Source organism: Bacillus chungangensis, assembly GCF_030812995.1.
GTDB lineage: Bacteria > Bacillota > Bacilli > Bacillales > Bacillaceae_C > Bacillus_CF > Bacillus_CF chungangensis.
On sequence record NZ_JAUSTT010000002.1, the window covers coordinates 1 to 57,671 of the forward strand.

Here is a 57,671-nt window from a genome sequence, read left to right on the forward strand (position 1 = left end):
AAAAACCTAAATCTTCGTGAGTGGACTTGTCCAAAATGTAATAGCCATCACGATAGAGACGTAAATGCAAGTAAAAATTTGCTGAAACTCGCCATATAGTTGGTATTTTCTCTAGGGGTAGGGACTACCCTTATAGCTTGGTAAATATAGATAGCTAACAAAAGTATTTAGTTCCCAAGAAGCTCCCACTTCAATCAGACCGCAAGATCGATAAGTGGTGAGTAGTTCACGAATGAGGTTTACTGTATTGATAGGCCTATCTTTTTTAATAGGTGAATAGCTGTCTCTTTTTCATCATCTGAGAGGACTGACATTATTTCATCAATCATTTTCTGATGATCTGGAAAAATCTCTTCCATCAATTTAGCTCCGGCCTCTGTTACTTGTCCGTAAGTAACTCGACGGTCTTTTGCGCAAGCTGCTCGACGGAGAAAACCTTTTTTCTCTAATTTATCTACAACGTATGTGATGCTTCCACTAGCCAATAGAATTTTTTCGCCTATTTGCTGTAAAGGCTGTTCTCCTTTATGATAAAGTAGTTCTAAAACGGCAAACTCAGTTGGATGTAAACCATGTTGTTGAATATGTTGATTCACACACTCATTCACAGCTCGATATGCTTTTGAAAAAACGATGAATAACTTTAATGATTGTTGAATTTTTTCGTCATTCAATGTTATCATTTCCCTTTTACTTAATATCTCGAAATTAAAATTAGTATAGTGAATGAGCATCGGAATGTCAATAACTACTTTCAGATATTAGTAATAGTCTAAAAAAACTTCCTTTGTTATAATAATACATATATTCATTTTCTTTTAATGGACTGTTTTTTACTTTTAGTCAATTAGAAAACGACATTGAACAGGAAGAAAAGTATAAGTTCTGCCAAGGTAAAGGTGGAATATCATTCTTCAGCAATTATTGTAAGATATTATAAAAAAACTCTTAGAACAAGAGGGTTAGCTCGGTCTACTTAGTTGTCAAACGAAAAGCAGCTACAACCCGAGAAACCGCACTTAACAAAGCTTTTCTTTTTGTAAGTGCAGGTCGTTCACACTATCTTGCAATATGGGATGGCTGCCTAACGGAACTCTCCTTTCCCGTAGATGGTTTATATTCCTTTTTGCATGATAAATGATGACATATTGAGGTACTTAGATGATAAAGAATCGAAAAAAATGGCTAACCTACATCATGATTGTACTCATACCTTCTATTGTTTTTACATTGTTTTACGGAATTTTCCGCCATAGTTTTGAAAAAAACAAGGTAGAAAATGAAGTAAGATGGGTAGCATCCATCCACCAAAAACAAATTGATCAATTTATTGGCGAAACGATAACAAGCCTAGAAGTATTGGCACTTACTTTAGAGTCAAACGTCTCTAACCTAGAAGATTTAGAAACAACATTAAAAAATATCAGCAAAAAAGATCCAAGGTATGGCGGTCTCTATTTCCTTGATGCTAAAGGAAATGTACTGTTAGGCTCAAATGATTTACTAAAACAAAATAAGCTCGGTCAAAAGCAATATATCAAAAAAATGCATATAACTGAAAAGACAACAATTTCTGAAGAACAAGAAACGCTTGCAAATAATCAAGAAGTTATCGCAATTGCCACACCAGCTTTTCAAAATGAGGAAATCAATGGGATCTTAGTAGCACATCTAAGAACAGATTACATCATTAACATCATGAAACTATTAACTCCAAACATCAACATCCTATTTGAAAATACAAATGGCATCCCCATATTTCAAACAGATCAGAAACATGCTGTTTCACACGATAAACAACAATGGATCACCATCCCATTAGAAAGAGTTCCTTGGAATATCAGTGTGATAAAAAATGAGGATAAAATATGGAATAAAATAATACTATATACTCTTTCTTTTTTCGTTATTTTTACAGCTATATGCCATGTTGTGTATTTAATCCTTCACAATATCTCTTTAAATAGACAAGCTAAAAAGGAAAGAATCCAAAACGAAGCACATAAATTAGAGCTTGTTGGAATTCTTGCTTCCAGCTTAGCGCATGAAATTCGTAACCCACTAACAGGCATTAAAGGATTAGTGCAATTGTTAAGCGAAAAATACCCTGACCCTCAGGATCAATTTTATTTTTCTGTTATATATAAAGAGATTGCGAGAATCAATCAAATTGTAAGTGAATTTTTAGTTCTCGGCAAGCCTACTCTAGATAAGCTGGAATCTATCGATTTAAAGGAGGTCTTGTTTGATTTAGACCCTATTATTCACTCTGAAGCAAACTTATTTAATGTTCACTACCAATTAAAATTAGAGAATGACGCTTTTATAGTCAATGGTGTAAAAGATCAAATGAAGCAAGTTATTCTTAATATTGCAAAGAACGCATTAGAATCTATAAATGGAGAAGGTGAACTATCCATTTCTTTAAGAAAAAAAGAGCAATATGCAGTGTTAACCATCTCTGATACTGGAATAGGCATCCCAAAAGAGAATCTTAAAAAAATATTTGAACCTTTTTTTACATCTAAAGAATCTGGGACAGGATTGGGTCTTGTCATTTGCAGAAGGATTATTCAATCATTTTATGGTTATATCGAAATTACGAGTAAAGTTGAAGCTGGGACGACAGTCAGCATTAAACTTCCCTTAAAAAATAATAAAGGCTGCTCCTGCTAAAAGAGCTTCCTTTTCATAAAATCAGGAGTTATTTAGATCAGCTAAAAATGGATAGTACTTTACTTTTTTCTTTTTCAATTTCCTCTCTCCTCACTATTTCTTGACATAAAAGTCGATTATATTCATTTAATAGCTGATCTAACTGTTGACTGCATGTTAAAGTTTGCTGATGATTAAGTCCATACTTTGAACCGATGGCAATCATTTTCTTTCTCTTTTGATTAATTTTCAGTTGAAAAACTTTCTTCTGTATAAACTTTCTATACACGGTTCTCTCTCCTTTTCTTTTTAATAGAAAAGTATGATTACTTTCATATAGTCTTTGTAAATTATGACAGTTATTGACTGAAAAGTAAATCGATTCGCAAAACTAGACATATTATCACTAAATAAACAATGAAATCAGCTATATCGCTATCTTATTTGACATTTCAATGACGTTACATCCGCTTTTTTATCAATTTTCGACACTCATCATTAAATCAAATAAAAAATGAAACATGAAAAATAAAGGGCAAAAAGTAAAAAAAGGTATTATTTAGTGAATAAAACTAGGATCTATCGTAAAAGAAGTGTATTCTCTTAAGAAATGTAGGATATTTTGTGTATAAAAACAAAGCTTATTAATCGGCTTTTCAGCATACACAAATAAAAGGGGGAACATTATAGCCGAATACAGTTTATTAAACAACATAAAATAAGCGCTAGCTACTTTTTGATTCAGCTAGCACCATCATCTTTGCTTCAGTTGACAAGGTTCTCTACATAATAATCCGAGTGGAAAGCACAATAAATTATTGTTTGCGTTCGTTATTTTAACACACCTTCCAATTTCAATAATAATTGTTTTTTAGTTATTTCCTTTCCAGCATAACCGACCATTTTTTTATTTTTCCCAATAACCCGATGACAAGGAATGATAATTGGAATTTTATTCGCTTTATTTGCCTGGCCAACAGCACGAACTGCTTTTTTATTTTCAATCGCTTCAGCAATTTCTTGATAAGATTTTGTTAACCCATATTCTATCTTTAATAATTGATCCCAAACTGCTGTTTGAAAGGGAGTACCATTATAAGAAAGCGGAACTGTAAATCTCTCTCTTTCTTTATTGAAAAATTCTTCTAATTCCAACTTTGCTTGCTGCAAAATGGGGTGTTTATCATTGCGTGTTAAAGTGGAATGAGATGTTTGCAATTGATGTGTTCCAAATTGGATGCCAGTTAAGCCTGCAGAATTTGCAGTAAGCACTAGCTCTCCAAGTGGACTATTCATGATAGTATAGCATATGCACATAAAAATGGTCTCCTATTCTTTTGGAATTGGCAAGTAGATATGAAATGTTGTGCCTACACCAAACTCACTCTCTAATTCCACTCGCCCTTGATGCTCCTCAATTATTTTAAAACTAACCATTAAACCGAGTCCAGTTCCTCTTTCCTTCGTCGTATAAAATGGCTCTCCTAACTTTTTAAGCTTATCTTTTGGAATTCCTTCTCCTTCATCTTGAATCGCAATATGCAGCCAACCATCTTGATTTACTGTTATTTTAATACGAATAATCCCTCCTTTAGGCATTACTTCAATAGCATTTTTCGCAATATTAATGAACACTTGCTTTAATTGGTTTGGCTCACAAAAAAGCTGCGGAAGTGCTCCGTCATAACACGTGTCAAATTGAACATTATGCATGATTGCCTGTGCATGAAGCAATTCTAGCGTATCGGACATAATTTTTCGAACATCATGCTTACGGAATTGAATATCTTGAGGTTTAGCAAGGATTAAAAACTCCGTAATAATTGATTCAATACGCTGCAATTCTGTCGTAATCACATTAAAGTACATTGTATGTTCATCATTGACACTGCTCTCTAGTAATTGAATAAAGCCTTTTAACGCAGTCATTGGATTACGAATCTCATGAGCAATTCCTGCCGCTAATTCGCCAACAATATTCAATGTATCTGATTTTCTAATTTGCTCCAACATTTCCATCTTTTCAGAGATATCACGAATGACTGTTAAATGAGAATGTGCAGCAATGTTTCTTTTTGAATATATTTCTAGATACTTTTTATACGAAGGAGTTTTAATAGTTAATATAATTGGTTCTTCTTTCTTTCCATTATTACTTTCTTCTAAATGAGCAACGTATTTTGCCGTCAGCTCAGGATGATGATGGAAAAGTGTCCTAATATCATGGCCTTTTATACTTGTAGAAGAACACTGAAAAAGACTTAACGCCTTCGTATTCATTTCCAGTATTTCATACTGATGATTCCAAATAACCATACCGTCGTTCGTTGTCATAAAAATATTTCGAAAGCATTCTTCCCCTTCATAAAGTCTTTGCTTCACTTCATATTGACTCCTTATTTGATGAAACTGAATCATGTGATAACCGTATAAAGGATGTTTTTTCCAATTATATGCTAAATACTTGATTTTTCCATTTGGAAGCTGAAAAAACACTTTATCTTGAATAATCTTGGAATTTGTTGTTTTTAATGTTAATTCTAACCGTTCTCTATATTGTTCTTGAATAAAATCAAAAATGTTTTTTCCTAAAATATCCCTTAACGAACACTCTAATAATTGCAATGTTGAATGATTAACTCTGATCAGCTTTCCACTTTCACTGCATAAAACGGTTGCTTCCAGTACCTCTTCAAAAAAGCTGTGAAAGACTTCTTCATTTTTTTGCAGTTTCATTTTTAACATTTTCTTTTCAATATAATCTCTCCGAATAACTTTGTTCAGCCTTTGGTAAATAGCTGGGTTATGTTTAAAATCAATTTTATGGTTCTTCTGCTTTTCTGCTGCATTTTTACGTTGAGAGTAATCACTTACATTCATTACATTCACTTTTTTCTTCTCCCCTTCAACCCGAAATTAAATGGTGCTTTTCTCAGTTTTGCTTCTGTTTGCTAAATCAATTTAGCAAGTACGATCACAGAATAAGCAATATATTCTTAAGTGTAAAACTGAAAATGATGCTTATCACATAGAAGTCTTTATTTCTTCTGATTTAATCGGACTCTAACCGGCAGCGCTCGTTAGATATGGGATTATTAATAGAAATGGTGAAAATAAAAAGAGATTATTTTTTTGAACATCTTCGTTGTGTTCAGTCATTTGGTTTACACGGTTCATTTGTCAGTTTCATCTTTATTTCTATGTTGCTAAATCAAAAAGTATTTTGCCTTCTTTAGGTTTTTTACTTCTTTATCTTGGTAGTCACATTCAGAACATAATTGACTACTTGCATATTTTTTAGGAGCGATGATCAAATCACGACCTTCCCACTCTGCTTTGTATCAAGCTCCATATTGTATAGACTAATCATAGAACAATCTTTTGGCTTACGCCAACCGAAAATTCATCTCCCACTTTCATTGGGCTATGCCCTTCACATTTAGAAGTGGGAGAATTCTTTTCGGAAATCCAGTTAAAAATGAAAAATGGGCTCGTAGGGTCCAAACCGCATAGTCAATTAGTAGGAGAAAACATATTTCGGTTTTTTCTGAAGGGTTAAATGATATGTCATGAACTATCATAATCTGGAGTTTTTCACCTTCACACTGAGAAGAACAATCTTTTTTACGAAATGAAAAAAAACCATTTATGTTTATTTATTGCACGGTTTTTTAATAGGACTTTTAAGGAAAGCAGCATAGAATAAGGTTTGTCATAACAAACGATAACCATTTCATTTTTCATTTCTTTCTTGTCAACCGTCCTTAACATTCATTGCCGTTTACCAAATAAGTGGAGAAGGATACTGCAAATTAAATGTCAAAATAATGAATCCTTCATACGAACAACAACTTAGTATATGCATGAATCGTATTTTTTGGTTTAGCCCCTCCTCTATGCAAGTTTTTCCAATCAAGGTGGTACAGAATTCCCATCTGATGTTCTTTATTGTGTATAACTAAAAAGCCCCCATTCTTTTTCAATAATATAAAATATTCTAATATTGTTGTCAAATTCCTGCCTTTCTTTTAAAATTCGTCTATTTTAACTAGAAAAAAGAGGAGAGGGCATCTTTGATCACCCTCTCTTGTAACATGTATAGTATCATTGTCTTACTGCTTCAAGATACAGGAATGAAAAATTTCCTATCTTTATCCAATAATGACTCGTTCCTTTGGATAATGATAATGAACATTTTTTTCTTTTCCACCCATTGTGAAAAGAAATGAAAGAATACCTACTCGTCCGATAAACATTAATAAGATTAATAATATTTTCCCGAAAATAGACAACTCTTTTGTAATTCCCATTGATATCCCAGTCGTTCCAAACGCCGAACAAACTTCAAAGATGATCGCCATTAAGCTTTGCTCTTCTGTTACTGACAGCATAATAACTGAGGTTGAACACATAATGACAGCAAGCATTAACACAACTACTGACTTTTGCACATCTTCTGGGCATATTTCACGGTTAAATACTTGAATATCACGTTTTCCCCTTGCAAAATGCATCAGAAAAAGGAGATTGACAGCAAATGTTGTTGTCCTGATCCCCCCGCCGACAGAACTCGGAGATGCCCCAATAAACATAAGCAATGACATGATCAAAAGTGTTGACGTTGAAAATTGATTAATATCGACTGTCGCGAGACCTGCACTCCTTGTTGTCGTTGATTGAAAGAGTGCATAAAAAAATGACTCATGCCAGCTCTTATCACTAAAAAATAAGCTGTTCTCTAAGAATAATATCATGGCCGTTCCAAAGATAAATAAATATAAATAAGTAACCGTCGTTAGTTTTGCAAATAAAGAAAATCGAAATCTTTGCTGTTGATTTTTATGTAGCAAAAAATTTTTTGTTTCGATTAATACAGGAAAACCAATCGATCCTAAAATAATCAGCAGCATCACGATAAACTGAACAAAGTAGTCATGAGCAAACGGGATAAAAGAAGCACCAGTAATATCGAAGCCGGCATTTGTCGTAGCACTGACAGAAGCAAATAATCCGTTTAAAAATGCTTCTTCCCAAGTTCCATAATACTTAAGAAAATAGACCCCTAAAATAAGAGCGCCGGCAAATTCAATTAAAATAATTAAATAAAAGATCTGTTTTAGCAACTTTACAATACCGGCAAGTGTCGTTTGGTTTTGATCAGTCATCATTAACTGCCTTTGTTTAAGTCCGATCTTTTTTCCAATTAATAGATAAAAAAATGTGCTAAGCGTCATGACACCGATCCCGCCTATTTGCAGAACAAACATTAAAATAAAGATACCCGCTGTACTAAACGTATCAGGAATGCTGATCGTCGTTAAGCCTGTCACGCTGATCGCACTTGCAGCAGTAAATATAGCATCAATAAATTGCCACTCTACTCCATTACGATGAGCAAAGGGCAAGCTTAGTAAAATTGTTGAGATGGTGAGTGCTAATAAGTAATAAGAAGCAATCACCTGAAAAGGTGTTAATTTTTTTAATCTGTGCTTTGTTTTCATGTACATCTTTTCAAATCCCTTTCACCAATCACGATTTTTATGCCATTAATTTTCATTTCCTATTATCTTAAAGAAAAATAGCATAGAAAGAAAGTGAATGGAGAAAAATTTTGTAAACATGACAAATGTCCTTGAAAATTCAATATACATTTGTCATGTTCTTTGCTTTTTTCAAAGAAACAATATAGCTCGATAATGCAATTCCTATTAATACTATCCAAAACGTCAGCTTCCAGCCAGTAGAGGCAGGAAAAGTTTCATCTAATATATTCACCTTTGGATGAGCTAACGTAAGTACTGCCAACTTCACACCTACCCAGCCTACAATTAAATATGCTGCTGTTTCTAGTGTTGGATATTTCTCAAGTACTTTAATAAACCAAGTAGCTGCAAAACGAATTAAGATGAGGCCAAACATACCGCCCAAAAATACCACAATAAATTGTCCGCCATCCATTCCACCAATATGGAATAAACCTGCTGGGGTTAATGTCATTGCCAAAGCTACAGCAGCTAACATAGAATCAACAGCAAAAGCAATATCCGCTATTTCGACCTTTAATACTGTCATCCAAAAAGAACTGCTTTTCACCTGCTTCGGCTGTTCTGCATTTTTTTTGGTTCGTTTCATCGTTTTTATTAAATGGTGAACAGAAAGATACAATAAATACGCCGCACCCATCGCCTGAACTTGCCAAGCTTGTACTAAAATGGTAATAATAAAAAGCGACGCAAACCGAAATACAAACGCACCCAGCAATCCATAAAATAATGCCTTTTTTTGCTGCTCTTTCGGGAGATGCTTTACCATGACTGCCATCACAACTGCATTGTCAGCAGATAGTATCCCCTCTAAACAGATTAAAATAAGTAAAACCCAACCATATTCTAATAATAATGACAGCTCCATCTTCTTGTACCTCCAATGATTGTGACTTGTGCATAAACTAATGTTGTTTCCGGTACTAATGACATGTGATAAAGTGAAACTTCCATCAGTGGGGGTTTTCTCTCATCCCCCACTGATAAGAAGTAAACCAAAAGCTAGGATCGCAGGCGTCCTCGAAAAGGAAACCGATTCAAGAAGCTTTCCTTATCCTGTCGGCCCGAACCAATCGGACATTTGACTTTCAGTTATCCCCACCTAGCGCTTCTGATTCCTCTTACTCTTGAGGTGGGGGTCTTACTGCCAGTTAGATATGGGATAAACCTAGTTAACACCGTTTCAAGGAGAGATTCATCAGCTATTCTATACATTTTCTTCCAAGACAACAAAAAAGACCTCTGCCTATATATAGGCAAAGGTCTTGCTAAGCACCATATGTGCCAGCAAAGCCGATGGAATCTCTCCATGTATTGACGACTTTGCTTTAGATAAATAATCTAACGCTACTCCCCTTTGACGAATGTCAAAAGCTATTTTCTTTGTTTTCATTATAGATTATAGCAATCTTTTTTACAAGTCTATAATCTAGTATTTTACCCCATATTTCATTTTTGGGAGTGCAAGCTAGATACAGATGTAAACTGCTATCTCGTTTTCACTAAAATTTATATTTATAGATCAATAAGTTGAGGCTTTCTCCGTTTCTTTTTCTTCTTTCTTCTCGTCTCAGGATCAAAAAAACTATAGACGACTGGAATAACATATATAGTCAAAAACGTACTGCTTATAAGCCCTCCTATAACAGTTACCCCCATTGGCTGATTAATTTCTGTACCTTGGCCAAGACCTATTGCCAACGGCACAAGTCCTAAGATCGTTGTTAAAGCTGTCATTAAGATCGGACGCGCCCGATCCTTAACAGATTCTACAATTGCCTCTAGACTATCAAGACCATCCCGCTTTCTTTGATTAATGTAATCAACAATGACAATTGCATTGTTCACTACAATACCTGCTAAGATAATGATTCCAATAATTGCTGAAATGCTTAATGGAATCCGAGTCAATGTTAATGCAATAGCAACTCCTATCACCATAAGTGGAACAGTGAACATAATCACAAATGGGTACTTGAACGATTCAAATTGAGCCGCCATGACGATATAGATTAATACAATTGCTAGTATAAATGCCATCGTCATATCCTTTAGCCCGTCTTCTAGCAATTCACGATCACCGCCAAAGGTTATTTCTGTTTCATTAGCAATATCAGACTCTGCGATTTTTTCATCGACAATCTTTGATATTTCACCTAAGTTAACATCAGACGAATATTTTAACGTAAATTGAATTGCATCTTGTTGATTAATTCTCTGGATTTGTACAGGTCCTTTTCCAATCTCAATTTGTGCAATTTCGTCTAATGTAGCATATCCGTCATCAGGTTTTTTTATCAAGATTTTTTTCAATTTCTCTAAATCACGTGTGATGGCAGTGTCATAAGCAACAAAAATACTTTGCACCTCAGCTTCTTCGGAAATTACTTGAGAAGCTTGTACACCTCTTGTTATATCGTTAACGGTCATTGCAATTTGTGCTGGAACCAAACCAGCAGCCAATGCTTTATCACGATCAATCGTAATTTGTACTTCTTCTACTTCATCCATCTGGTTTGTAGATAATTCATTTACTTCTTCCAAATCCTTTAATGCAGAGAAAATTTTATCTGCACTTGCTTCTAAACGCTGCTTGTTCGTATCACGAACATGAAAGGTTAAAGTCTGCGGACTTAAACCAGATGTTGCTTGAACATTAAAAACAAGTTTAGCAGCTTCATTAACGTCATTTACTTCTTTTTCAAGTTTAGATTGGATATCATCCACAAACTGAAAAATAGAACGATCACGCTCTTCTAATGCTTTCATTTTAATATAAATTTCCGCAGTGTTTGCTTTTCCAGAACCTCGAAAAGTATCTTCCTGTGTTGAACCAACAAGGCTGACAAAAAAGTCAACATCTTCTTCTTTGTGCAGTACCTTTTCCATTTTTTTGATAACTTTATCTGTTTCGGACAAGGCAGTTCCATTCTCCAATGTCACACCGATGCTAAAAAACCCTTCATCTGTCGCAGGCAGGAATTGTGTTCCTACTGTCGTTAGACCTAAAATACCTCCAATAAACAGCAAAAGTGTGAAAAACAAGACAGTTAGTCGATGACGCAAAGACCACCTCACTGATTTTTCCAGCATTTTCATTGATTTCGAACGTCGTCTTTTTGCATCCATATTCCCTTTTGGTTTCTTTAATAGCCGACTAGCCATCATTGGAATAACGGTTAGAGCGACAAATAGAGATGCAAATAGACTAAAAGAAATCGTTAATGCAAACTCTGTAAATAATTCTCCTAGCAAACCTGTAATAAACACAACTGGTAAAAATACCGCTACAGTTGTCAATGTTGAAGCAGTAATCGCTCCTCCAACTTCTTTCGCACCATCGCGAGCGGCCTGCACCCGACTTTTTCCCATTGACAAATGTCGATATATATTTTCAATGACCACAATTGAATTATCGACAAGCATCCCTATTCCTAATGCAAGTGCGCCAAGTGTCATAATATTTAAAGCAAATTTAGCAAAATACATGAGCACAAAGGTAACAATCACCGAATATGGAATTGCTACACCGACAATGAGCGGCGTTCTTATATTTTGCAAAAAGAAAAACAACACTAGCATTGCCAAAGCCCCGCCAATGATTAATGACGTTGCGATATTTCCGATTGCGATTTGAATATAATCTCCTTGATCAAAAAGAATATTTGCATTAATTTCTTTATATTCTTCTCGATCAAGCAGCTTCGTTAATTCTTTTTTAAAGGCTTTTGAAACAGTTGCTGTGTTTGCATCTGTCTCTTGTAAGACACTTAATAAAACAGCTGGTTTTTCGTTCGTTCTTGTCATGCTATCTTCTTCTTTTTTTAATAATGATACATCAGCAACGTCTTGAATTTTCAGTTTTGTCCCATCTAAAGGGTTAACGGCAATGGCCAACTGTTGAATGTCTTCTGGCGAATGAAGCTGGCTGAGGATACGAGTTGTCAATTGTTTCCCATCTGACTCAACTGTCTCTCCAGGCAATGAAATGTTATTCGCTTGAATGACTTGTACAATGTCGGCTTGGCTTAATTGATATTGCTTCAACTTTTCCTGATCTAGCTGAACAGAAATCTGTTCAACAATATTTCCAGTTACATTAACACTTGCGACTCCTTCTACTTTCGTCAATTCAGTAGTAAGGCTCTCAGCTAATTTCCTTAAACTGCTTTTATCTCCCTCTGTCTTTAAAGAAAGCTGAATAATAGGAAATTGTGAAGGATCAAACTTTAAAAATCTTGGTTTTCCAGCATCATCTGGAATCGGCGTTTGATCAATTCGCTGCAATACTTCATTTTGGATATCATCAATTTTCGTGCTCCAAGAAAACTCCAGTAAAGTGAAATTAGAACCTTCTTGAGAAATAGTTTGTACATTTTTTATCCCTGGCAGTGTCGCTAAATTTGCTTCTAATGGCTTTGTTATCTTTTCAACTACTTCAGTTGGACTGGCACCATGATAAGAAGTGACGACAACTGCAACAGGCGGATTGATGTCAGGAATTAGCTTCAACGGTATTTTAAATACAGATACAGCACCCAAGATCAACACAAGAAACATAGTGACAATCGTAAAGACAGGGCGCTTAATTGAAAAGTTGCTAATTTTCAAAATACGAACTCCTTCCTTGTACTAATCATAAGCTGTCATTTTTAGTTTATACAACGCAGCGAAAACCTGTATACTCGTTCCTTATGAAAGTGAATGATTGATGTCACTTTTTAAAAAACAATCGTTCGCCATTCTCCCTTGAAGAACCGTCGTTTTGCTCCCGAAAAAAAGGTGTTCGGATTACTTTTTATGAAACTTCATTCTTCGTTCTATTTCTTCATAAGATCCACAAATAGGGCGCAATCAGGAAATATCCCCATTTGCATCCTTGTAACGCTCCTCCTCTAAATAGTATTGGAATACTTTTGTCAACAACTCAGCAAGCTGATTGCTATCGTCTTCCCCTAAAAATGTGATTAAACCTTGAAAAGAAGAAAACATCATTTCTTCCGCATTTTTAACAATCTCGGTGCCTTTAGGTGTTAAATGAACCCAAACAGCTCGCCTGTCTTTCGTATCTATACACCGCTTGACTAAACCATCATTTTCTAGTTTTTTTACTAACTGTGTGACTGTAGGAGAAGTAACGTGTAGATGATGACTAATTTCTGATACTTTTAGGGCTGAATTTTTGATGCAAAATAACATTCTAATTTCGCTAGGCTTATAGCCGGCAATCGTTCTCGAATGCCAGTCAATCTTTTTGAATTGCATAAAAGCTTGTAAAAGACGCCTGGAAGTTATATTTTCATTACATGACATTGTCATCCCCTCACCATCGCATCATGCCACATATATGTATGCCATTCCAATCTATTTCATCATCATTCAAGAAAACATGTGTTATCAATAAAAATTAATTACTTTGGCAACCTAATTATATTTCGAGACATCTTAAAAGTCAAAAACAAAGTGAAACTTCACTAGTGGAAGTTTCTCACATCGCCGTATACATAACGAATTTTTCATATGTTGCTTCTTTAGTCCTTCTACTTTGACCAAGCCTGCTTTTTGATTATTTTATCGTTGCCTTCGCTCTTTTAAACTGCGCAAAAAGGAGCGAAGGCAATGTTCTACCATCTAAATTTGTTTAACCGAGCATACTGATTAATGAAATATCCGGATGTTTATCTTGGAACCAGCGAAGTGCAAAATCATTTTCAAAAAGAAACAGTGGCCTATCAAACCGATCTTTCACAAGCAAGCTTCTAGCGCTGGATAAGGATTCATCTGCTTTTCCATCCTCAATCCATCTAGCAATTTTTGATCCAATCGACTCCATCATAACATCTGTATGATATTCCTGTTTCATTCGATATTGAAACACTTCGAATTGCAGCTGCCCAACAGCACCGATAATATAATCTTCCATTCGATACGTTTTAAAGAGCTGAATCGCTCCTTCTTGAACAAGTTGATGAATCCCTTTATAAAAATGCTTTTGTTTCATAACATTTTTCGCTGTTACTTTCATAAATAATTCAGGTGTAAACTGTGGCAGCTCTTCATACTCCAACTTGTCTTTCCCACTTGTAATTGTATCTCCTATCTGATAAGTTCCAGTATCGTATAAACCTATAATATCGCCGCTTACTGCTGCCTGTACAGTGCTGCGATCATCGGCTAAAAATTGTGTAGACTGAGCAAGCTTGATTTGTTTATTCATTCTCGTCAATGTCACATTCATTCCACGCTCAAACGTACCAGAACAAATCCGTACAAAAGCAATACGATCGCGATGAGCTGGATTCATATTTGCTTGAATTTTAAAAACAAATCCGGAAAATACATCAGCAGCGGGATCTATTTTTCCTAAATTAGAATTCCGCGGTTGTGGTGATGGTGCAAAAGAGAGAAATGTCTCTAAAAATGTTTTAATGCCAAAATTCGTTAAAGCACTGCCAAAAAATACAGGTGTTAATGTACCATTCGCAATTTTTTCTTCATTATATGCATTGCCCGCTTCTTCTAAAAGCAATGCTTCCTCTAGAGCCTGATCATAAAGTGATGATTGCTTTATAACATGGTCTTCCGCGACTTCCCCATCTTCGTTTAATGGCAGATACTGTTCATCCCCTTCACCACGAAAAAGTTCGATTCGTTTATAATAACGGTCATAAATGCCTAGTAATTCTTTTCCCATTCCAATCGGCCAATTCATTGGGTATGCATCTATTCCTAATACTTCCTCAAGCTCTGCTATGAGTTCTAAAGGAGGTTTTCCAACACGATCAAGCTTATTAATAAAAGTGAAAATCGGAATGCCGCGCATTCGACAAACTTTAAAAAGTTTAATCGTTTGTTCCTCAATACCTTTGGCAGAATCAATCATCATTACAGCACTATCGACGGCCATTAAAGTCCGATAAGTATCCTCACTAAAATCCTGATGTCCAGGTGTATCCAGAATATTGATACGGTGTCCAAGATAATCGAATTGCATCACAGAAGAAGTAACAGAGATCCCCCGCTGCTTTTCTATTTCCATCCAATCGGAGGTAGCAAATTTACCCGATTTTTTCCCTTTTACCGTCCCTGCTTCTCGGATTGCTCCACCAAATAATAATAATCTTTCTGTCATCGTTGTTTTCCCAGCATCTGGGTGAGAAATAATTGCAAACGTTTTTCTTCTGTTTACCTCATCTTGAAGAGAAAGTTGTTTCATTTCACTAATTCCTTTCACTAGCGTCAATTTCTTATTTCCTCTACTATCTTCTTGCTCTCATCACCACACCTTGAAGGCCATAGTTAATAAAGCAGCAGATGTTCTAATGTATTGCTGCTCATATACCTATTCTATCGCAGCAATCTTGTAGTCGTTATTCTTAAAAACATAGGGCGTTTATGTCCGTTAAGAACAAAATAAGCCTGTTGCCCGATATTGGCTTTATCATGTAATGTGGCTATTCACTTTATTTTATTCGTCTTTCTTACAAAAGGAAATCATTTATTCCCCATCTAACTGTTCTAGAGTCAGGAAGCAAATTTGAGCTTTCCACCTCTAACTAATATGTCTAATTAATTTAGGTCAACAGGATAAAGTGAAACTTCCATGAGTGGGGGTTTTCGCTCATCCCCCACTGATAAGAAGTAGAACAAAGGCTAAGATCGCAGGCGTCCTCGAAAAGGAAACCTCTTTTCTTCGTGCGATGTATCGCTACCGAAGCTTTCCTTGTCCTGTTGCAACGCCTTTGTGACCGACATCCTCGAAAAAGGAAAGCACTTTTTCTTCGTGCGATGCTAATTCAAGAAGCTTTCCTTATCCTGTCGGCCCGAACCAATCGGACATTTGACTTTCAGTTATCCCCCACCTAGCGCTTCTGATTCCTCTTACTCCCCGAGGTGGGGGTCTTACTGCCAGTTAGATGTGGGATAAAGAAACCTTTTTAGATCATACGAAAAACGGTTCCTTTTTCAAAGATGACGCGTCTTTAGAGGGGTGCCTCCTGATGAAAGTCACATGATGATTGTGATCTCACCTTTTACATCTCTCTCGTCCATTGGTACACTCGTTGTGCAAGCTCCTCCGCTTCCTCACGTTCTACACAATGAGCTAGTGAGTTAGCTAAGTTTTGAAGAAAAGCTTCTCCAGCATCTTCGTAAGTAAAATCTTTAGACCATTCTATATCTGGGATTGCTGTTACAAAGTAAGCTTCCTTTTTATTTTCATATACATAGACATTCACTTCTCTATCGTGGAGCACTGTTTTTCTAATTTTCATGACAATCATCCCATTTCATCTTTTGATATATGTAAGGAGAAATTCCTAGATTATATAAGCAGTTATTTCATTTTATTTAAAAGCTTTTTAATTTCTTTCTCAAACTGACTCAGTTTTGTCGTTGGTGACAGTTAGATGTGGGATAAAACTTTCCCTTTATAAGCCGCTAACGATGTATGGTCTCCGTTTATTTTTTCAGCTGCTAAATAATAGATCGATATGATCGTCTCACATCCTCTTCATCGATTCGTGTCTGTTATTAGAAATGCGAAGGACTGAACCTATTCTTGAGGCTGCAAAGGCATTTTTTCTCCAACACGGCCTTTTCTTCCATTTGTTGTCTCCGCTTGTGTGCACGAATTCATAATCGCTTCCTCTGTAGCTTCTGCAGCTGCCTGAAAAAGAAGATTCATGAGAGGATGGTCGTCGCGTATAAACCTTTTCCTTTCCATCCATTCATTACTTTGATGGCTTATTGGTTCTGCATTAGAAAATGCTATGACGATATCACCACTTCCATGATGAATATGACTCCCTGTTCTTGATAAACCGATCATACATCTCTTGGCTAAGCGTTTTAACTGTCTTGATGAGAGAGGGGCGTCAGTAGCAAGAATCATCATAATCGAGCCATCTGGACGGATAAATGCAGCATCATCTGTTTCTTTTTTTTGAAGGAAAAGGCACTCCTCTTTTCTTCCAAAATTGCTTAAAACAAGAACACCGACTGTATATGGTGCTTCCAAATCAGCCGTTTTTTCCAAATCCTGCCTACTAATAACCCGCGAAGAACTGCCAATGCCACCTTTATACCCAAAGCACATCGTACCACAGCCTGCACCAACTGCACCTTCTGCTGCTTGCTCATTCGATGCATTCTCAATTGCTGCAATCGCATGCTCAGGTTTCACCGCTAGCTGCCGTGCAGAATTTAAATAACTATCATTACATTCTCCCACGACAATATTAATGGAACTAGTAGAATCGCCAATTTCAGGATTTTCTCTTAACATATAAGCAAGCGTTCCTTGTAAAACAGGGGCAACGCTAAACGTATTAGTTAACATGATAGGAGATTCTATTAGTCCCAACTCATCTACTTGAATGAGGCCAGTCGTTTTGCCAAAACCATTTGCTACGAAACTTGCTGCTGCTACTTTTTCTTTAAAGAGATTGCCATTGTGCGGCATGATAGCTGTTACTCCGGTCCGAATCCGCTCAAGATTGCCAGTATCCTTCTTTAACGTTACATGACCTACCTTTACATCTGGAACATCTGTTATACAATTCTTCTTTCCCACTTTTAGACTTCCAACATTAAAACCAAGCTCTCTAGCTTTCACAACAAACTTTTCCTCCTCAAAAGATGCCTCCTAAACTGCAGATGCACTTAAAAATTTATCACATAGATAAAGTGAAACTTCCATCAGTGGGGGGTTTTCTCTCATCCCCCACTGATAAGAAGTAGAACAAAGGCTAAGATCGCAGGCGTCCTCGAAAAGGAAACCTCTTTTCTTCGTGCGATGTATCGCTACCGAAGCTTTCCTTGTCCTGTTGCAACGCCTTTGTGACCGACATCCTCAAAAAAGAAGAGCACTTTTTCTTCGTGCGATGCTGATTCAAGGAGCTTTCCTTATCCTGTCGGCCTGAACCAATCGGACATTTGACTTTCAGTTATCCCCCACCTAGCGCTTTCGATTCCTCTTACTCCCCGAGGTGGGGGGCTTACTGCCAGTTAGATGTTGGATAAAAAACCTATTTGTCATTATGTTAGACTTACATTTAAATATTCCTATTAATCGGATACTAATATGAAATGATTGGCGATTGAATATATGCTAATAGCAGCTTTTCTGTGTTTAAAATAGATGTTTCATGCGTGCGTTCAAATGCATGTGACGACTCAATTCCTGGCCCAATTAACCCATGAACAATATCATGTCCTGCACGAATAGCCGCAGAAGCATCTGATCCATAGTAAGGATAAATATCTACCTTATAATCAATCTGATTTTCCTTCGCCAATTGTACAAGTTTTTTTCGAAATCCATAATGATAAGGACCGCTGGAATCCTTCGCACAAATAGAAACAGTATATTCATCAGAAGATTGCCCATCGCCAAGCGCTCCCATATCTACTGCTAAATATTCCACCGTTTCGGGAGGTATATTTGAATTTCCTCCGTAGCCAATTTCTTCATTGTTAGAAATTAAGAAATGAGTCGTGTACGGAAGTTTTATATTTTGTTGATTAACATGCTTGATCAGTTGCAGCAAGATGGCGGTACTCGCTTTATCATCTAAATGTCTTGATTTTATATAGCCGCTCTCGGTTATTTGCACACGAGGATCAAACGAAACAAAATCGCCAACTTCAATTCCTAAAGCACGTGTTTCTCCTGCATTGTTGACTCGTTCATCTATGCGGACTTCGATATTGTTTTCATCGCGTTTCGCTTCTCCAGCATCTTTATAAACGTGTACAGATGTTTGGTGCATAAGAATTGTCCCTGTATACATTTTTCCTGAACTTGTTTCGATTTGACAATATTCTCCTTCTACAGAATTCCAGCGAAAACCGCCTATCATAGCTAATTTTAATCTGCCATCAGCTTTAATTTCTTTTACCATCGCACCCAAAGTATCTACATGTGCTGTCAACATCCGGTGCTGAGAGTTATCTTGGCCTGGAATGGTAATGATTAAACCGCCTTTTCGATTACGTTTTCTTTCATACGGAAGATTTTTAATATAATTATCACAAAAATCAATAACTTTTTGTGTATTTCCTGATGGACTTGGAATCGATACAAGCTGTTTAATTAGTTGAAATGTTGCTTTCGTATTTGGATATGCGGACATCATAAAAAACCCCTTTTCCTTGTTAACATCGTTCACAGCGATAAAATTGTGATGATTCTATTATATTGGAAAGAAAAAGAACAGTAAACTTAGCGAATACGCCTTTTTGCCTTTCTCTTCTTGTTATTCGCCTAGCAGCACAAAGATTTGCAAGTAGGGCATACTAATCATATAGTGCTATAATTGCTAAGAAAGGAGAAGATGAAGATGACGGGCTTGTCGTCCATTTGATCATGTAACGACTTAAAAATCATATGTCATCATACAATACATTATTCTTTATATTTCACCTCATTATTGGTGATTATGTTGCAAAAGTTTCTTGACTATCGGAGGTCCTTGCATGAAAAAAACAAATACACGTTTCGTTTTTATCGCTCTATTTGTAGCAACCTTTTTAACTGCGATAGAAGGAACAGTCGTCACTACCGCAATGCCGACTATCATTGGTGAATTACAAGGGATAGAATTAATGAACTGGGTATTTTCCATTTATTTATTAACATCTGCAGTTACTGTTCCGATTTTCGGAAAAATGTCCGATCTTTATGGTCGAAAAATCATTTTCATGATTGGAACATTGATTTTTTTAATTGGGTCTATCTTATGCGGCTTATCACAAAATATGGAGCAGCTCATCATTTATCGTGCTATTCAAGGGATTGGAGCAGGTGCTATTATGCCTGTTACGATGACCATTATTGGGGATATTTATCCATATGAAAAAAGAGCTAAAATGCTCGGTTTTTTAGGAGCAGCCTGGGGAATAGCTGGAGTACTCGGACCTTTAGTCGGCGGCTTCTTTGTTGATCATTTAACATGGCACTGGATCTTCTTTATCAATATCCCCTTTGGACTCATTGCTACTCTTATGGTTGCTGCTTCTTTAAAAGAAGTCATTGAAAAAACAAAAAAGAAAATAGATTATATTGGAGCGATTACATTTACAGCTGGAGTGCTAGCACTTCTGTTTGCACTTCAAAAAGGAGGCGATACGCAAGATTGGTTTTCGCTTTCCGTTTTAGGGCCTTTTATCGCTTCGATCATATTACTCACTCTCTTTATCATCATTGAATCAAAAGTAAGTGATCCCATCATTCCACTTCAGCTTTTTCGCATTCGTGTGATCTCTGCTGCAAATGGAGTCGCATTTCTTGTAAGTGCTGTCCTGATCGGAACAATGGTTTACATCCCGATGTGGGTACAAGGTATTCTTGGCTACGGCGCTACATTATCAGGATTAATGCTTGCCCCCACCTCTCTCACTTGGATGGTCGGGTCTTTCTGGGGCGGGAAGATGTTGCTGCAAAAAGGCGAGCGTTTTTCAATCACTGTTGGTGCTGCAATCCTATTAATTGGGAGTATTTGGCTCTCTACTTTCACGAGTAAAACCCCTTCCCTATTATTTTATCTGCTATCAGCAATATTGGGGTTAGGTTTTGGGATTGTCATCACCATTACAACCGTATGTGTTCAATCTGCAGTAGACTGGAAATCACGCGGTGTTGCTACCGCTTCTAATACCTTTTTTAGGACGCTTGGACAAACAGTCGGCGTTGCTTTACTAGGCACTTATTTTAATGCAAAGATATCAAAAAGTATGATTGCCAATCAAGCGGAAAACATTGATCCAAAAGAATTAAACTTACTAATTAATCCTCATACAGCAGCAGACGTTCCTGCGAATACACAATCGCTTTTGCGAGTTGTGTTGACGGATGGTCTGCATCACGTTTTTATCGCGATTTTAGCAATTGCAGTACTCAGTCTGCTCTTTAGCTTGCTATTGCCTAAAATCAAACTTGAAACGGAACACTAGATCATTACCTGCAATGATGAAGATAATGACATTTCCTATATCTATCTATTGACTTCAAAAATAAGTATATGTACTATAAACATAAGATTAGCACTCTAATAGTTGGAGTGCTAATTTAGTTAAACTTATTATTTTTTATTTTAAATTTGAAAGGAGACTCCTTTATGACGAAAAAACCTTTTAAAGCTGAATCGAAAAAACTACTCGAGATGATGATAAACTCCATATACACGCAGAAGGAAATCTTTCTTCGAGAGCTTATTTCTAATGCAAGTGACGCAATAGACAAACTATATTACAAAACATTGACTGACGATAAATTAGTATTCAACAAGGACGATTTTTACATAAAAGTATCCCCTGATAAAACAAACCGTATTTTAACAATTAGCGATACAGGCATCGGAATGACAAAAGAAGAGCTTGAAAATAACCTTGGGGTTATCGCGCAAAGCGGATCGTTGGCATTCAAGATGGAGAATGAACTACAAGATGGGCACAATATTATCGGCCAATTCGGGGTTGGGTTTTACTCGGCATTTATGGTGGCAGATGAAGTTGCAGTCATAACGAAAGCTTTAGGCAGCGATGAGGCTTTTAAATGGGAATCTAAAGGCGCGGATGGATATACAATTGAACCATATGAAAAAGATGAAGTTGGAACCGATATCATTTTAAAAATAAAAGACAACACCGAAGATGAACAGTATGATGAGTATCTGGATGAGTATCGCCTAAAAGCGATTATTAAAAAATACTCTGATTTTATTAGATACCCTATTAAGATGGAGATAACTGGACAAAGACCTAAAGAAGACAGCGACAATGAATTTGAGGAATATGCAGAAGAACAAACGATCAATAGTATGGTTCCAATCTGGCGAAAAAATAAAAATGAACTTACAGATGAAGATTACGCTAATTTTTATGCTGAAAAACACTATGGCTTCGATAAGCCTATTAAACATATCCATATTAGTGCTGATGGTGCTGTATCTTATCATGCCATCTTGTTTATCCCAGAAAACACGCCGTTTGACTATTACACGAAAGAATATGAAAAAGGATTGGAGTTATATTCCAATGGTGTGTTAATTATGGATAAGTGTGCAGAATTGCTGCCAGACTTCTTTAGCTTTGTCAAAGGGATGGTCGATTCCGATGATTTGTCCCTTAATATCTCACGGGAAATGCTCCAGCATGACAGACAATTGCATTTAATTGCGAAAAATATTAAAAACAAGATCAAAAGTCAATTGCAAAGCTTATTAAAAAATGATAGAGAGCAGTATGAAAAATTCTTTCAATCATTTAGCAGACAATTAAAGTATGGTGTATATAGCGATTATGGAGCGAATAAGGAAGTCCTCCAAGACTTGTTATTATTCTACTCATCTAAAGAAAAGAAATTAGTCACTTTAGATGAATATGTTTCGAGAATGCCAGAGGATCAGAAGTACATTTACTATGCTGCTGGCGAATCGATCGATAGAATCGAAAAACTTCCGCAAACAGAGATTGTATCTGACAAGGGATATGAGATCTTGTACTTTACCGATGACATTGATGAGTTCGCAATTAAGATGATTATGAACTATCAAGAAAAAGAATTCAAATCTGTATCAAGCGGCGACCTCGGGATTGAAGCAGATAATGATGAAACTGCAACGAATGAAGAAGATAGTCATAAAGAGCTATTTGATTATATGAAAGACATCTTGAAAGACAAAGTGAAAAGTGTCAAAGCATCTAAAAGATTGAAGACCCATCCAGTATGCCTTTCTACCGAAGGCGAATTAACGATAGAAATGGAAAAAATCTTAAAAGCAATGCCGAACAGCCAAGATGTGAAGGCGGATAAGGTATTGGAAATCAACATTCATCATGAAGTATTCCAATCGTTGAAAGATGCTTATGAAAAAGATAAAGAGAAATTAAATCTATATACAAATTTATTGTACAATCAAGCACTATTGATCGAAGGATTGCCAATTAACGATCCGGTTGAGTTCACCAATGATATTTGTAAAGTAATGGTTTAATTCGAGCGGTTCGCATTTAGATGATTTCATGAAGAAAGCGGCTAAAAAGGAGATGTTGGAACTCTTTTTAGCCGCACTTTCGTTAGTGCTGTTCTTCATATGCAGTAATTTTATCTACATAATTTAAAGTGACCGCAATCTCATCCCAGCCATTTAGAAGCATTTCTTTTCGATACGCATCAATGGGAAACGCTGCCTCAAATCCAGTGTTGTCTGATACCACTTGCTTTTCGAGATCAACAGAAAGCTGATAGTTCTCTCTTTCTGCCTTATGAATGATATCCTGGACATCTTTTTCAGGAAGTTTAATTGCCAAAAGACCGTTTTTTGAACAATTGTTATAAAAAATATCAGCAAAGCTTGGAGCTATAATCACTTTAAAACCATAATCTTGCAATGCCCACGGTGCATGCTCTCGAGATGAACCACAGCCAAAATTATCGCCAGCTACCAATATCGAAGCTTCCTTATATTGAGGCAGATTCAATATAAAGTCTTTCCGTATAGTTCCTTGATCATCAAAACGCCAATGGTAAAATAAAAATTGACCGAAGCCTTGGCGTTCAATTCTTTTTAGAAACTGTTTAGGAATAATTTGGTCTGTATCGATATTTACACGATTAAGAGGACAAACAATGCCTGTCAGCTTTCGAATCGGTTCCATTTTTATACCTCCAACGCTTCATTTTCTACTAATTTTCTGACATCTGTAAATTTGCCTGTCACTGCTGCGGCAGCAGCCATTTGCGGACTAACAAGATGCGTTCGTGATCCATTGCCTTGCCGTCCTTCAAAATTTCTATTCGATGTCGATGCACATCTTTTTCCTGATGGAACAATATCATCATTCATCGCCAAGCACATACTGCAGCCGGATTCTCTCCATTCAAAGCCAGCTTCTAGAAATACTTGATCAAGTCCCTCTTCTTCAGCAGCTTTTTTTACTGTTTGAGAACCTGGGACGACAATTGCTGTTACACCTTTCTCTACTTTACGTCCTTTGACAACTTCTGCCGCACCCCTTAAATCGCTCAACCGTGAATTTGTACAAGAACCGATGAACACATAATCGATTGGGATATCTTCTATCTTTGTTCCTGCTTCCAAAGCCATGTAATTGAGCGCTCGCTTGACAGCTTCCCGGTCGGATTCCTTCACAAAATCATCCGGTGATGGCACTTTACAACTGACGCCAAGTCCCATAGAAGGGTTCGTTCCCCACGTTACTTGCGGTTCTATTTCTGATGCGTCTATTTCTAACGTTTGATCATAGAAAGCACCTTCATCGGTTGCCAAAGATAGCCAATATGCTTTTGCTTTGTCAAATTCTTCTAGTGTCGGACCATATTTACGGTTTTTCAAATAAGCAACTGTTTTCTCATCAGGACTAATTAAGCCAGCCCTTGCTCCCGCTTCAATAGACATATTGCAAACTGTCATCCGCTCCTCCATAGAAAGGTTGCGAATCGCTTCTCCAGTATATTCAATAACATAGCCTGTTCCAGCACCTATACCGAATTTTGAGATAATTCCTAAAATTAAATCCTTCGCTGTTACACCAAAACCTAGCTTCCCATTCACTTTTATTTGCATCGTTTTTGGTTTTGCTTGCCATAAAGTCTGTGTTGCGAGAACATGCTCTACTTCACTCGTTCCAATTCCAAATGCCAATGCACCAAAAGCTCCGTGAGTAGAAGTATGACTATCACCGCAAACGATTGTTTTTCCTGGCTGTGTTATGCCTAGCTCAGGTCCAATAACATGGACAATCCCCTGATCAGGGTGATGAATATCTGCAACCTTCACCCCAAATTCTCGGCAGTTTTCTTGCAGTGTTTCTATTTGTTGTTTGGCAATATGATCCTTAATGATATGAGGATTCACCGTTGGGACGTTATGATCCATTGTTGCAAATGTTAAGTCTGTTCTTCTTACTTTCCGGTTTGCCATCCGTAAACCTTCAAAAGCCTGCGGCGAAGTGACTTCATGAACTAAATGTAGATCGATATAAAGTAGATCGGGTTTTCCTTCTTCTTGGTGTACAACATGCCGTTCCCATATTTTCTCAATGATTGTTTTTGGTTTCATTAATGACGTCCTCCTTACTGATGTTCCATGTCCTTAAAGATAGCAAGTGAGAATACCTGAGGTTGCATGGTTTTCTTCTAACCGATCGACAACTAGACGCGTCATCATTTTCGTTCCTACCACCGTATTTCCTTGGTCAGATTGTATATCTTGTGTACGGTAGCCGGCATTCAATACTTCATTTACTGCCTGTTCCACTATCCTTGCTTCCGCGTCAAGTCCAAACGAGTATTTTAGCATCATTGCCGCCGATAAAATCATCGCTAGAGGATTGGCTTTATCTTGCCCTGCTATATCTGGAGCCGAGCCATGAATCGGCTCGTATAAACCGAAGCCATCGGCCCGAAGACTAGCTGAAGGCAGCATTCCAAGCGACCCTGTAATCATCGAGGCTTCATCGCTTAAAATATCTCCAAATAAATTTTCAGTTACGATCACATCAAAATCTTTCGGTTGATGAATGATTTTCATTGCAGCTGCATCAACGAGTATGTGCTCTACCTTTACCTCTGGATAAAGAGCTGCTTTCTCCTTGACAATTTCTCTCCACATACGGCTAGATTCTAATACATTTGCTTTATCGACTGAAGTGAGCTTTTTTCGGCGAGCCATTGCAATTTCAAATGCCTTTTCTACGATTCTTTCAATCTCATGGCGCTCATAATATAGCGTGTCAACAACAATCTCCTGATTTTCCCCACGCCTTTCACTTGGTTTTCCAAAATAAAGTCCGCCAGTCAATTCTCTCACGATCATAAAGTCAACGCTGTTTACTAGCTCTTTTTTCAATGGCGAAGCATCGATTAAACTTTCATAAGCAGTTATCGGCCGTAAATTTGCAAACAAACCTAATGCTTTTCTAATTCCAAGCAATCCTTGCTCTGGCCGAACCCCTGAAGGATGATGATCCCACTTTGGGCCGCCAACTGCACCAAGTAAAACAGCATCACTTTGTTTACATAATGCAACAGTTGCTTCGGGAAGCGGCGTTCCTTCTTGATCAATCGCAGCCCCCCCAATTTCCGCTGTCTCCATTTCAAATTCATGTCCAAATCGCTGCCCGATCGCTTGGAGAACATCCATGGCGCCATAGGCAATTTCACGACCGATTCCGTCGCCAGGCAACACTGTAATTTTCTTTTTCATATTCGGTCCCTCCAACGTTCCATTTTTTAATTCGTTGAATACGAGTGCCGGGATTTTTTTATCCGGCACTCTTTAGTTTATAGACGTTGTTCCATATGTTCTGCCTTGTTTTGCGATTGTATTTATCGTGATGTTCTTCTGCTAAAGGTACTCGCGTCCTCGGTAAACCTACCTATCCTCGAACAACGCCATAAGTATGTCTTAACTATCTTCTTTCTTGAACTCTTCAGTACTTTTCGAATACATTATTTACGATGATACCTTCTGCTTTAACGCCTGACTTTCGTAAAACAACAGTCTATTAACTGCATTTAAGTAAGCACGAGCTGAAGCTTCTAGAACATCTTGTGCAGTTCCTCTGCCGCTTGATTCCCTGTCGCGGCAAGTGATTTTTACATAAACATCCGCTAGCGCATCACGTCCGCCCCCAACTGAATGAAGTTTGTAATCTAACAACTTCACTGGTTCAGCGACAATTTTTTCAAGCGTATTATAGATTGCTTCCACACTTCCAGATCCAGTAGCAGCTTCATCAATGTGAACACCGTTTGGAAGAATCACAGAAATCGTCGCCGTCGGAATATTTTCTGTTCCATATTGAACTTGAATGCTCTTTAATTCGTATTTAGGAACATCAGCAGCTTCTGTTTGTTTGTCAGTCAATAGGGCAAACAAGTCTTCATCGGTAACTTCTTTTTTCTTATCTGCCAAATCTTTAAAGACAACAAACACTTCTTTTAGCTTTGCATCATCGAGTTCAAAGCCAAGTTCAAGTGCTTTATTTTTGAAGGCATGTCGGCCGGAATGCTTTCCAATAACAAGATTATTAGAGTTTACACCAATTAACTCTGGCGTAATAATCTCATAAGTTGATTTTTCTTTTAGCACACCATCTTGATGAATGCCTGATTCATGGGCAAAAGCATTGGCACCAATGATTGCTTTATTTCCAGGCACCGGCATCCCTGTCAGCTTACTTACGAGATTGCTAGTACGTTTGAACTCATTCAGCTTCAATTGAGTTTGAGCTTGATAAAAATCTTGTCTAATATGAAGAGCTACCGCTGTCTCTTCAATCGCAGAATTTCCAGCGCGTTCACCAATACCATTAATCGTACCTTCAATTTGATCGGCACCATTTTCAATCGCTGCAAGTGTGTTGGCTGTTGCCATCCCCAAGTCATCATGCGTATGTGCTGAAAGCTTTACGCGATCGACATTTGGTACGTTATCCTTTATATATTTAAAAAGTTCGCCGTACTCATGAGGGCTGCTATAGCCAACCGTATCTGGCAAATTAATAACTGTTGCTCCTGCTTTTATCACTTCTGTCACAATTTTGGCAAGAAAGACACGATCAGAGCGAAAAGCATCTTCTGCTGACCATTGAATATGTGTAAAGCGATCCTTAGCATATTTGACTGCACTTACAGCACGCTCGATTACCTCATCAGGTGTCATTTTTAATTTGTATTGCATGTGAATTTGCGATGTTGCGAGAAAAATATGAATGCGTGGGCTTTCAGAATCTTTTAATGCTTCCCAAGCAGCATCAATATCTTTCTGATTTGCTCGAGCAAGCCCAGTAACAGAACAATTTTTAATGATATTGGCAATTTTCTTAACAGATTCGAGATCTCCTCGAGATGCAGCCGGAAAGCCTGCTTCAATAATATCGACGCCAAGCTTTTCAAGCTGCTTGGCGATTTCGATTTTTTCTATCGTATTCAAGTTTACTCCTGCTGATTGTTCTCCATCTCTTAGCGTTGTGTCAAAAATGTCAATTTTTCGCACCGACTGCCACTTCCTTTTTGGATTGTTTTTTAACAAATGGCATCATATTGCGAAGCTCTCTTCCTACAACTTCAATAGAATGAGCTTTTTCTGCTTCATTGATTGCATTGAATTCTGGACGATTTGCTTGGTTTTCAAGAATCCAGCCTTTTGCAAACTTGCCTGTTTGAATGTCTTTTAATATTTCCTTCATTCGTGCTTTTGTTTCGTCATTAACAACACGTGGTCCAGAAACGAAGTCTCCCCATTGAGCAGTATCAGAAATTGAATATCTCATACCTTCTAAGCCGCCTTCGTACATAAGGTCAACGATTAATTTTAATTCATGCAAACATTCAAAATAGGCAACTTCTGGTTGATAGCCTGCTTCTGTTAATGTTTCAAATCCTGCTTTCACCAACGCGGTTAATCCACCACAAAGAACTGCTTGTTCTCCAAATAAATCTGTTTCAGTTTCCTCTTTAAAGGACGTTTCAAGAACGCCTGCACGTGCAGCGCCAATACCTTTTGCATATGCTAATGCAATATCTTTCGCTTTGCCAGACGCATCTTGGTAAATGCCGAATAATGCAGGTACACCAGCACCTTCTTCATAAGTACGGCGGACTAGATGGCCAGGCCCTTTTGGAGCAACAAGAAATACATCTACGTCTGCAGGTGGTGTCACTTGGCTGAAGTGAATATTAAAACCATGTGCAAAAGCAAGCGACTTGCCAGCTTTTAATTCTGGCTTAATTTCTTGGTTATAAACGTGTGGCTGCAATTCATCCGGAAGTAGAATCATGATTAAATCTGCTTCAGCAGCTGCTTCTTGAACAGATTTTACAGAAAATCCATCTTCTACTGCTTGATCCCATGATTTTCCTTTTCTTAGTCCTACTATCACTTCAAATCCACTATCGCGCAAGTTTTGTGCATGTGCGTGCCCTTGTGAGCCATATCCAATAATCGCAATCTTTTGACTACGTAAAACCTCTTCATTAATATCCCCGTTATAATAAACTTTTGCCATTTCTCATTCATCCTCTCAATTTGTATAAAAATTTTATATATAAAATGTGCGTGAACACATCTTTTCCAATTTGCTAAATTTATTGCAGCAGGTAATATTGCTTCATATCTGCAACTGATTTTTGCGTGCCTCTAGTAAAGGCGGTAATCCCTGTTCGAGCTAATTCCTTAATGCCATAAGGTCGAAGAAGATCAATGATCGCTTCTATTTTTTCAGAATTTCCTGTCACTTGTACAGTCACGCTGTCTTTTGAAATATCAATCAAGGAAGCCCGAAATGGTTCGACAATACCTTTTATTTCACTTCTCGTTTGCGCATTGCTCATCACCTTAATTAAAGCAAGTTCACGAGCTACAATTGCTTGATCAGTAATATCAGTTACCTTGAGTACATCGATTTGCTTATTGAGTTGTTTAATAAGCTGCTCAAGCTTGCGATCATCTTCCACACTAACGACAAAAGTCATCTTAGAAATGCCTTCTGTTTCTGTTTGCCCAACTGTAATACTTTCAATATTGAATTGTCGTTTTGTAAATAAACCAGTAATCCGATTTAAAACGCCACTTGAGTTATGAACTGTTGCCGTTACGATTCTCCGCTTCATGGTTTCACCCCTATCATTTCATGTTGTCCTTTCCCTGGTGCAATCATTGGATAGACATTTTCTCTTGGACTAATACGACAATCGATCAACACTGGCTGCCGATCTTTCATTGTTTCTCTTAGTATCTTTTCAGCCTCTGCTTCAGATTGTACTTGGTAGCCTCGAATTCCAAATGATTCAGCGAGTTTTACAAAGTCAGGCTGCATTGGAATAAGCGATTGAGAATAGCGTTCTTCATAAAATGTTTCTTGCCACTGTCTTACCATTCCAAGTGCGGCATTGTTCATAATGACTATTTTCACTGGCAACTTTAGCTCCACCAGCAGCATTAACTCTTGAAATGTCATTTGAAACCCTGCATCACCAACAATTGAGACAACTGTTTTCTCCGGTGCGGCAATTTGTGCCCCAATTGCTGCCGGAAAACCAAAACCCATTGTTCCTAGACCACCCGACGTTACCCATCTATTTGGTTCATTAAGCTCATAAAATTGAGCTGTCCACATTTGATGCTGTCCGACATCTGTTGTCACGATCGCATCCCCATTTGTCATTTCATAAATCATTTTTACTAGTTTTTGCGGGGAAATTGCTTCGTTGTTTGATTCGTTATACCAAAGTGGATATTCCACTTTGTATGCTGCTAAAGCTTTTAGCCATTCCTCAGACTGAGCTGGTTCTCCCTTTCCAGCCAAAAGGCTGAGAAGAGCTTCTCTCGCATCGGCAACAATTGGTATTTGTGTTGTGATATTCTTTCCGATTTCTGCTGGATCAATATCAATATGTGCAACAGTAGCATTCGGCGCAAAATGATCAATATTCCCTGTTAAACGGTCATCAAAACGGGCGCCAATACAGATAAGCAAGTCACTTTCATACATTGCCATATTAGCGGTATAAGTTCCATGCATACCACCCATTCCAAGAAACAGCGGATCGTTAGCAGGAAACCCGCCTAACCCTAGCAGTGTATTAACAACAGGAATTTTCATATTTTTTGCAAATGTAAACAATTCTTCAGAACATTTTGCGTGAATAATGCCAGATCCCGCTAACAGCACTGGTTTTTTTGCAGTCCGAATTGCTTCGATTAGCTTTCTTATTTGCAGCACATTTGGTGCTAATGTTGGTTGATATCCTGGTAAATTGATCTTTGTTTGAAAAGAAACAACTGCATCTTCTGAAGCAATATCTTTAGGAATATCAACGAGAACAGGACCCGGCCGCCCGGTTGTTGCAATATGAAAGGCTTCCTTTATAATCCTTGGCAGTTCTTTCACATCTCTCACTTGATAATTGTGTTTTGTAATAGGCATCGTAATCCCGACGACGTCTGCCTCCTGAAATGCATCTGTTCCAATTACACCTCGGCCAACCTGTCCAGTGAAAATAACAAGCGGCATCGAATCCATCATCGCATCTGCAATCCCAGTGACAAGATTGGTAGCACCAGGCCCTGATGTTGCAATGACTACCCCAGGTTTTCCAGAAATGCGCGCATATCCTTCCGCAGCATGTATTGCACCTTGTTCGTGGCGGGCTAGCACGTGGTCAATCGGATTTTTATAAAGCGCATCATAAATCGGCAAGACCGCCCCGCCTGGGTATCCAAAAATGACTTCTACCTTTTCATTTTTTAATGCTTGGATAAAAATATCCGCGCCATTCATTGCTTTTTTCGCCATCGGTTCAGCTTCTGGCTCTACTTTCAACCTCATAAAACTCCCTCCAAATGAATAATGATGCTACAGTAATGCTTCAGTGTCTTATTAACTTAAAGTCTATAAATATAGTCAAAAAAAACCATTAAATCAGAATTGTTTATTTTTTAATGATAGGCGAGCTGCGGATTGAATTCTCTCGTATTTTTGAACAATCCCATTAACAATTCAATGCATATAAAAAAGCCTTTTCACCCACTACGCCTAACACTTTGGTTAGCGCAGGGGTGAAAAGACTTTACAAAACCACTTTTCACGGTACCACCCTGTTTTTAAGATATTTTCGCAAATATCTCCTTATGAACAGCTAAGAAACCTGTTCTTTTTTGATAACGAGTACCTGGATATACTCGATCGATCCTACTGGTTTAACGTTCAGACCGACACTCAGAGGCGATGTCGCATTAGGAGGCATTACCGGTTCTCAGCATCACCGGCTCTCTGTAAATACCAATCCCTAACACTTTTACCCCGTCAACGTGTTATTATATTATATTTTCATGACTCCGCCTGTACTTGCAGAGGTAACTAGTTTTGCATATCTTGCTAAATATCCTTTTGTTATTTTGGGTTCTGGCTGAACCCAATTCTCTTGACGCTGCTTTAATTCTTTGTCTGATAAGAGTACATTAATTGTCCGCTCTTGCAAATCAATTGCAATTTTATCTCCGTTTTCGATTAATGCGATAGGGCCGCCTTCAGCAGCTTCAGGTGAAATATGCCCAATTGAGATGCCGCGAGACGCTCCTGAGAAACGTCCATCTGTTATTAAAGCAACCTCAGTTGATAGTCCGCGTCCAGCAATTGCAGCTGTTGGTGCTAACATTTCAGGCATACCCGGTCCACCTTTCGGACCTTCATAACGAATGACGACAACATGACCGCTTTTTACGTCGCCATTGTTAATGCCTTGTTGTGCAGCTTCTTGAGATTCGAAGACAATGGCTTCCCCAGTAAATGTTTTAATTGAAGGATCCACTGCTCCAACTTTAATGACAGCACCATCTGGTGCAATATTGCCATGAAGAATCGATAACCCCCCTACAGGACTGTAAGGATTGTCTTTGCGGCGAATGACTGTATCATTTTTGATATCGTAATCCTTTACTGTTTCGTACATTGACTTCCCAGTTATCGTAATACGGTCTTTATGAATCGCACCCTCAATGGAACAAAGCTCTTTAATAATTGCACTAACACCGCCTGCATTGTGAACATCTTGCATCGTATATTCCGAAGCAGGGCTGATTTTTGCAAGATATGGAACACGCTTCGCAACTTCATTAATTTGTTTTAAATCATAATCTATTTCTGCTTCATGTGCAATAGCAAGTGTATGAAGAACTGTATTTGTTGATCCGCCCATCGCCATATCTAGGGCGAATGCATCGTCGATCGCTTCTTTCGTAATAATATCTCTTGGCTTTATATCCTTTTTAATCATCTCTAGCAAATATTTTACTGCATCTTTTATGAGCTGATGGCGTTCTTTAGAGGTTGCAACAATCGTACCATTCCCAGGAAGTGCCATTCCTAGCATTTCCATTAACGAGTTCATTGAGTTTGCAGTGAACATTCCCGAGCATGAGCCGCATGTAGGACATGCATTTGTTTCAATATCCAATAATTCCTCCGCTGACATTTTCCCTGACTGGTGGGCGCCGACTCCTTCAAAGACCGATGCCAGTGATAATGGCTTGCCAGTACTTGACGTTCCACCTTCCATTGGTCCGCCAGAAACGAATACGGAAGGGACATTTGTCCTTGCAGCTGCCATAAGCATGCCAGGTGTAATTTTATCACAATTCGGGATATAGAAAACACCATCGAACCAATGAGCATTAATCACTGTTTCCGCAGCATCAGCAATCAATTCACGACTTGGCAGCGAGTACCTCATACCGATATGTCCCATTGCAATACCATCATCAACACCAATTGTATTAAATTCGAACGGAACGCCGCCTGCTTCCCAAATTGCTTCTTTTACAACTTCAGCAAATTTTTTCAAATGAACATGGCCCGGGATAATATCAATATAAGAATTGCAAACCCCGATAAATGGCTTATCTAAATCTTTCATTTTAACACCAGTTGCATAAAGCAAACTTCTATGTGGTGCTCGATCTATTCCTTTTTTGATCATGTCACTGCGCATTGTTGTATCTCTCCTTCAAAATCCTGTTAAACAGCTTGAGCGCCATTATTTCCGTAAACTTTTACACCGTCTGCAGTGACAAGCTTTCTAAAATCTTCTAGCAACTGTTTTGTGTATGTTCCTGGCATACCATTTCCAATTGTTCTGCCGTCTACTTTCACTACTGCGATTACTTCCGCAGCAGTTCCTGTCAAGAAAACTTCATCTGCTGTATAAACATCATGTCGTGTAAATACATCTTCTCTAATGTCAAAACCTTTTTTCTTAGCAAGATCGATAATAGCGTTGCGTGTGATTCCTTCTAAAGCTCCCACATACCCAGGCGGTGTTTTAAGCACATTATTCTTTACAATAAAGATATTATCTGCCGATCCCTCTGCTACATATCCTTGATCATTGAGCATTAGCGCTTCATTGACACTTGCTAGATGCGCCTCTATTTTCACTAAAATATTATTCAAGTAATTTAAAGACTTTACTTTAGGAGACAAAACATCTGAGCGGTTCCTGCGGCTAGCGACTGAAACAATCTCAATCCCAGTTTCATAAAGCGCTTTTGGGAAAATAGACAGCTGTTCTGCGATAACAATGACTTGAGGGTTTTTGCAAGTACTTGGATCTAACCCTAAATTGCCGACACCACGAGAAACAACTAAGCGAATATAAGCATCTTGATATTCATTCTTCTTCAGTGTATTTACGACAATTTTTGTCAATTCCTCTTTGCTGTAGGGAATCTCCAACATAATGGATTTTGCTGAATCATAAAGCCGATCAAGATGTTCACTCAAACGAAACACATTCCCGCTGTACATTCGAATCCCCTCGAACACCCCATCGCCATATAAAAACCCGTGATCATAAACAGAAACTACTGCTTCTGCTTTTTTAACGAATCTGTCGTGCATAAAGATCCATTGCTCGCTCACAATGTTCACTCCTTTCTTTATTCAATTTTCAGTTTCTTCTCTTTCACTTTTTCTAATAAAATTTTGTAAATTTGATGGTATGTTAGTTGAAAAAATAATTAATTGAAGACTATCATACGACCCTTTTGGCTAGAGGTCAATATCTTTTTCATAAGTTTTAGATAATTTCGATTTGTTAGATTTATTTGCAACCGCTTACATTGTTCTAAAGATCAACCTTTCACGCACCTTCATTATTTTTGAATTATTTATGAACAAATGGTGAAAGCTGCTATTTTTTTGTTTATTTATGCATCATAAAGGATAAAAATGGTATTCCCTTTATTTCTTGGAGGATACATCGCCATGGAAAAGACAAGGTGGGGGACTTCCCCCACTGATTTTCGAAATGAGAAAAAATCTGTTGTAAAAAAGAGTGAAGCGTTTTTAAACGTGGAATAATTGCTGCAGTTTACCCAAAAAATACAAAACCAAGTGATACAAAGATCACGACTAAATAAATAACAATATAAATGTTGTTAAGGTTGCGAACATTTCTCTTAATAGAACTTGTCTCATATTCAGTTGACCTTGCAAGTTCATCTTCAAGAAGATCCCCTTTAATCTCATAATGTTTAATCTTTTTGTTTACATCCTTTCCAACAATTAACGTTAACAATAGGGCAAGCACACAAACGCCAATTGCCAATACCCCATACAACATGTACATATTTTTCTCCCCTTAGTAAATTAATAAGTCCTATATACACTAATATAACTCACTTAATGATGTATAGTGCCACTTTTAGTTAAACGTTTTGTGACACTTCAGTGAACTACTCCCACTTATGCTTCCCTTAAAAGTCGGAGCTTCCTAAAACAGAACATACTTGACTGCGTATTCCTTTACAATCAGCGATTTCTTTTCTATTCCTTAGGCTACTCCCTTCATTCCTACGATTTTTGTATATTTACATGAAGGCTAGCTGTCTTAGACCTTCAGTCAAGATGTTGATACTAGCGCTATATCTCTGTCATGGTTGGGTTCATAAACAAGATAAGTCCATTCTCGAATGTGAAAAGATTAACTGCCGTCCTTCGTGTCACATTTAGAACAAATTTGGTTGATCAAGACCTTGTTTTGATGCTGCGTACATTTTTTCTATCAGAAAAATCAGATGATACACCTCGCTGACACAGGCAAACCGACAATAAGAAGAAAATCTTTATTTAAAACTAGGTTTATGCTACCATTTACCAGTGAGTCTTATTTCCTGGTCGCAAAGGAGGAAGGAGGAGTAACGTGGACAAAAGTAAGATACAATTATTAGTTGTGGATGATTCAGCTTTTATGAGAAGTTATCTGAAAAGACTTCTAATCGATAGTGATTTTGAGGTCATGGCTGAAGCAAGCAGTGGTGAAGAGGCTATTGCTATTTATGAACGTTGCCAGCCTGATCTTGTTATACTTGACATTACCCTTCCGAAAATGGATGGCATTGAAACGCTTCGAAAAATCATCCAATTAGATCCACAAGCTAAAGTAGTCATGTGCTCTTCATTAGGTCAAAAATATTTGATTGAAAAAGCATTAAAAATTGGAGCAAAAGACTTTATTGTAAAGCCATATTTTGATCAATTCATATCAGTTTTGAACAATGTTATAACAAAGTAATTTTTTAACTGCAATATACATAGTTGAGAAAAAAGGCTGGAAGTCTTAAACAGGATTCATCTTTTTCTCCTTCGATCATTGTTTCAAAAATTAATTGCACTATTCGTATATATTGATTGTGTTTTCAAACCAAAATAACGATAAACAACGTCTTACTAAATGTAAAAAAAGAAAGGAGGATTGAAACATGGCCAATTTTTTATTGTGTCTTCAACTTTGGAGTCACTCTAAGGAGTGACTCCAGTTTATTTAGTCATTTGGTTTAAATGTTTTACAATCTGTCTCCTTTGAAGTCGATGCTTGCTTTCCTACATGGCTTATAACATAAATTTGTTCTGCCCCACATTGATTTCCATGTTCCCAATACGTACAATTATTGACCTCACAAAGTACGTCCTTTGCCATCACTCTTCACCTCCCCTATACTTGAAGAGTGCCCCAAAAATATGTGGATTAACCTAGAAAGAAGTGTCCATTTCTGAAAAAAAAAACACCAATAATTACAGCTACAAACATAAGTAATCTCTAAAATTTTTCTTTTTAGAAAGGTATTTTTTCACTTTTTCATTGAATATTTGATGCAACTTTCCTCTCAACTATTCATTTAGAAGGTGGCATATTGTATAGAGGTGGAGAAATCCACATGAGATCAATTTTTTGTTCAATGATATGTCGATTATCTTGAAATGAAATTCCATTTTCTTATGTGTAAGCGAATCGATACAAAGCTTTTGAATCACAAGAGTTCGACCATCTTTTTAGTTGAAACAAAGAAAATACAATAGCTTTCCTAGAAATTCACAAAATAACATCGTTCATAGAGTCATCGATTTTTATTGCCCTTCCCACGAAATATTTTACTTAGAGCAAAAAAAGTCGATGTTTGACCTCTTTATGTGAATGAAGAATACGGTGTTAGAGGCTTAGGATTTATAAATCCCGATCTACTTGCAATACCATCCTTACAGGTCAAGAAATGAAGTAAGTGAATGCTATAATCCTTCATAAGACTCCTTTACTGAATCCGGATAAAAACGCAGCTTAACTTAGATATGTCTCTGTTTTGGTTGGATATACAATGATTTAGACATGTGAACATCCTAGAATCTAGATATGATTTTCCATCTAAAAATCAGGAAGTTGTAAGAAAAATCAAAATATTAGACATCATTGTTTAGTCAACACTGCCTTATATTTTTCATAGGCTGCAACAAGTAATGTTACTGAACCAATTAGGAAAAGAATAGATCCTCCCAACGAGAAAAGAGAACCAATGAGCGCAGTACGTTCCCCAACAGCGAATTCATTTTCCATGTTTTCACCTCACTTTTTCCCATATGTATCTTATTCTTATCTATTGGGATTTGTGCTATAGCCTAGCAAAGTGAATGTTTTAAAGATAAAGACGAAAAAATAAAAACGCGTTTAGTTTTTAGAATGAGATTGAGATTCATTTTGTTCAGTAAATGGAAGTGGTTAATTGAAAGAGGAGGGCGATCCCTCCTCCTATTGAAAAATATGGGGCTATTTTCAATTTTTTAAGAAGATAAATAATAATAAATCTTAAATAGGATTGCAAACATAGTGTTATGATCAGCCTTAAAAAAAGCGATATATAAAATTAGGATGACTGACAATTCAAGTCCCAAACAATACCAAACTTATCCTGCACTTTTGCATAGGTTGCTCCCCAAAATGTCTTTTGCATTTCCATGAATACCTGACCGTTATTTTTTAATTTATTGTATATTTCCTTCATTTCCTCATCATTCTCTAACTCAATTGCTAAAGAGATTGCATTTCCTTGTTTATAAGGTTGGTCTGGAAACGTATCAGACATATAAATAATGAAATCTCCAGATCTCAGACGTGCGTGCATCACTCGATTTTTCGCTTCTTTCGGTGTCGGATAATCTGCTTCTCCAAACTTTTGAAATGCTAATATTTCCCCATGAAAAGTATCTTTATAAAATTGCAACGCTTCTTCAGCCTGTCCATCAAATAATAAATACGGAACAATCTGTTTCATTTAAACAGTCCCTTCACAGTTTTTATACTTTTTTTACTGTAATCATCAACATAAAAATTGTCAATTTGGTATCAATAAAAAACAATATTTTCCACTATTAATACTTTTTTATTGTAAATTCACTTCATTAATATGTTTAAAAATAAGTGCGTTTTTTAAACGTGGAATTAAGATACAAATAGATCTTTAATTTTAAAAAAGAAAAAACAAAAAAATCATTGACAGATTGAACAATTACATGTATATTATAATATGTTCCAGTAATGCTTACATAATGATTCTGTAGCTCAGCTGGGAGAGCGCCACCTTGACAGGGTGGAGGTCGCTGGTTCGAGCCCAGTCAGAATCATACCATTTAAAACATTGATATATAGCGATTCCTATTGATTTAGGAGTCGCTATATATTTTTTATAAACAATCATCCTGCCGACATTTTGACGGCAGAAAATAATTACTTAATGATTTTTAATATCTTTTGTTGATATTATCGTAAAATCTCTCCACTCTTAAAAATTTTTAATCCACTATTTCAACTGTAAGTATATCTTCAAACTTTATGTACTGAACTTTATCATCCTGATCTTTCAACCTTATTTCTTGTTTAATCTGATCCAAATAATGAATACGGCCACTTATAAAGCCAACTTCAAAAAAGTGGGGGGTCTTCTCTCATTCCCTACTCATAAACAGTAAAACAAAGGTTAAGATCGCAAGCGTCCTCGAAAAAGAAGCACACTTTTTTCTTCGTGCGGTGCTAATTCAAGAAGCTTTCCTTATCCTGTTTGCCTGAACCAATCCGATATTTGACTTTCCGTTATCCTTTGCCTAGCGCTTCTGATTCCTCTTACTCCCCAAGGTAGGGGTCTTGAATAGCTAGTTAGATATGGGATAAATCTAATAGAGGTTTTTAAAAAAAGCCCTTCTCTCGTAAGAAGGACTTTTTTAAATTTAACTCTACAACCTGGACATAATCAATATTAATACTCACAGTCTTTAGCGGTCGTATCTAACTTATCTTCCTTTATAGAATCCCAAAACTCTGAAAAAGAATCATTATAATAATCACTTATTATCTCGTAAGCACCATTATCTGCTTCCTCTTCATCAAATTCAGTCTCATCTATCCATTGGTAATAATGTTGAATTTCATGTGCCAAACTCTTTAACGTCATCAGAATAGCATCTTCTTTTCCATGCTTTTTTTCTAAATCATTAAAATCACCTGTGGCAATTCGCATATAGGGTTTGTTTGTCTTTTTATATGGTGCAAAAAAAGTAGCGCTTACTTCTTCTTTACTGTATCTATTTACGATATAATAATTCGATTTCACATAGACTTTAACTCTTATAGGAAACTCATAATTTCTTCGTAGCCATTTAGAAAAATGATTAAAAGCTTTTATTAATAAAGGATTAACATCCTTTTCAAAACGTATTCTAATTCCAGTTCTCATTTTTTCCCCTTTTTGTGTCCTTTTTTATCAATATGACCATTTCCTTGTAATTTATGATAACATAAGTATAAATACTCACTACTTTTTATTCAATTATTTTTACAAATTAAACTAAAATATTGCATAAAGTAACTTGTATAAAAAAATATATAATATTGCCTTTTTACCCTTATTTGGATAAAAAGGCAGAAGGGGAAAATGACTTTACCACTCTCACCTAATGCAACCACAAAATTCTTACCTACAACTAAATCAATTATCTTTTCAGGTAAATTCACTTTTTCTTTAGAAGAAATGGACCTCTTTTTTGTATCTCCTAGTCCTAGCTGCCCATAACTATTCTCTCCCCAAGAATATACTTCACCTTCAACTAATTTATAGATTGAATTATTGGCCACAAACAACCTGGCTTTTCCATCCGTTTCACGGTCATTAGGACATGTTGCTGGGTTTTGTGGGTTAGGAGTTGGGTTCTCTGGGTTCTCTGGTTCAGGTGATAATAATTCTCCGTCATCATTGATGTCAATTGCATCAAAATAAAATAACCCGTCTCCATTCTCAATAATAAAGAACTTAATGTAAGAAATAACAGATTGTCGGCAAAGATCAATCTTTATTTTAAATAATCGAACTTTGTTTTAAATGACCAATCTTTTTTAGAAAACTACACTATCCCGCTAAAATGTGTACTTGAGCAAGATGATATTGCCAAGATCGTCTTGCGTAAACAAAATAGAGAAACTGAATATATAGTAGATTTCAGAACCCAGCAAGCAAACGGCCATGATTCTGGTGCATTGTGGGTGTCTGGGTGGATTGAATAGCCTAAAGAAAGGCTATTTTTTAGGGTATTCGAATGATCGTGTGAAATGCCCTCGATAGCTAAATAATATTTACTATATCATTTACAGGTATGTAGTATTAAACCTGCAATTTTTATAAATGCAAAATGGAAAGTCAGCTTTACAAAAAAACGAAATGCCTCTATAATTATGGAAAGCAGACTTTCCATTACGAGGAAGGAAATATGAGATGAAAAACAGACTGGAAGAAATACGTAAAAAACATAGAATAAGTCAGGAAGAACTGGCCACAGCTTTAGAGGTAACCAGACAAACAATTGGTTCACTCGAAAATGGAAGATATAACCCATCTATTATTTTGGCATTTAAGATTGCACGATATTTTAAAATGAGTATTGAAGAAATTTTTATCTATGAGGAGGAAACAAATAATGAAAAAAAATAATTTAGAGTGGTCTTTAGTAATTGTGGGTTTCTTACTTTTACTATCAGGGATTTTTTTGGGATTTGTTGGTGCAGAGGTTTTAAAAATTCCATTTATTAGAATGGATTTAGTTCCAATAGCAGTTGGGTTTTGCGGGGGTTTATTATTTGTTATGGGCGGTTCTACGATCATGCACGAAAAATATAAGACAAAAGAACAACATATCAAGGAAAATGACGAACGAAATATCACAATTATACAAAATGCGAAATCTAAAACATTTGACTTGATGACTATTCTATTTTCTTTTGGTCTCTTAGCACTAGCAATGTTTGGTTATATGAATAAGGTATCTTTTTTTAGTCTCATAGGGCTATTTTTTATATGCCAAGTTTACTGTGGCTTTCAATTCTTGATGTATACTAAAAAAATGTAGAGGAGGGTATTTTTTAACCCTCTTTCCACACTTTTTCCGTTTTGATCTCTGAAGATCGCATTTGAGTCATCTTTTTTTGATACGATTTTTTTATTTCTTATATATTAACGGCAGCAGATAGTATGATCTATAATCCTATTGAGTTATAATTCCATAATACACCAGATCTTCATATCGATTTTCTTTCCTTACATGGTCAATTAATATCCCTTCTTTTTTCATTCCTAATTTTTGCAAAACCCTTCCTGAAGCTGGATTTGAATTAAAGCAACGAGCAAATACTTTATGGTATTGCTTTTCATCAAATGCAAATTGTAATATAGCTTGCGCTGCCTCTGTAGCATATCCATTTCCCCAAAATTCTTCACCTATCCAATAGGCCATTTCACCATTATTAAACTTTTGGTTGTTAGATAGCGCTATAGCTCCATATAATTCTCCTCTTTCCTTATCTGTTATAGCAAATTCATATAATTTATTAGCATTAAAATTATCAAGATGATGTTCAATCCACGATAAAGCATCCTCTATAGAGTATGGATAAGGCAAGTACAATGTATTTTTATAAATATTATAATTATTACAAAGTTTAGTAGCAGCTACTGCATCAGATTTTTGAAACAGTCTTAGTACTAGCCTTTTAGTGATAATTGTTTTATTTTGATTATCATATATCATAAGAAATCCTCCCTACATTATATGAGATAGTACTAATATCTTAATTGTATCTCTTGAAAACTCAATTCCGTTGATTCAATTGTAACAGAATGTTCTAGATTATTTGACGATTCTTTAGAATCATCTTTATATTTCTGTTATTTAAGCACCTATGGAATTGGTTCCCCTCTTGGGATACTATTAATAATTTATCTTCCTTTTTTGTCGTTTTTACCCGAATTACGTCAGAATTTTTGTTTTTTTCTTATCTATCATTTATTTTTATTAGTTGTTATTCTATCTTTAGAACATTCTGAAAGGCGGTGTGTAGTATGAAAAAGTTACTAAGTGTTTTTTTAATTTTAGGCTTCGTGGTCTTATTTGTTCCAACTGACGCATCAGCGTCATGCTCTGGTAGTTCTTCGCCTAGAGCAACAGCATGCCCATATTAATTCCCTTTGGGCACTTATTTTCCTCACCTTCTTTTAAAGGGGCTATACAGCCCCCATATTTGATTAGATTAGTCAATGAATCTCTTTTTCTATAGTTCAATATACAAGTGAAGAAAGTCTTTGTAACAACGAAACCCAATAAATTTCTGTATGCCACAGAGTGTTCCTCAAAAACTCAATAAAATTTCTTACATAGCCGATTGATTTTATTAAAAAATCAGTCGGCTTTTTAGTTCATAGACGATCTACAGAATAAAAATGTTGTTGTAATTGCAAACAGAAATGGATAGTAATCAGATCTTATCTGAAACCCTATCCATTCTTTTATTTTGCAAATAAAATGTAGTGCAGTGTTTTTATTAATCAATGCATATTTTCTTCCTCTGTTATAGAAACTAAGAAAAAAATTTGGAGGAAAAAATATGTCAAATAACAAACTTGAAGACTTAAGTCGAAAAATTGAAAAATTAAGAAAGCAGCTTAATGAGCTTGGAAAAGTAAAATCCCTATACGATCCAGAAGTCGTTGACACAAGCCAAAAGCTAGATGAATTACTAAATGAATACGAACGATTGAAAAATACAATATCATAATTCATATTTAATACAGGATCTGCACTTTCCACATAGATGAAAGCATTGTAAAAAACTTATGATACTGTCGTTAATGATTTACCTTCCTTTCATTAAAACAAAAAAACACCTCAAATGATGAGAGTGTCATGGTATAATATTCCACAATTAATCGGATCACTCAAGGGTGATTTGGCTCATCCTCTTCAAAGGGGGTGATGCTTATGCCGGTATTTGAAGCCACTTATAATTGCTTTCGGCGTACTGATCGCTATCTCAAGAGAAAAAGAAATAGACGCCTCTGAGGTTTGGACAACGGGGATCTATTTCTCCCTTGATGGGACGTCTTTATTTCATCATTGTATTATATACAGATTTAGACATCTTATACGTAAGAGAGCCATTGTCATTTTCAATTATGTCACTTACACCACCTTCTTTGATCTTAGCAATGACCTCATCACATTTTGATCTTCAAACAATGAAGCTGGCAATTTAAATTATGAAGTTATTATGATCTATTTTTATCATTTTATTTGAAAGACTTTTTTAATAATGCGCATAATGAACTCATCAAACAATGATTTTATGATAATAATCAAAGCAAGGACATTCACAATTGGTAACAGCGCAATGATTACTTCCACTATTCCTGTCTTTGTACCAAGTGATTCATGTAATTTTTTTATCGAATACCATGTTAATAAGATAGGAAATATATAAATAAAAAATATGAAATCCCAATCCATAGCTTATCCCACCTCAAATTTTACATGTTACCACAACATCATTATACCTAGCACCCTTTAACTTATCACTCCTTTCTCTATCATTTTTATCAAAAAAGACTGTTTCTTTCCTATGTTCACTCGAAATCATGATAGTTATATCCTTCTCATGACAAAGTATAGGAAAAGCACTCCAGAAGGATGCTATCGTTTATTAACGTTTCATTTTTGTCTAAAAAAGAAAAAGCATTAAAAACATAACTGTCTTCTTATTTTAAGGTAGGAGTTAAATTATTAACTATTATTTAAATTCTAAAAATTGAAATAAAATATTGCATTTACCAATTCATTTATTATATAATAAATATAAGGAGGTGATATGATGAAAAAGAAAATAGGTGCTCTTTTATTTGCTTTAGCACTTTTCGGAGCGACATCTGCTTCTGCAGCGTCTGTCATTACTCCAAATGGTCCTATTTGTTATTGGACACCAGCTGGTTGGATGTGCGAATATTAAGAACATTTTTTAAATAAATAGTGATTTTGTATATAAAACATTTATCCACTTTTTAAGTGGCTATTTTTTTGTTTAGAAAAAACAAATATTAAATGATTGCCTTCATGTGCCACACATCTTGGAACGTATACGCTAGTTTGCCTATCATTAATATATTAGTCCTCTAATAATCTGATCAGACAGCCCCTAACCAATTCACGCTCTGTTCCCATTTCGATCCATATCTTGACAACAATTTACTCACGTTTATTTATTCAAAATTTCGTGTAATACAGCCTATTTTCAAATTATTAGGTTGTTGTCCAACCATTAGACGGTTGTCTTTCATAGTATTAAATATACTCTTTTAAAGGAGGTTCTGTCATGTATCATAAAACTTGTCACTGTAAGAAGGGTCCAAAAGAATGCATATGCGGTTATCCACAAGCGAAACCAGCACAACAATTACCTACCAAAACGTTGCCAGCACAATATCAGCCAGTAAAACAGATCACAGAATTTGTAGGGCAAGACGTAGTCATTCCAGTTGTGCATCCAAGTCACACAACACAAATTAATCATACTACCTATAAACACATGCATTCTTATCCTCACACACAGTCTGTAGTTAATTCAGTATCACAAGAGCATTATTGCTGCTGTCCGCCAAAGAAACATCACGTATGTAAACCAAAAAAATATTGGTAATTTGTTTTAAAATTTATAGTACTCTATTCTTAATCGTTAAGGTGGTATAAAAACGCCGCCTAGATGCATTTTGAAGTATTTTTGGATTATTCTTGCTAACCAGTAACTTAAGGAATTCCCGGGCAAGTGTAAACAGTGGTCTGGGTTCTTTTCAATCTTTTAAACTTAACTAGGAGAGGGTTCTCGCAAGGCACCACTGACTATAACAAATATCTTCTAGTATTTTATGATCTTCATTTAATAAAGTTCTTTATTTTGTTAGTGGTGAGAAAAAACGCATTTCTAAACAAATGTTTCATCACGTTGTGTAATAAAAAAAATGCTTTTCAGGGGAAGGGAATATGGTTATCTTAGACGTCCAAAGGGGCGTCTTTTTTTTTTCGAAAAATTGAGGCATTTACCTATTTTTATCATATAAGGTTTCATATTTTTTATATTGACATAGGCTATACAGAATACAAAATGAGAAAGAAGGTGGGCAAATGCCAAACCCATATTTTCCTGGATATCGTGATATGCATTATGGTCCATACCATACTGGCTATCATGGGCACGCATATCCACATCACCACCATCATGGGCACCATCACCATGGGCACCATCATGGGCATCATCATTATCATCATGGACATGATTATGGACATCAAACACAACTTCAATTGCAACATCAAGGATACAGTCCTCACCATATACACCATGTACATCATAAGCATCCTCATCACCATCACGAGTACTATTGGGAATGAATTCTTAGAAGAAGATAAGGGCAGTGCCCCTATCTTCTTTACATAATTATAGTTCGATGTTATTAACAAATGTTTCCCTACACAATATAATAACTTATAAAAAAGGAACTATAGAATATTGCGGTCATCTACTGCGCAACGTTTTGCGATTGAAAAATATCTTTAAGCAATATCACTTTTATAGGTTATTTTATACCACTCAACGAGCAAAAATCGGAGCTTTCTTAAGTATGAATCCATTATAAAAGTACCGTTCCATCAGGGTAACAACAGCATGATTCTTTATGATAAAATCATTGAAGAGGCTGCACATTTTTTCTCGAAAAACCTGCCTCAAAGCACAATATAAGGAGAATGATCATGGCTATTTCAAGGGGAACAATCAATGAAATCAAGTTTGAAAGCAAAGAATTAGAGGATATTATTCATATATTCATTTATTTGCCTGCAACATTTTCCACTTTATACAAGTATTCACTTTTAATTACTCAAGATGGGAAAGACTATTTTCAACTGGGACGCATTACTCGCTTTGCCGATGAATTACTGCATAATCAAGAAATTGAAAATGTCATTATTGTTGGGATTCCTTATAAAAATGTGGAAGATCGCACAAGTAAATATCATCCGAATGGAGAGCAAAATGAAGCATATATTCGTTTTCTTGCGCATGAGCTTGTCCCGTATCTAGATCAGATGTATCCAACTTATCAAGTAGGCAATGGACGAGCATTAATTGGCGATTCGATGGCTGCAACTGTCTCCTTAATGACTGCTGTAAAATACCCACATACTTTTGGTAAAGTCATCATGCAAAGTCCATTTGTTAATGAAAAAGTGCTTGCTGAAATTAGTCAGCATCCCGAACCGCATTTGTTGGATATTTACCACGTAATTGGCAACAAAGAAACAGAGGTTAAAACAACAAGCGGCGATATAAAAGATTTTTTAACACCGAATAGAACACTCCAAGCACTGATTAAGAGAAAAGGTTTTCCTTATTTTTATGAAGAATTTGAAGGAGATCATACTTGGAAGTATTGGCAATCTGATTTAAAGAGAGCACTTAAAAAAATGTTTTCATGAAGATTCAAAGAAATATAAAAGATTCTCCCGCACCATATATAATTTTGCTAGAATTTGTTATAATTAAATAGATGTCTGTACCCTTTACAATCCCATCACTGTTTTATTTAAAAGGAGGTAGTGATCAATGAAATATGGTGTTGCCATTTTTCCATCAAAAAAACTTCAAGACGTAGCGAACTCATATCGAAAACGCTATGATCCCCATTATTCTCTCATCCCTCCGCATCTGACGATAAGAGATGCTTTTCATTCTAATCAAGAGGGGGGAGCATTTACAAAACAGTTAAAAGAAATAGCAATGAAATATGACCCTTTTACATTAAAGGTGTTCAAAGTAAGCTCCTTTCAACCCGTAAGCAATACCATTTATTTTAAAACCGAAACTCCAAAAGAGCTAGAAGGCTTATATCATGATTTATACGAGGCACTACCTGGCGAAGAGCCCGAATATGCATTTGTCCCACATATTACAATAGCACAAAAACTCTCTAATGATGAACATTCAGATGTGTACGGACAGCTTCGAATGCTTGGTGTTGATCATGAAGAGGTAATTGATCGATTCCACCTTCTTTATCAGCTTGAAAATAGTTCATGGACAGTATATGAAACATTTCGATTAGGAAAGGATCAGTAGAACGTGAATGTTACAAAAGTTTCGACAGAACAGCAGCTAAAAGATGCCTTCTCCATTCGAAAAAAAGTCTTTATTGAAGAACAGCACGTGCCGGTTGAGATAGAAATGGATGAATATGAAAATGAATCGGCTCATTTTGTACTTTATGTGAATGAAAACCCTGCTGGCGCAGGCAGATTTAGAATAATCAACAACAATGGAAAAATTGAGCGAGTTTGCATTCTTCCTAGATATCGCGGCCTTGGTGCAGGAAATCATATCATGAAAGCCATTGAAGACTATGCGAAAACGATTGAAGTTTCAAGTATCGTTCTTCATGCACAGACGCATGCAATTCCGTTCTACAAAAAACTTGGCTATCAGGAAGATTCTGAAGAGTTTTACGATGCAGGCATTCCACATAAATCAATGAAAAAATTTTTAGACTAAAGAAAATCCTTGCTTTTGCAAGGATTTTCTAATTAATTAGATAAACTTTTGAATATTTGTCCCTTTCCCAGTAATCTCAGCAGCTTCAAATAAATCATACTGGTTTTTTTTCAAAGAAGATTTGGCCGTGCTTCTTTTTTTCTTTTGCCTTTTCATTACAGTTATTTTACCTTTTAATGTATCCTGAAAAGTTGTTGTTGTGAGGGCGGCTTTTTGAACGGGGGTTAGTGGAATCGGGTCATGTCTGTCAGGTATAGACCGCTCACGATATTGACTGTATTGATATTGTGGAATTGGTGCAATATATCCCATTTTCACCCCTCCTCATCCTTTGTTGCTTTTATTATACCCTCTTTTATTCAATCAAAACAATTATTTTTTGAATTTTCTTCTTTATTTTAATTTTGTTTTATTCAACATATCTGAAATGGTTGCAAAATCTAATTTTTTTCCATCAGCTACGATAGAACGGACCATTTTATCTTCTAGCTCTCTAGGAACCGATCTGTTCGCAATTTTCGATACCTTTTTAATGATCCTTCTGACTGTATCTTCATCTTTAAAATTTGCATTCTGCAATGAGTTGGCCAAATCGACAATTTCTTTCATATTAACCCCTGTTTTTTCTTCGATACTTTTAAAAAATTGATTTTCCATTCTTTTAGATGCCTCCCTTTCGACTACTCCATCATATGAAAAGATCTCATTTTTGGTGATAAAAAGAGGCTGCCTATCCTTTTATTAAGTTCAGAGGTTGAAAAAAGTCTAACTTCCATAAAAAGAAGTTATCTATTCAAGCTAATCTGTCTACTTGTCAATAAATCGGACATTTACTAAATAGAATTGAAAAACGTATTTCTCACTTCTTCCTTTCACCTTTATCAGTTACATATGAGCAAAAGCAGATTGTTTAACAACAAAAAAATCAGTGGGGAAATAGCCCCACTGAAGTGCATTTAACAGCAAAAACTTGCTCCCACAATAATAAGCAGGATAAAAAGAACTACGATTAACACAAAGGTAGAACCTCCGCCGCAATAACCGCCATATCCGTAACCACCGTAACCAAAACCATAAGGCATAGACTGTCACCTCACTTTTGTAATGAATCACTTATATCATATGTGGGGTGATATCATTATGTCTGGGCAGTAATCCGTATTCGATAAGCTCTTATGACATATAATGGCCTATAACATTAACCCTTTGGTTTAAAAAAGATAGCGCCAATTACTCCGAAAATAATTGCAGCAGAAATCCCTGAAGAAGTGATTTCAAACATCCCGGTTAGTACTCCTATAATTCCATGTGCTTCAGCCTCTTGCATCGCTCCCTTAACAAGTGAATTTCCAAAACTTGTAATCGGAATTGTTGCTCCGGCACCAGCAAAATCGATTAGCCGATCATATAAACCAAATCCTGAAATAACAGCACCTACTGTGACTAATAAGCTTAATGTATGAGCAGGCGTTAGTTTGGCAACATCAAATAATAATTGGCCAATCACACAAATTAAACCACCAATGACAAACGCCCAAAAAAACATTGCTAACATAATTTCAACCACCTTCCCGTCAACCTATAAAGACATTTGTACAGAATCATCTTTTATGACAATTCATGCTGTATTAGAGTTTCCCTCTTTATATACTCCTATTAAATTTTATTGATATTCAATCGCAACAGCATGTGCAATGCATGGGATCGTCTCATTTTGTTGGAAAGTCAATGGTGAATGCAGTGCCCCTGTCGCAACAAATAGCATTTTTTGAAACATTCCTTGCTTCATTTGATTTAACAAATGTCCGTATAAAACGGTGGCACAACAACCAGCACCACTAGCTCCAGATTGAACAGATTGATGTTCTCGATAAATCATCATACCGCAATCTTGAAACCGTGATTCCTCAATCTTCATACCCTTCTCATGCAAAAGAGCTAAAGCAGCTTTCCGGCCAATCAATGCCAAATCTCCAGTTACAATAAGATCATAGTAATTTGGTGGCAATTGTAAGTCCTGAAAATGTCTAATGATCGTATCTACAGCAGCTGGTGCCATTGCTCCTCCTAAATTAAATGGATCGGTTAATCCCATATCAATTACTCGTCCAATCGTAGCAGCAGTTACTCTTGGTGCTTTGTTATCCTTCATATAGTTAGCTGTACTTACTAAGCCTACTCCAGCACCAGTAACTGTCCATTGCGCAGTCGGAGGCTTTTGACTTCCATACTCTGTAGGATAGCGATATTGCTTTTCAGTTGCTGAATGATGGCTTGAAGCACCAGTTAATACATGCTGAGCTCCTTGCGCATTGACCAAAAAAGCTGCGATCGCAAGTCCCTCTGCTGCAGTTGAACAAGCACTAAAGATACCTAAATATGGAATTTTGTTTGTACGAGCGGCAAAGCTAGATGGAGTAAGTTGATTAAGCAAGTCTCCAGAAATAAAAAATTGCACATCGTCTTCAATTAATTTTCGCTTTTGAAGCGCAATTTCAATAGCATCTTCTATTAAAATGCGCTGTCCTTTTTCAAATGAGTCTTGTTCCATCCAAATATTATCGTGGAATTTATCAAAATCATTTGGTATTTGACCATCTTTTTCAAACGGACCACCAACTACTCCTGTAGACACGATTGTAGGCAAGTTGGGGAATTTCCATGTTTGTCCTCCTTGGAGCATTAAATAACCCCCCATTGAATTAAGGCTGTTTTTACTAAAGCAACGATAAATGCTGAGAATACACCGTAAACAATTACAGCTCCTGCTAATTTAAACATATTGCCGCCAATTCCAAGAATAAATCCTTCAGTTCGGTGCTCAATAGCAGCCGAGATGATAGCATTTCCAAATCCTGTTACAGGAACTGCGCTTCCCGCACCTGAAAATTGACCTATTTTGTCGTAGAGGCTAAATCCAGTTAAAAGCATTGATAAAAATACCATCGTTGCAACTGTAGGATTACTAGCAGTCTGCTCAGTAAAATTGGAAAAATAAATAAATCCATAGGTAATCGCTTGTCCAATACAACAAATGATGCCTCCAGCTAAAAAAGCACGAAGACAGTTTTTTAATATAGGCCGTTTTATTTCGTATTGTTGCTGCATTTTTTCATACTGCTGCTGTTCCGGTGTTTTTTCCTTGTTTTTTTCCATCTTTTAATCCCCCCTATGTAAGCTCACTACTTAAACTAATAATTTTTTTAAATCGTTTTTCTGCTTCCTTCTTTGAAATTTCTCCAGATTGTAAAGCTTCTTTTAGTCTTACTGCCTCTAGAAAAATTTTATAATCGCTAGAAACAATAAATTGTTTTTTTGGATAGCGGGATTCCAGTTTTTTGTTTAATTTCTTTTCTATTTTTCTCATGTTAAACCGCTGTAAATGCCGTACTTTATAAGCAACAATCACTCTCTTCTCATTTTCTACAATCGCTGTGTCATAAATAGCAGGTATTTCTTCTATATCTCTTTCTATTTTGTCGCCAACCACTTGATGTTTTTTGGATTTTTTTATAACAATTGGTGTTGGCTGTGTCGTTTTTAACAGTGCATAGCTGCTCTCTTCTGTTCTTTTCTTGTTAAGAGCACACCCCGTGACACTCATTAGTAAAAACATCATCATGAAAAATGGAATATATCTTCTCATATCGATCCCCTTTTTGACTATTTTCCTTTTATTTTTAACTTTTTTTTTGTTTTTATCCGTTTGTATTAAAAAGAGAGGAATCATCAAAGAGAAGGGAATCAACTGATAAGTTTTGAATACTTTAAAAATAAAGGTAAAATTAAATATTTAAACAATCAAAAAAACTGACTGTCTTCCAGTCAGTTTTTCATTTTTTTTTTCCACAGCCGCATCCTTTTTTCTTTAATGGCCGTCTTTTCCCGGCATTTGGAGCTGGTTGTAGCCGTTTCATATTTTCCAGTCCCTTCTATTTGATATATATCTAATATTATTCTATGTGGAAAAGGGAAGAGTGAAACGACTTTTATCTTAGTAATCATCAGATAGCCAATGTTGTATAGCTGTTTCCAATAAGGCCCCTCCACCTGCAATTGCCAAGATTAAAATGACAGGCATTGAATAAAAAGGAATCCACAGCCAACATAAAAATAAACAAGCAGCTATCCAAATTCCTGTACACCAATAACAACTTAGAAGCTCTCCTATCCATCCTTTCAAACCATTTTTTTTCGGAAGCAAATAAACCTCTTCCTCCCCATCCTCATTTTTCTCCAAAACCTCATCGAAAAATGGGCGCCGAAGAAATTCTGTAATTTTATCAAATACCACTAATCGTGTCAGCCTAAATGAGGCAAAGCTTAATAATAAAAATTGTAAAAAAGTTATTTTCATAAAGCAAACTCCTCAAATAAATTCAAGCTTCCTGTAAATTAACCGAAAGCTTTCTTTTTACTAAAGAATATATAAGTGAGCCATTCATCATTACTTTACATAAGCATGACGTTCCCGAGACGAATGAAAAATACTTCACAGCTACATCGAACTGTAGGACTCCTTATTTTTTTAAAATGTTTTATTAAATGCCCATTTTTTTTTATAAAAGGCGTTTGTCCGTAACCCAAAAAGTACTTTTACAATATGTTAATAGTGAAGGATACAACAAATATTAAGGAGGAAGTTTCTATGAGTCAACGCGATCCAAAAAGAGAAAGAGAAAAGTGTGATCGAAACTGTGTATGTGAAGTCGTACGGGCAATTAAACATATTCAAGATATAGCTGAAGAAGAAGACTGTCTGGGATGTCCTACGAATTGCTTTATAGAACCTTTAGGCGATTTAGTCTCTCGAAATAAAAGACAAAGAGCCGATACACGTGTTTTTGTCTTAAAAACTGCGGACGGAAGCCCTTTTCATGCTTTTTTTATGCCATTTCATCACCATGGAAAAAAAGACGATACAGCATGTGTTTCAATTTTCTTTCGTGTTGAAGAAATTTTTGATAACTGCTGCGCAACATTAAGAGTACTTCGTCCTATTGGACATCGTCACCATGAACACTATGATGAGGAAGAGCATAGTCATCCTCGAAGAGAAACAATTGATATTACAAAAGATTGCTGTATTGACTTGAGCCAGGTGTGCAGGGTTACAAATTTCGAAAGTACTGGTAGTTGTGTCACTGTAGATCTTCGCAGCTTCTCTGCAGTTCAATGTATTCGTGACGTGTACCTTGGCATTTGCGACTAAAAAAAGAAGTCGGCCGGTCATATACCGGCTGTCTTTTTCTTTTCACAGTAGACCCATTATTCTAATGTATTGAAGATCGGTTTTTAAGATTGATATCTGCTTTCCACTAAAGGTAGCAATTTTGACATTTTGGTCATCATATGCAACTAAATTCCCTCTATACCTCTTTGTATCTGTAATAAATTCACAAGGAAAAGGGGCAGAATTTTTCGGAAAACGAGCTAAATACTTAAGACGTTCTTCAATTGTCATATCTTTAAAAGATTTCAATGGCTGAAAGGAAAATACTGGATTAGAAAGTAATAAAGGTGTATCATGTTCTTTATTTTCAACTTTCATTTCTTCGTTTTTTTTTTCATTAACCGTTTTTTCATTCAATTCTTTTTGATTTGCTTCTTTTTCGTTTATTTTTATTGGATTTGGTTTTTTATCTAGAGATACTATTTTTTCTTTATTCTTAATATCAATTTCGATTTCATCATATTGTTGCAGCCTCTCTTCTATATGAGGACCTTCTTTTCTTTTCTTTTTTTGATTCTGTTGAATGGATTCTTTTTTCTTTAAGATATCGTTTTTCGGCTCATCTTTTGCATAAAATTTTTCTTGCATTTTAAATGAAACCGGAGATAAAGTTGGTTGGTCAATATATAGCAAAGGCTTCTGTTCCATTGTTACTATTTTTCTCTTCATTTTTTCCACCTCGCCTATTTTTTTGCTCATTTCTATATGTATGCACCAGAGTAGTTATTTGCGCAAAAAGAAAAACCAGCAGCTAATAATTAGCTGCTGGTTTTTCTTCATTTTAATTTCCAAGAATATGATAGCCTGAGTCAACGTGAATATTTTCACCAGTAATGCCTCGTGAAAAGTGACTAAATAAGAAAACAGCTGTATCGCCGACCTCTTCCTGCGTAGTGCAGCGGCGAAGCGGCGCTTTTTCTTCAATTTCCTTCAGTATAGAATTGAAATCACTAACCCCTTTTGCTGATAATGTTCGGATTGGACCTGCAGATATCGAGTTGACCCGTATGTCATTTTTTCCAAGATCATTTGCTAAATATTTCACGCTTGCATCAAGTGATGCTTTTGCAACTCCCATGACATTATAATTTGATACGACACGTTCGCCGCCTAAATACGTCATTGTGACAATGCTGCCTCCCTCTGGCATCATCTCAAGCTCTTTGACAGTCTTCACTACAGCTGTTAAAGAATATGCACTAATATTTTGAGCAAGTAAAAAACCATCCCGAGTAACATTTAAGTAATCGCCATTCAGTTCTTCTTTATTAGCAAATGCAATGCAGTGCGCTAATCCATGAATTGGACCGACCGCCTCTTTGATAGCAGCAAAGCATTTTTCAATATCTTCATCAGAAGTAACATCACAAGGCAAAATCAATGACTCATCATTTAAAGTTGCAGCTAATTCGCGAACATTTTTTTCAAGCCTTTCCCCAGCATAAGTAAAAACCAATCTAGCTCCAGCTTTATGAAGGGAACAAGCAATTCCCCAAGCAATGCTCCGTTTGTTTGCAACTCCCATCACAACAAATGTTTTACCTTCTAACGCAAAATTCATTATATTAGCCTCCCGATTTATACACGTTATTAGTACCTAGTCCTAATATTACCTGATTTTTCTACGCTTGAAAAGGACAAACCTCTCTAAAAATCTGCTTAATACATCTATTTTTTATAAATAAGAGAACATAATTCAAGGTTTACATTACCTTTCACACTCTGAAATGATCCTTTTTCGCAGAGCGCTATGTTCTTGTCAAAGACGATGGTTTCTATTATAATGATCATACCAACTTGATAATGAAAGTCATTATCGATTTCATCTCATGAGGAGTGTTTTAGAAATGACGGAAATCTTAGAAGCTAATAACGTTAGGATTGGCTATGGAGATAAAATAATTGTAAATGATTTAAAGCTTTCGATTCCTCGAGGGAAAATCACCTCTATTATCGGACCAAATGGGTGTGGTAAGTCCACTTTTTTAAAAGCGTTGTCACGTATTTTAAAACCGATAAGCGGATACGTTTATTTAGATGGAAAGTCTATTCATAAAGAATCAACGAAAGAAACAGCAAAACGGCTTGCTATCTTGCCGCAAAGTCCAGATTCTCCAGCAGGATTAACGGTGCACGAATTGATTTCCTACGGCCGCTTTCCCCATCAGAAAGGTTTTGGCCGTTTAACAAAAGAAGATTATGATATGATCGATTGGGCACTGGAGGTAACGGGTTTAACACTTTTCCGCCATCAAGCAGTTGATGCCTTGTCAGGTGGACAAAGACAAAGAGTTTGGATTGCAATGGCCTTAGCTCAAGGAACAGAAATTTTGCTTTTAGATGAGCCGACTACTTATTTAGATATGGCGCACCAACTTGAGATTTTAACGCTGCTTCAAGATTTAAACAAGCGAGAAAAGAAAACCATTGTCATGGTTATTCATGACCTTAATCATGCTGCTAGATTTTCTCACTACATAGCTGCCATGCATGCTGGAAATCTGATTTATGAAGGAGATCCACAATCAGTTATTACTTCTCATGTTTTAAAAGATGTTTTTCATATTGATGCTCGTATTATTCCAGATCCAGAATTAGGCTGCCCAGTCTGTTTATCATATAATCTCTTAAAACAGCCAATTGAAAAAGTAGTGTAAAAGGAAGATGCCTCTAATCCTTGACTTTTCAGTATAAAAACGTTACTATTTAATTGATAATGATTTTCATTACCAATAAACGTGGTATTCTTTATAGAGAACCATGGTCAAATAAAGGAAAGGAGGCAGCAATACGTAGGTTTTACGTAAACCGAGCTTCAATGTGAAAAGAGTATTGTCGATATTTATAGGAAATCGCTTTCATCCGTTATCACACCACCTATACCTTATTGTAAATATCCAACAAACACCCATTCATTCACCCCAACCGCCTATTGGCAGTGAATGAAAAAGTATCCTTATCATGCAAAACAAAAAAGCGATCCCATATCGACAATCATACTCTTCTAAACATTTTAGCATGAAAAGAAAACTTCCATTAGCTCATTGGAAGTTTTCTTTCGTTTACCTTTTATTCAGAGAAGCAGCAGTTCACTTTCGCTGCCTCAAGACGAACATTGCTTCTCCTACAGCGAAATGAGAGAAGCGATTGCCTTTATTCGTAGAAAAATTGCAATTCCCTCTTTAACTCATCGACATACTCTTTTGAACCAGTTACGATTAGCTTATCATTTACAAGCAACTCCGTATCTCCATGAGGCACAATCGAATCCTTCCCACGAAAGATGCGTACGAAAATGACATCACCTGTAAAAGGAAATTGTCTTAGTGTCATCCCTTCAAACTGCTGATTTTTCATATGAATTTCATATAAGGAAGTATCTTGATTTGTTAAAATCTGCATCACATTAGGCGACTCAATGAGTGCTCGAAATAACGCCTTCGTTGAGAGAAACATTGAAAATACTTCAACTCCCTGCTCTTTTAATGTTTCATCAAGATCAGGGCTTTCGATCCGAGCAATGACCCTATTAACATCATGTTCTTTCGCAGCTACTGACAACGTTGCATTCAATTCTTCATCCCCAGTTGAAAAAACAACGATATCTGCTGTAAAGATGCCATTCTCGATCAATGTCTCTTCTTCATAATTCGGCATTTCAACAATGTTAAATAAAGAATCGGCAATTTGGCGATCCGATTTATCAATTTTTGTATGATAAAGCATCGGCTCAAAGGAAGAACTATCCAATTCACGAACTAATGGCAAGGTGAGCTGATTCGCTCCTACTAATGCTACCTTTAGCCTTCTCTCTTCCCCGTTTTCTTTTGGAAAGAGCTTCTTAAATACAATTGGCGTAATGATACAACTGATCACCGCTACTAAAATGAGCATGCCGCTCATTTCTGGGGTAATGACCCCGATTCGTTCTGCAATTTTCGCTGCTGCAATCACAAGCGATAAAGTTGATGTTAATAAAAAGGCAGCTGCTAAGACAGTCTGTTTATCATACCATTTCCGTAGCAAATAGACGGGAATAAGCTTCGAAATAAGCAGTGCCAACAACAATAATGGGATGAGCATAAGGAGCTTCTTGTCTGATAATAAAGACCATAGTTCTAAATCGACTCCGACCATCACAAAGAATATTGGAATAAAAAATCCATATCCAAAAGAGTCAAGCTGTCGAATCATTTCCTGATTCGGCGCCAATAAAGAAACGAGAACCCCTGCTAAGAAAGCTCCGAGAATATTTTCGGCTCCTACTGATTCAGATAAAGCGACAAGGACAATAATCAAGGTAAAAACAGCACGAGTTCCAATCTGAACAGTTCCCGCTGACAAAACTTCAAAAAGCGCCTTGTTCTTGAACCTTTTCGCGACAATAAATAATAAGATTCCTGCTCCAAATAAAATGAGTAGCAGCCACATATTTCCCTTTCCATCTCCAGATATAGAAACAAAAACCGCTAATAAA

Annotated in this window: 57 protein-coding genes, 1 tRNA gene, 1 pseudogene and 1 riboswitch (1 of these 60 running past the window's edge); of the genes and pseudogenes, 17 read left to right on the forward strand and 42 right to left on the reverse strand. The window is 36.4% G+C overall.

What is annotated here, in order from left to right:
- Positions 1–99: zinc ribbon domain-containing protein (locus tag J2S08_RS01955; RefSeq protein ID WP_307226579.1), on the forward strand; the 99-nt coding region annotated here is incomplete at its 5' end.
- A 140-nt stretch (positions 100–239) separates the two neighbouring features.
- Here J2S08_RS01955 and J2S08_RS01960 read toward each other — a convergent pair.
- Entirely contained in the window at positions 240–683 is a 444-nt protein-coding gene (locus J2S08_RS01960; RefSeq protein ID WP_370875616.1) for a MarR family winged helix-turn-helix transcriptional regulator, read from the reverse strand.
- 478 nt (positions 684–1,161) lie between these two features.
- Between J2S08_RS01960 and J2S08_RS01965 the strand changes: the two genes are divergently transcribed.
- Positions 1,162–2,676 (forward strand): PAS domain-containing sensor histidine kinase, encoded by a 1,515-nt coding sequence (locus J2S08_RS01965; RefSeq protein ID WP_307226155.1) that lies wholly within the window; start codon positions 1,162–1,164, stop codon positions 2,674–2,676.
- 37 nt (positions 2,677–2,713) lie between these two features.
- Here J2S08_RS01965 and J2S08_RS01970 read toward each other — a convergent pair whose 3' ends face one another.
- The 12 genes and pseudogenes from J2S08_RS01970 to J2S08_RS02025 all read right to left on the reverse strand — a co-directional run bounded on the left by J2S08_RS01970 (position 2,714) and on the right by J2S08_RS02025 (position 19,333).
- On the reverse strand, positions 2,714–2,944 hold the full coding sequence (locus J2S08_RS01970; RefSeq protein WP_307226157.1) for an aspartyl-phosphate phosphatase Spo0E family protein: 231 nt from the start codon (positions 2,942–2,944) through the stop codon (positions 2,714–2,716).
- A 542-nt stretch (positions 2,945–3,486) separates the two neighbouring features.
- Positions 3,487–3,972 carry a methylated-DNA--[protein]-cysteine S-methyltransferase gene (locus J2S08_RS01975; RefSeq protein ID WP_307226158.1) on the reverse strand — a complete coding sequence of 162 codons (486 nt, stop codon included), beginning with the start codon at positions 3,970–3,972 and terminating at the stop codon, positions 3,487–3,489.
- Between the two features lie 12 nt (positions 3,973–3,984).
- The gene (locus tag J2S08_RS01980; protein ID WP_307226581.1) at positions 3,985–5,535 is read right to left on the reverse strand and encodes a PAS domain-containing sensor histidine kinase; all 1,551 of its coding nucleotides are present in this window, start codon (positions 5,533–5,535) and stop codon (positions 3,985–3,987) included.
- 326 nt (positions 5,536–5,861) lie between these two features.
- A pseudogene (locus J2S08_RS01985) lies at positions 5,862–5,984 on the reverse strand (hypothetical protein); the annotation flags it as partial.
- Positions 5,985–6,806: 822 nt separating this feature from the next.
- Positions 6,807–8,162, reverse strand: coding sequence for a TrkH family potassium uptake protein (locus J2S08_RS01990; protein WP_307226160.1), 1,356 nt, complete (start codon positions 8,160–8,162; stop codon positions 6,807–6,809).
- 133 nt (positions 8,163–8,295) lie between these two features.
- Positions 8,296–9,066 carry a TerC family protein gene (locus J2S08_RS01995; RefSeq protein ID WP_307226162.1) on the reverse strand — a complete coding sequence of 257 codons (771 nt, stop codon included), beginning with the start codon at positions 9,064–9,066 and terminating at the stop codon, positions 8,296–8,298.
- A 360-nt stretch (positions 9,067–9,426) separates the two neighbouring features.
- A riboswitch (yybP-ykoY riboswitch) is annotated at positions 9,427–9,566 on the reverse strand.
- A 147-nt stretch (positions 9,567–9,713) separates the two neighbouring features.
- On the reverse strand, positions 9,714–12,809 hold the full coding sequence (locus J2S08_RS02000) for an efflux RND transporter permease subunit (RefSeq protein WP_307226164.1): 3,096 nt from the start codon (positions 12,807–12,809) through the stop codon (positions 9,714–9,716).
- Between the two features lie 243 nt (positions 12,810–13,052).
- Positions 13,053–13,511: a MarR family winged helix-turn-helix transcriptional regulator gene (locus tag J2S08_RS02005; RefSeq protein WP_307226166.1), complete on the reverse strand. Its 459-nt coding sequence runs from the start codon at positions 13,509–13,511 to the stop codon at positions 13,053–13,055.
- 328 nt (positions 13,512–13,839) lie between these two features.
- Positions 13,840–15,414 carry a peptide chain release factor 3 gene (locus J2S08_RS02010; RefSeq protein WP_307226583.1) on the reverse strand — a complete coding sequence of 525 codons (1,575 nt, stop codon included), beginning with the start codon at positions 15,412–15,414 and terminating at the stop codon, positions 13,840–13,842.
- A gap of 817 nt (positions 15,415–16,231) precedes the next feature.
- Positions 16,232–16,471 (reverse strand): YueH family protein, encoded by a 240-nt coding sequence (locus J2S08_RS02015; protein WP_307226167.1) that lies wholly within the window; start codon positions 16,469–16,471, stop codon positions 16,232–16,234.
- 281 nt (positions 16,472–16,752) lie between these two features.
- Positions 16,753–17,814 carry a DmpA family aminopeptidase gene (locus tag J2S08_RS02020; protein WP_307226169.1) on the reverse strand — a complete coding sequence of 354 codons (1,062 nt, stop codon included), beginning with the start codon at positions 17,812–17,814 and terminating at the stop codon, positions 16,753–16,755.
- Between the two features lie 463 nt (positions 17,815–18,277).
- Positions 18,278–19,333: a M42 family metallopeptidase gene (locus tag J2S08_RS02025; RefSeq protein WP_307226172.1), complete on the reverse strand. Its 1,056-nt coding sequence runs from the start codon at positions 19,331–19,333 to the stop codon at positions 18,278–18,280.
- A 343-nt stretch (positions 19,334–19,676) separates the two neighbouring features.
- Here J2S08_RS02025 and J2S08_RS02030 point away from each other — a divergent pair, with 343 nt between their 5' ends.
- Positions 19,677–21,152 carry an MDR family MFS transporter gene (locus J2S08_RS02030; RefSeq protein ID WP_307226174.1) on the forward strand — a complete coding sequence of 492 codons (1,476 nt, stop codon included), beginning with the start codon at positions 19,677–19,679 and terminating at the stop codon, positions 21,150–21,152.
- Positions 21,153–21,316: 164 nt separating this feature from the next.
- Entirely contained in the window at positions 21,317–23,194 is a 1,878-nt protein-coding gene (htpG, locus tag J2S08_RS02035; protein WP_307226176.1) for a molecular chaperone HtpG, read from the forward strand.
- Positions 23,195–23,276: 82 nt separating this feature from the next.
- Here the strand turns inward: htpG and leuD are convergent, their stop codons facing one another.
- The 10 genes from leuD to J2S08_RS02085 form a co-directional block, all read right to left on the reverse strand.
- Positions 23,277–23,858 carry a 3-isopropylmalate dehydratase small subunit gene (gene leuD, locus J2S08_RS02040; protein WP_307226178.1) on the reverse strand — a complete coding sequence of 194 codons (582 nt, stop codon included), beginning with the start codon at positions 23,856–23,858 and terminating at the stop codon, positions 23,277–23,279.
- Positions 23,859–23,860: 2 nt separating this feature from the next.
- Positions 23,861–25,282: a 3-isopropylmalate dehydratase large subunit gene (gene leuC, locus J2S08_RS02045; protein WP_307226180.1), complete on the reverse strand. Its 1,422-nt coding sequence runs from the start codon at positions 25,280–25,282 to the stop codon at positions 23,861–23,863.
- 33 nt (positions 25,283–25,315) lie between these two features.
- Positions 25,316–26,428: a 3-isopropylmalate dehydrogenase gene (leuB, locus tag J2S08_RS02050; RefSeq protein ID WP_307226181.1), complete on the reverse strand. Its 1,113-nt coding sequence runs from the start codon at positions 26,426–26,428 to the stop codon at positions 25,316–25,318.
- 249 nt (positions 26,429–26,677) lie between these two features.
- Positions 26,678–28,222, reverse strand: a complete 1,545-nt coding sequence (locus tag J2S08_RS02055) for a 2-isopropylmalate synthase (RefSeq protein ID WP_307226183.1) — start codon at positions 28,220–28,222, stop codon at positions 26,678–26,680.
- Positions 28,209–29,234, reverse strand: a complete 1,026-nt coding sequence (gene ilvC, locus J2S08_RS02060; protein WP_307226185.1) for a ketol-acid reductoisomerase — start codon at positions 29,232–29,234, stop codon at positions 28,209–28,211. Before ilvC ends, J2S08_RS02055 begins: the two co-directional genes overlap by 14 nt.
- Before the next feature lie 79 nt (positions 29,235–29,313).
- A complete protein-coding gene (gene ilvN, locus J2S08_RS02065) occupies positions 29,314–29,838 on the reverse strand; it encodes an acetolactate synthase small subunit (protein WP_307226187.1) in 525 nt (174 codons plus the stop codon).
- Positions 29,835–31,556 (reverse strand): acetolactate synthase large subunit, encoded by a 1,722-nt coding sequence (ilvB, locus tag J2S08_RS02070; protein WP_307226189.1) that lies wholly within the window; start codon positions 31,554–31,556, stop codon positions 29,835–29,837. Before ilvB ends, ilvN begins: the two co-directional genes overlap by 4 nt.
- A gap of 493 nt (positions 31,557–32,049) precedes the next feature.
- Positions 32,050–33,717: a dihydroxy-acid dehydratase gene (gene ilvD, locus J2S08_RS02075; RefSeq protein ID WP_307226191.1), complete on the reverse strand. Its 1,668-nt coding sequence runs from the start codon at positions 33,715–33,717 to the stop codon at positions 32,050–32,052.
- Positions 33,718–33,743: 26 nt separating this feature from the next.
- Positions 33,744–34,646, reverse strand: a complete 903-nt coding sequence (gene ilvE / locus J2S08_RS02080; protein ID WP_307226193.1) for a branched-chain-amino-acid transaminase — start codon at positions 34,644–34,646, stop codon at positions 33,744–33,746.
- Positions 34,647–35,097: 451 nt separating this feature from the next.
- The gene (locus J2S08_RS02085) at positions 35,098–35,355 is read right to left on the reverse strand and encodes a hypothetical protein (protein WP_307226195.1); all 258 of its coding nucleotides are present in this window, start codon (positions 35,353–35,355) and stop codon (positions 35,098–35,100) included.
- A 573-nt stretch (positions 35,356–35,928) separates the two neighbouring features.
- On the opposite strand from J2S08_RS02085, the gene J2S08_RS02090 reads away from it, so the two are divergent.
- Entirely contained in the window at positions 35,929–36,300 is a 372-nt protein-coding gene (locus tag J2S08_RS02090; protein ID WP_307226197.1) for a response regulator, read from the forward strand.
- Between the two features lie 249 nt (positions 36,301–36,549).
- Here the strand turns inward: J2S08_RS02090 and J2S08_RS02095 are convergent, their stop codons facing one another.
- The 3 genes from J2S08_RS02095 to J2S08_RS02105 all read right to left on the reverse strand — a co-directional run bounded on the left by J2S08_RS02095 (position 36,550) and on the right by J2S08_RS02105 (position 38,329).
- Positions 36,550–36,705 carry a DUF1540 domain-containing protein gene (locus J2S08_RS02095; protein WP_307226199.1) on the reverse strand — a complete coding sequence of 52 codons (156 nt, stop codon included), beginning with the start codon at positions 36,703–36,705 and terminating at the stop codon, positions 36,550–36,552.
- 762 nt (positions 36,706–37,467) lie between these two features.
- The gene (locus J2S08_RS02100) at positions 37,468–37,614 is read right to left on the reverse strand and encodes a hypothetical protein (protein WP_307226201.1); all 147 of its coding nucleotides are present in this window, start codon (positions 37,612–37,614) and stop codon (positions 37,468–37,470) included.
- Positions 37,615–37,921: 307 nt separating this feature from the next.
- Positions 37,922–38,329: a VOC family protein gene (locus J2S08_RS02105; RefSeq protein WP_307226203.1), complete on the reverse strand. Its 408-nt coding sequence runs from the start codon at positions 38,327–38,329 to the stop codon at positions 37,922–37,924.
- Between the two features lie 276 nt (positions 38,330–38,605).
- Between J2S08_RS02105 and J2S08_RS02110 the strand changes: the two genes are divergently transcribed.
- Positions 38,606–38,678 (forward strand) — tRNA-Val (locus J2S08_RS02110).
- A 168-nt stretch (positions 38,679–38,846) separates the two neighbouring features.
- Here the strand turns inward: J2S08_RS02110 and J2S08_RS22355 are convergent.
- The 3 genes from J2S08_RS22355 to J2S08_RS02120 form a co-directional block, all read right to left on the reverse strand.
- Positions 38,847–38,966 (reverse strand): YolD-like family protein, encoded by a 120-nt coding sequence (locus tag J2S08_RS22355; protein WP_370875620.1) that lies wholly within the window; start codon positions 38,964–38,966, stop codon positions 38,847–38,849.
- A 341-nt stretch (positions 38,967–39,307) separates the two neighbouring features.
- Entirely contained in the window at positions 39,308–39,784 is a 477-nt protein-coding gene (locus J2S08_RS02115; RefSeq protein ID WP_307226204.1) for a hypothetical protein, read from the reverse strand.
- A gap of 89 nt (positions 39,785–39,873) precedes the next feature.
- Positions 39,874–40,182, reverse strand: coding sequence for an RCC1-like domain-containing protein (locus tag J2S08_RS02120; RefSeq protein ID WP_307226584.1), 309 nt, complete (start codon positions 40,180–40,182; stop codon positions 39,874–39,876).
- A gap of 634 nt (positions 40,183–40,816) precedes the next feature.
- Here J2S08_RS02120 and J2S08_RS02125 point away from each other — a divergent pair.
- Complete coding sequence (locus J2S08_RS02125) at positions 40,817–41,032, forward strand: helix-turn-helix transcriptional regulator (protein ID WP_307226206.1); 216 nt, start codon at positions 40,817–40,819, stop codon at positions 41,030–41,032.
- Positions 41,019–41,447 (forward strand): hypothetical protein, encoded by a 429-nt coding sequence (locus tag J2S08_RS02130; RefSeq protein ID WP_307226208.1) that lies wholly within the window; start codon positions 41,019–41,021, stop codon positions 41,445–41,447. The genes J2S08_RS02125 and J2S08_RS02130 overlap by 14 nt, the downstream gene beginning before the upstream one ends.
- 135 nt (positions 41,448–41,582) lie before the next feature.
- Here the strand turns inward: J2S08_RS02130 and J2S08_RS02135 are convergent, their stop codons facing one another.
- Positions 41,583–42,125: a GNAT family N-acetyltransferase gene (locus J2S08_RS02135; protein ID WP_307226209.1), complete on the reverse strand. Its 543-nt coding sequence runs from the start codon at positions 42,123–42,125 to the stop codon at positions 41,583–41,585.
- 853 nt (positions 42,126–42,978) lie between these two features.
- On the opposite strand from J2S08_RS02135, the gene J2S08_RS02140 reads away from it, so the two are divergent.
- Positions 42,979–43,149 carry an aspartyl-phosphate phosphatase Spo0E family protein gene (locus J2S08_RS02140; protein WP_307226211.1) on the forward strand — a complete coding sequence of 57 codons (171 nt, stop codon included), beginning with the start codon at positions 42,979–42,981 and terminating at the stop codon, positions 43,147–43,149.
- Positions 43,150–43,655: 506 nt separating this feature from the next.
- On the opposite strand, the gene J2S08_RS02145 is transcribed toward J2S08_RS02140, so the two are convergent.
- Positions 43,656–43,877: a hypothetical protein gene (locus J2S08_RS02145; RefSeq protein WP_307226213.1), complete on the reverse strand. Its 222-nt coding sequence runs from the start codon at positions 43,875–43,877 to the stop codon at positions 43,656–43,658.
- A gap of 361 nt (positions 43,878–44,238) precedes the next feature.
- Between J2S08_RS02145 and J2S08_RS02150 the strand changes: the two genes are divergently transcribed.
- From J2S08_RS02150 to J2S08_RS02175, 6 genes are all read left to right on the forward strand, one after another.
- On the forward strand, positions 44,239–44,373 hold the full coding sequence (locus J2S08_RS02150) for a hypothetical protein (RefSeq protein WP_307226215.1): 135 nt from the start codon (positions 44,239–44,241) through the stop codon (positions 44,371–44,373).
- A gap of 363 nt (positions 44,374–44,736) precedes the next feature.
- Positions 44,737–45,060: a CotD family spore coat protein gene (locus J2S08_RS02155; RefSeq protein WP_307226217.1), complete on the forward strand. Its 324-nt coding sequence runs from the start codon at positions 44,737–44,739 to the stop codon at positions 45,058–45,060.
- 482 nt (positions 45,061–45,542) lie between these two features.
- Positions 45,543–45,806: a hypothetical protein gene (locus J2S08_RS02160; RefSeq protein WP_307226219.1), complete on the forward strand. Its 264-nt coding sequence runs from the start codon at positions 45,543–45,545 to the stop codon at positions 45,804–45,806.
- 360 nt (positions 45,807–46,166) lie between these two features.
- Positions 46,167–46,892, forward strand: coding sequence for an alpha/beta hydrolase (locus J2S08_RS02165; RefSeq protein ID WP_307226221.1), 726 nt, complete (start codon positions 46,167–46,169; stop codon positions 46,890–46,892).
- Between the two features lie 127 nt (positions 46,893–47,019).
- A complete protein-coding gene (locus tag J2S08_RS02170; RefSeq protein WP_307226222.1) occupies positions 47,020–47,532 on the forward strand; it encodes a YjcG family protein in 513 nt (170 codons plus the stop codon).
- 3 nt (positions 47,533–47,535) lie between these two features.
- Positions 47,536–47,961, forward strand: coding sequence for a GNAT family N-acetyltransferase (locus J2S08_RS02175; RefSeq protein WP_307226224.1), 426 nt, complete (start codon positions 47,536–47,538; stop codon positions 47,959–47,961).
- A 36-nt stretch (positions 47,962–47,997) separates the two neighbouring features.
- Here J2S08_RS02175 and J2S08_RS02180 read toward each other — a convergent pair whose 3' ends face one another.
- The 8 genes from J2S08_RS02180 to J2S08_RS02215 all read right to left on the reverse strand — a co-directional run bounded on the left by J2S08_RS02180 (position 47,998) and on the right by J2S08_RS02215 (position 52,318).
- Positions 47,998–48,273 carry a hypothetical protein gene (locus J2S08_RS02180; RefSeq protein WP_307226226.1) on the reverse strand — a complete coding sequence of 92 codons (276 nt, stop codon included), beginning with the start codon at positions 48,271–48,273 and terminating at the stop codon, positions 47,998–48,000.
- 81 nt (positions 48,274–48,354) lie between these two features.
- The gene (locus tag J2S08_RS02185) at positions 48,355–48,618 is read right to left on the reverse strand and encodes a stage VI sporulation protein F (protein ID WP_307226228.1); all 264 of its coding nucleotides are present in this window, start codon (positions 48,616–48,618) and stop codon (positions 48,355–48,357) included.
- Positions 48,619–48,917: 299 nt separating this feature from the next.
- Positions 48,918–49,043: a YjcZ family sporulation protein gene (locus J2S08_RS02190; protein ID WP_307226230.1), complete on the reverse strand. Its 126-nt coding sequence runs from the start codon at positions 49,041–49,043 to the stop codon at positions 48,918–48,920.
- Between the two features lie 116 nt (positions 49,044–49,159).
- Entirely contained in the window at positions 49,160–49,516 is a 357-nt protein-coding gene (gene spoVAE / locus J2S08_RS02195) for a stage V sporulation protein AE (RefSeq protein WP_307226232.1), read from the reverse strand.
- A gap of 108 nt (positions 49,517–49,624) precedes the next feature.
- Entirely contained in the window at positions 49,625–50,644 is a 1,020-nt protein-coding gene (spoVAD, locus tag J2S08_RS02200) for a stage V sporulation protein AD (protein ID WP_307226234.1), read from the reverse strand.
- On the reverse strand, positions 50,644–51,117 hold the full coding sequence (gene spoVAC / locus J2S08_RS02205; RefSeq protein WP_307226236.1) for a stage V sporulation protein AC: 474 nt from the start codon (positions 51,115–51,117) through the stop codon (positions 50,644–50,646). The genes spoVAD and spoVAC overlap by 1 nt, the downstream gene beginning before the upstream one ends.
- A gap of 13 nt (positions 51,118–51,130) precedes the next feature.
- Positions 51,131–51,607 (reverse strand): YhcN/YlaJ family sporulation lipoprotein, encoded by a 477-nt coding sequence (locus tag J2S08_RS02210; protein ID WP_307226238.1) that lies wholly within the window; start codon positions 51,605–51,607, stop codon positions 51,131–51,133.
- Between the two features lie 348 nt (positions 51,608–51,955).
- Positions 51,956–52,318, reverse strand: a complete 363-nt coding sequence (locus tag J2S08_RS02215) for a DUF1360 domain-containing protein (protein WP_307226240.1) — start codon at positions 52,316–52,318, stop codon at positions 51,956–51,958.
- Positions 52,319–52,609: 291 nt separating this feature from the next.
- On the opposite strand from J2S08_RS02215, the gene J2S08_RS02220 reads away from it, so the two are divergent.
- Positions 52,610–53,173 carry a CotY/CotZ family spore coat protein gene (locus tag J2S08_RS02220; protein ID WP_307226242.1) on the forward strand — a complete coding sequence of 188 codons (564 nt, stop codon included), beginning with the start codon at positions 52,610–52,612 and terminating at the stop codon, positions 53,171–53,173.
- A gap of 42 nt (positions 53,174–53,215) precedes the next feature.
- Here J2S08_RS02220 and J2S08_RS02225 read toward each other — a convergent pair whose 3' ends face one another.
- A complete protein-coding gene (locus J2S08_RS02225; protein WP_307226243.1) occupies positions 53,216–53,863 on the reverse strand; it encodes a CotO family spore coat protein in 648 nt (215 codons plus the stop codon).
- A 112-nt stretch (positions 53,864–53,975) separates the two neighbouring features.
- Positions 53,976–54,755, reverse strand: coding sequence for an enoyl-ACP reductase FabI (gene fabI, locus J2S08_RS02230; protein WP_307226245.1), 780 nt, complete (start codon positions 54,753–54,755; stop codon positions 53,976–53,978).
- 286 nt (positions 54,756–55,041) lie between these two features.
- On the opposite strand from fabI, the gene J2S08_RS02235 reads away from it, so the two are divergent.
- Positions 55,042–55,851 (forward strand): ABC transporter ATP-binding protein, encoded by an 810-nt coding sequence (locus tag J2S08_RS02235; RefSeq protein WP_307226247.1) that lies wholly within the window; start codon positions 55,042–55,044, stop codon positions 55,849–55,851.
- Between the two features lie 496 nt (positions 55,852–56,347).
- On the opposite strand, the gene J2S08_RS02240 is transcribed toward J2S08_RS02235, so the two are convergent.
- Positions 56,348–57,671: the 3' portion of a monovalent cation:proton antiporter family protein gene (locus tag J2S08_RS02240; RefSeq protein ID WP_307226249.1), read on the reverse strand. The gene runs 533 nt beyond the window's last position; the window shows 1,324 of its 1,857 coding nt (coding positions 534–1,857); its start codon lies beyond the right edge, outside the window; it ends in the stop codon at positions 56,348–56,350.

What these genes read in the sequence shown, in the direction of transcription:
- J2S08_RS02125 (WP_307226206.1), top strand. Translation starts at nt 40,817, where the DNA reads ATGAAAAACAGACTGGAAGAAATACGTAAAAAACATAGAATAAGTCAG.
- J2S08_RS02160 (WP_307226219.1), top strand. Translation starts at nt 45,543, where the DNA reads ATGCCAAACCCATATTTTCCTGGATATCGTGATATGCATTATGGTCCA.
- ilvB (WP_307226189.1), bottom strand. Translation starts at nt 31,556, where the DNA reads ATGAGGTTGAAAGTAGAGCCAGAAGCTGAACCGATGGCGAAAAAAGCA.
- J2S08_RS02140 (WP_307226211.1), top strand. Translation starts at nt 42,979, where the DNA reads ATGTCAAATAACAAACTTGAAGACTTAAGTCGAAAAATTGAAAAATTA.
- leuD (WP_307226178.1), bottom strand. Translation starts at nt 23,858, where the DNA reads ATGGAACCGATTCGAAAGCTGACAGGCATTGTTTGTCCTCTTAATCGT.
- J2S08_RS02180 (WP_307226226.1), bottom strand. Translation starts at nt 48,273, where the DNA reads ATGGGATATATTGCACCAATTCCACAATATCAATACAGTCAATATCGT.
- J2S08_RS02235 (WP_307226247.1), top strand. Translation starts at nt 55,042, where the DNA reads ATGACGGAAATCTTAGAAGCTAATAACGTTAGGATTGGCTATGGAGAT.
- J2S08_RS02005 (WP_307226166.1), bottom strand. Translation starts at nt 13,511, where the DNA reads ATGTCATGTAATGAAAATATAACTTCCAGGCGTCTTTTACAAGCTTTT.
- J2S08_RS02085 (WP_307226195.1), bottom strand. Translation starts at nt 35,355, where the DNA reads ATGTACATGTTGTATGGGGTATTGGCAATTGGCGTTTGTGTGCTTGCC.
- J2S08_RS02130 (WP_307226208.1), top strand. Translation starts at nt 41,019, where the DNA reads ATGAAAAAAAATAATTTAGAGTGGTCTTTAGTAATTGTGGGTTTCTTA.
- J2S08_RS02095 (WP_307226199.1), bottom strand. Translation starts at nt 36,705, where the DNA reads ATGGCAAAGGACGTACTTTGTGAGGTCAATAATTGTACGTATTGGGAA.
- J2S08_RS02145 (WP_307226213.1), bottom strand. Translation starts at nt 43,877, where the DNA reads ATGGATTGGGATTTCATATTTTTTATTTATATATTTCCTATCTTATTA.
- spoVAD (WP_307226234.1), bottom strand. Translation starts at nt 50,644, where the DNA reads ATGCTCCAAGGAGGACAAACATGGAAATTCCCCAACTTGCCTACAATC.
- J2S08_RS02135 (WP_307226209.1), bottom strand. Translation starts at nt 42,125, where the DNA reads ATGATATATGATAATCAAAATAAAACAATTATCACTAAAAGGCTAGTA.
- leuB (WP_307226181.1), bottom strand. Translation starts at nt 26,428, where the DNA reads ATGAAAAAGAAAATTACAGTGTTGCCTGGCGACGGAATCGGTCGTGAA.
- spoVAE (WP_307226232.1), bottom strand. Translation starts at nt 49,516, where the DNA reads ATGTTAGCAATGTTTTTTTGGGCGTTTGTCATTGGTGGTTTAATTTGT.
- ilvD (WP_307226191.1), bottom strand. Translation starts at nt 33,717, where the DNA reads ATGCGCAGTGACATGATCAAAAAAGGAATAGATCGAGCACCACATAGA.
- J2S08_RS01990 (WP_307226160.1), bottom strand. Translation starts at nt 8,162, where the DNA reads ATGTACATGAAAACAAAGCACAGATTAAAAAAATTAACACCTTTTCAG.
- spoVAC (WP_307226236.1), bottom strand. Translation starts at nt 51,117, where the DNA reads ATGGAAAAAAACAAGGAAAAAACACCGGAACAGCAGCAGTATGAAAAA.
- J2S08_RS02220 (WP_307226242.1), top strand. Translation starts at nt 52,610, where the DNA reads ATGAGTCAACGCGATCCAAAAAGAGAAAGAGAAAAGTGTGATCGAAAC.
- J2S08_RS02185 (WP_307226228.1), bottom strand. Translation starts at nt 48,618, where the DNA reads ATGGAAAATCAATTTTTTAAAAGTATCGAAGAAAAAACAGGGGTTAAT.
- J2S08_RS02150 (WP_307226215.1), top strand. Translation starts at nt 44,239, where the DNA reads ATGAAAAAGAAAATAGGTGCTCTTTTATTTGCTTTAGCACTTTTCGGA.
- J2S08_RS02115 (WP_307226204.1), bottom strand. Translation starts at nt 39,784, where the DNA reads ATGAGAACTGGAATTAGAATACGTTTTGAAAAGGATGTTAATCCTTTA.
- J2S08_RS02100 (WP_307226201.1), bottom strand. Translation starts at nt 37,614, where the DNA reads ATGGAAAATGAATTCGCTGTTGGGGAACGTACTGCGCTCATTGGTTCT.
- leuC (WP_307226180.1), bottom strand. Translation starts at nt 25,282, where the DNA reads ATGAAACCAAAAACAATCATTGAGAAAATATGGGAACGGCATGTTGTA.
- fabI (WP_307226245.1), bottom strand. Translation starts at nt 54,755, where the DNA reads ATGAATTTTGCGTTAGAAGGTAAAACATTTGTTGTGATGGGAGTTGCA.
- J2S08_RS02215 (WP_307226240.1), bottom strand. Translation starts at nt 52,318, where the DNA reads ATGAAAATAACTTTTTTACAATTTTTATTATTAAGCTTTGCCTCATTT.
- J2S08_RS02155 (WP_307226217.1), top strand. Translation starts at nt 44,737, where the DNA reads ATGTATCATAAAACTTGTCACTGTAAGAAGGGTCCAAAAGAATGCATA.
- J2S08_RS02225 (WP_307226243.1), bottom strand. Translation starts at nt 53,863, where the DNA reads ATGAAGAGAAAAATAGTAACAATGGAACAGAAGCCTTTGCTATATATT.
- J2S08_RS02190 (WP_307226230.1), bottom strand. Translation starts at nt 49,043, where the DNA reads ATGCCTTATGGTTTTGGTTACGGTGGTTACGGATATGGCGGTTATTGC.
- J2S08_RS02105 (WP_307226203.1), bottom strand. Translation starts at nt 38,329, where the DNA reads ATGAAACAGATTGTTCCGTATTTATTATTTGATGGACAGGCTGAAGAA.
- J2S08_RS01975 (WP_307226158.1), bottom strand. Translation starts at nt 3,972, where the DNA reads ATGTGCATATGCTATACTATCATGAATAGTCCACTTGGAGAGCTAGTG.
- J2S08_RS02170 (WP_307226222.1), top strand. Translation starts at nt 47,020, where the DNA reads ATGAAATATGGTGTTGCCATTTTTCCATCAAAAAAACTTCAAGACGTA.
- J2S08_RS02165 (WP_307226221.1), top strand. Translation starts at nt 46,167, where the DNA reads ATGGCTATTTCAAGGGGAACAATCAATGAAATCAAGTTTGAAAGCAAA.
- J2S08_RS02210 (WP_307226238.1), bottom strand. Translation starts at nt 51,607, where the DNA reads ATGAGAAGATATATTCCATTTTTCATGATGATGTTTTTACTAATGAGT.
- J2S08_RS02015 (WP_307226167.1), bottom strand. Translation starts at nt 16,471, where the DNA reads ATGAAAATTAGAAAAACAGTGCTCCACGATAGAGAAGTGAATGTCTAT.
- J2S08_RS01995 (WP_307226162.1), bottom strand. Translation starts at nt 9,066, where the DNA reads ATGGAGCTGTCATTATTATTAGAATATGGTTGGGTTTTACTTATTTTA.
- htpG (WP_307226176.1), top strand. Translation starts at nt 21,317, where the DNA reads ATGACGAAAAAACCTTTTAAAGCTGAATCGAAAAAACTACTCGAGATG.
- J2S08_RS01980 (WP_307226581.1), bottom strand. Translation starts at nt 5,535, where the DNA reads ATGAATGTAAGTGATTACTCTCAACGTAAAAATGCAGCAGAAAAGCAG.
- ilvN (WP_307226187.1), bottom strand. Translation starts at nt 29,838, where the DNA reads ATGAAGCGGAGAATCGTAACGGCAACAGTTCATAACTCAAGTGGCGTT.
- J2S08_RS01960 (WP_370875616.1), bottom strand. Translation starts at nt 683, where the DNA reads ATGATAACATTGAATGACGAAAAAATTCAACAATCATTAAAGTTATTC.
- J2S08_RS02010 (WP_307226583.1), bottom strand. Translation starts at nt 15,414, where the DNA reads ATGAAACAACTTTCTCTTCAAGATGAGGTAAACAGAAGAAAAACGTTT.
- J2S08_RS02025 (WP_307226172.1), bottom strand. Translation starts at nt 19,333, where the DNA reads ATGTCCGCATATCCAAATACGAAAGCAACATTTCAACTAATTAAACAG.
- ilvC (WP_307226185.1), bottom strand. Translation starts at nt 29,234, where the DNA reads ATGGCAAAAGTTTATTATAACGGGGATATTAATGAAGAGGTTTTACGT.
- J2S08_RS02030 (WP_307226174.1), top strand. Translation starts at nt 19,677, where the DNA reads ATGAAAAAAACAAATACACGTTTCGTTTTTATCGCTCTATTTGTAGCA.
- J2S08_RS01965 (WP_307226155.1), top strand. Translation starts at nt 1,162, where the DNA reads ATGATAAAGAATCGAAAAAAATGGCTAACCTACATCATGATTGTACTC.